44 protein-coding genes and 2 pseudogenes are annotated in these 54,561 nt (G+C 73.3%); 25 read left to right on the top strand and 21 right to left on the bottom strand.

The window, feature by feature from the left end:
• The 3 genes and pseudogenes from IG62_RS0127775 to IG62_RS0127765 all read right to left on the bottom strand — a co-directional run.
• Nucleotides 1-286, bottom strand: a pseudogene (locus IG62_RS0127775) (two-component sensor histidine kinase); the annotation flags it as partial.
• A 139-nt stretch (nucleotides 287-425) separates the two neighbouring features.
• Entirely contained in the window at nucleotides 426-1,829 is a 1,404-nt protein-coding gene (locus IG62_RS0127770; protein WP_051798677.1) for an amino acid permease, read from the bottom strand.
• A gap of 89 nt (nucleotides 1,830-1,918) precedes the next feature.
• Nucleotides 1,919-3,136, bottom strand: coding sequence for a lactonase family protein (locus tag IG62_RS0127765; RefSeq protein WP_030808973.1), 1,218 nt, complete (start codon nucleotides 3,134-3,136; stop codon nucleotides 1,919-1,921).
• A 260-nt stretch (nucleotides 3,137-3,396) separates the two neighbouring features.
• Between IG62_RS0127765 and IG62_RS0127760 the strand changes: the two genes are divergently transcribed.
• Nucleotides 3,397-4,485, top strand: a complete 1,089-nt coding sequence (locus tag IG62_RS0127760; protein ID WP_037839469.1) for a tetratricopeptide repeat protein — start codon at nucleotides 3,397-3,399, stop codon at nucleotides 4,483-4,485.
• Here the strand turns inward: IG62_RS0127760 and IG62_RS0127755 are convergent.
• Nucleotides 4,379-5,803 (bottom strand): lipase maturation factor family protein, encoded by a 1,425-nt coding sequence (locus tag IG62_RS0127755; protein WP_030808968.1) that lies wholly within the window; start codon nucleotides 5,801-5,803, stop codon nucleotides 4,379-4,381. The two genes, IG62_RS0127760 and IG62_RS0127755, sit on opposite strands and share 107 nt — an antisense overlap.
• Before the next feature lie 383 nt (nucleotides 5,804-6,186).
• On the opposite strand from IG62_RS0127755, the gene IG62_RS47415 reads away from it, so the two are divergent.
• The gene (locus tag IG62_RS47415) at nucleotides 6,187-6,360 is read left to right on the top strand and encodes a hypothetical protein (RefSeq protein WP_158795125.1); all 174 of its coding nucleotides are present in this window, start codon (nucleotides 6,187-6,189) and stop codon (nucleotides 6,358-6,360) included.
• Between the two features lie 159 nt (nucleotides 6,361-6,519).
• Here the strand turns inward: IG62_RS47415 and IG62_RS42365 are convergent.
• Nucleotides 6,520-8,349: pseudogene (locus tag IG62_RS42365) on the bottom strand (alpha-L-fucosidase).
• A gap of 320 nt (nucleotides 8,350-8,669) precedes the next feature.
• Here IG62_RS42365 and IG62_RS0127740 point away from each other — a divergent pair.
• The 10 genes from IG62_RS0127740 to IG62_RS0127695 all read left to right on the top strand — a co-directional run bounded on the left by IG62_RS0127740 (nucleotide 8,670) and on the right by IG62_RS0127695 (nucleotide 21,607).
• Entirely contained in the window at nucleotides 8,670-10,232 is a 1,563-nt protein-coding gene (locus IG62_RS0127740) for an AMP-binding protein (protein ID WP_030808966.1), read from the top strand.
• A 188-nt stretch (nucleotides 10,233-10,420) separates the two neighbouring features.
• Nucleotides 10,421-10,762 carry a DUF1330 domain-containing protein gene (locus tag IG62_RS0127735; protein WP_030808964.1) on the top strand — a complete coding sequence of 114 codons (342 nt, stop codon included), beginning with the start codon at nucleotides 10,421-10,423 and terminating at the stop codon, nucleotides 10,760-10,762.
• 203 nt (nucleotides 10,763-10,965) lie between these two features.
• The gene (locus tag IG62_RS0127730) at nucleotides 10,966-13,062 is read left to right on the top strand and encodes a restriction endonuclease (RefSeq protein WP_030808962.1); all 2,097 of its coding nucleotides are present in this window, start codon (nucleotides 10,966-10,968) and stop codon (nucleotides 13,060-13,062) included.
• An 868-nt stretch (nucleotides 13,063-13,930) separates the two neighbouring features.
• Nucleotides 13,931-15,148, top strand: a complete 1,218-nt coding sequence (locus IG62_RS0127725; protein ID WP_234326766.1) for a CapA family protein — start codon at nucleotides 13,931-13,933, stop codon at nucleotides 15,146-15,148.
• A gap of 71 nt (nucleotides 15,149-15,219) precedes the next feature.
• Entirely contained in the window at nucleotides 15,220-15,840 is a 621-nt protein-coding gene (locus tag IG62_RS0127720; protein ID WP_030808958.1) for a TetR/AcrR family transcriptional regulator, read from the top strand.
• A gap of 221 nt (nucleotides 15,841-16,061) precedes the next feature.
• Complete coding sequence (locus tag IG62_RS0127715; protein ID WP_030808955.1) at nucleotides 16,062-17,282, top strand: cytochrome P450; 1,221 nt, start codon at nucleotides 16,062-16,064, stop codon at nucleotides 17,280-17,282.
• A 51-nt stretch (nucleotides 17,283-17,333) separates the two neighbouring features.
• The gene (locus IG62_RS0127710) at nucleotides 17,334-17,528 is read left to right on the top strand and encodes a ferredoxin (protein WP_030412147.1); all 195 of its coding nucleotides are present in this window, start codon (nucleotides 17,334-17,336) and stop codon (nucleotides 17,526-17,528) included.
• Nucleotides 17,525-18,805, top strand: a complete 1,281-nt coding sequence (locus tag IG62_RS0127705) for an NAD(P)/FAD-dependent oxidoreductase (protein WP_030808952.1) — start codon at nucleotides 17,525-17,527, stop codon at nucleotides 18,803-18,805. The genes IG62_RS0127710 and IG62_RS0127705 overlap by 4 nt, the downstream gene beginning before the upstream one ends.
• A gap of 41 nt (nucleotides 18,806-18,846) precedes the next feature.
• Entirely contained in the window at nucleotides 18,847-21,312 is a 2,466-nt protein-coding gene (gene uvrA / locus IG62_RS0127700) for an excinuclease ABC subunit UvrA (protein ID WP_030808949.1), read from the top strand.
• Between the two features lie 82 nt (nucleotides 21,313-21,394).
• Nucleotides 21,395-21,607, top strand: a complete 213-nt coding sequence (locus IG62_RS0127695; RefSeq protein WP_030412144.1) for an EF-hand domain-containing protein — start codon at nucleotides 21,395-21,397, stop codon at nucleotides 21,605-21,607.
• Nucleotides 21,608-21,701: 94 nt separating this feature from the next.
• Here the strand turns inward: IG62_RS0127695 and IG62_RS0127690 are convergent, their stop codons facing one another.
• Nucleotides 21,702-24,089: a GH92 family glycosyl hydrolase gene (locus IG62_RS0127690; protein ID WP_030808946.1), complete on the bottom strand. Its 2,388-nt coding sequence runs from the start codon at nucleotides 24,087-24,089 to the stop codon at nucleotides 21,702-21,704.
• A 216-nt stretch (nucleotides 24,090-24,305) separates the two neighbouring features.
• Here IG62_RS0127690 and IG62_RS45275 point away from each other — a divergent pair, with 216 nt between their 5' ends.
• Nucleotides 24,306-25,082, top strand: a complete 777-nt coding sequence (locus IG62_RS45275) for a hypothetical protein (RefSeq protein ID WP_051798675.1) — start codon at nucleotides 24,306-24,308, stop codon at nucleotides 25,080-25,082.
• 289 nt (nucleotides 25,083-25,371) lie between these two features.
• Nucleotides 25,372-25,770, top strand: coding sequence for a hypothetical protein (locus IG62_RS0127680; protein WP_234326765.1), 399 nt, complete (start codon nucleotides 25,372-25,374; stop codon nucleotides 25,768-25,770).
• Between the two features lie 104 nt (nucleotides 25,771-25,874).
• Here the strand turns inward: IG62_RS0127680 and IG62_RS0127675 are convergent, their stop codons facing one another.
• The 4 genes from IG62_RS0127675 to IG62_RS0127660 form a co-directional block, all read right to left on the bottom strand.
• Nucleotides 25,875-27,314, bottom strand: coding sequence for an amino acid permease (locus IG62_RS0127675; RefSeq protein ID WP_030808938.1), 1,440 nt, complete (start codon nucleotides 27,312-27,314; stop codon nucleotides 25,875-25,877).
• Between the two features lie 140 nt (nucleotides 27,315-27,454).
• On the bottom strand, nucleotides 27,455-27,670 hold the full coding sequence (locus IG62_RS0127670; RefSeq protein WP_030808935.1) for a dodecin: 216 nt from the start codon (nucleotides 27,668-27,670) through the stop codon (nucleotides 27,455-27,457).
• A 93-nt stretch (nucleotides 27,671-27,763) separates the two neighbouring features.
• Nucleotides 27,764-28,225: a universal stress protein gene (locus tag IG62_RS0127665; RefSeq protein WP_030808932.1), complete on the bottom strand. Its 462-nt coding sequence runs from the start codon at nucleotides 28,223-28,225 to the stop codon at nucleotides 27,764-27,766.
• Nucleotides 28,226-28,259: 34 nt separating this feature from the next.
• Nucleotides 28,260-28,967, bottom strand: a complete 708-nt coding sequence (locus IG62_RS0127660) for a PAS domain-containing protein (protein WP_030808928.1) — start codon at nucleotides 28,965-28,967, stop codon at nucleotides 28,260-28,262.
• 105 nt (nucleotides 28,968-29,072) lie between these two features.
• Between IG62_RS0127660 and IG62_RS0127655 the strand changes: the two genes are divergently transcribed.
• Together IG62_RS0127655 and IG62_RS0127650 are read left to right on the top strand one after the other, a co-directional pair.
• Nucleotides 29,073-32,267, top strand: coding sequence for a cytochrome P450 (locus IG62_RS0127655; RefSeq protein WP_030808924.1), 3,195 nt, complete (start codon nucleotides 29,073-29,075; stop codon nucleotides 32,265-32,267).
• 149 nt (nucleotides 32,268-32,416) lie between these two features.
• Nucleotides 32,417-33,586: an FAD-dependent monooxygenase gene (locus IG62_RS0127650; RefSeq protein WP_030808922.1), complete on the top strand. Its 1,170-nt coding sequence runs from the start codon at nucleotides 32,417-32,419 to the stop codon at nucleotides 33,584-33,586.
• 34 nt (nucleotides 33,587-33,620) lie between these two features.
• Here IG62_RS0127650 and IG62_RS0127645 read toward each other — a convergent pair whose 3' ends face one another.
• Complete coding sequence (locus tag IG62_RS0127645) at nucleotides 33,621-34,139, bottom strand: DUF2165 domain-containing protein (protein WP_030808919.1); 519 nt, start codon at nucleotides 34,137-34,139, stop codon at nucleotides 33,621-33,623.
• 174 nt (nucleotides 34,140-34,313) lie between these two features.
• On the opposite strand from IG62_RS0127645, the gene IG62_RS0127640 reads away from it, so the two are divergent.
• The gene (locus IG62_RS0127640) at nucleotides 34,314-35,348 is read left to right on the top strand and encodes a phosphatidylinositol-specific phospholipase C domain-containing protein (RefSeq protein ID WP_030808916.1); all 1,035 of its coding nucleotides are present in this window, start codon (nucleotides 34,314-34,316) and stop codon (nucleotides 35,346-35,348) included.
• On the opposite strand, the gene IG62_RS43435 is transcribed toward IG62_RS0127640, so the two are convergent.
• The 7 genes from IG62_RS43435 to IG62_RS0127605 form a co-directional block, all read right to left on the bottom strand.
• Nucleotides 35,320-36,318, bottom strand: a complete 999-nt coding sequence (locus IG62_RS43435) for a trypsin-like serine peptidase (protein ID WP_234326764.1) — start codon at nucleotides 36,316-36,318, stop codon at nucleotides 35,320-35,322. The two genes, IG62_RS0127640 and IG62_RS43435, sit on opposite strands and share 29 nt — an antisense overlap.
• A gap of 36 nt (nucleotides 36,319-36,354) precedes the next feature.
• Nucleotides 36,355-37,296, bottom strand: coding sequence for a phosphatidylinositol-specific phospholipase C (locus tag IG62_RS0127630; RefSeq protein ID WP_030808910.1), 942 nt, complete (start codon nucleotides 37,294-37,296; stop codon nucleotides 36,355-36,357).
• A 141-nt stretch (nucleotides 37,297-37,437) separates the two neighbouring features.
• Nucleotides 37,438-38,400, bottom strand: a complete 963-nt coding sequence (egtD, locus tag IG62_RS0127625) for an L-histidine N(alpha)-methyltransferase (protein ID WP_030808907.1) — start codon at nucleotides 38,398-38,400, stop codon at nucleotides 37,438-37,440.
• Nucleotides 38,397-39,152 (bottom strand): ergothioneine biosynthesis protein EgtC, encoded by a 756-nt coding sequence (gene egtC, locus IG62_RS0127620; RefSeq protein ID WP_030808905.1) that lies wholly within the window; start codon nucleotides 39,150-39,152, stop codon nucleotides 38,397-38,399. Before egtC ends, egtD begins: the two co-directional genes overlap by 4 nt.
• 37 nt (nucleotides 39,153-39,189) lie before the next feature.
• Nucleotides 39,190-40,509, bottom strand: coding sequence for an ergothioneine biosynthesis protein EgtB (gene egtB, locus IG62_RS0127615; RefSeq protein ID WP_030808902.1), 1,320 nt, complete (start codon nucleotides 40,507-40,509; stop codon nucleotides 39,190-39,192).
• The gene (gene egtA / locus IG62_RS0127610; protein WP_030808899.1) at nucleotides 40,506-41,786 is read right to left on the bottom strand and encodes an ergothioneine biosynthesis glutamate--cysteine ligase EgtA; all 1,281 of its coding nucleotides are present in this window, start codon (nucleotides 41,784-41,786) and stop codon (nucleotides 40,506-40,508) included. The genes egtB and egtA overlap by 4 nt, the downstream gene beginning before the upstream one ends.
• A 305-nt stretch (nucleotides 41,787-42,091) precedes the next feature.
• The gene (locus IG62_RS0127605; RefSeq protein ID WP_030808896.1) at nucleotides 42,092-43,303 is read right to left on the bottom strand and encodes a pyridoxal phosphate-dependent aminotransferase; all 1,212 of its coding nucleotides are present in this window, start codon (nucleotides 43,301-43,303) and stop codon (nucleotides 42,092-42,094) included.
• Nucleotides 43,304-43,421: 118 nt separating this feature from the next.
• On the opposite strand from IG62_RS0127605, the gene IG62_RS0127600 reads away from it, so the two are divergent.
• Both IG62_RS0127600 and IG62_RS0127595 read left to right on the top strand, forming a co-directional pair.
• Nucleotides 43,422-44,120 carry a winged helix-turn-helix transcriptional regulator gene (locus tag IG62_RS0127600; RefSeq protein ID WP_078872272.1) on the top strand — a complete coding sequence of 233 codons (699 nt, stop codon included), beginning with the start codon at nucleotides 43,422-43,424 and terminating at the stop codon, nucleotides 44,118-44,120.
• Nucleotides 44,117-44,599, top strand: a complete 483-nt coding sequence (locus IG62_RS0127595) for a nucleotidase (RefSeq protein WP_030808891.1) — start codon at nucleotides 44,117-44,119, stop codon at nucleotides 44,597-44,599. The genes IG62_RS0127600 and IG62_RS0127595 overlap by 4 nt, the downstream gene beginning before the upstream one ends.
• A 158-nt stretch (nucleotides 44,600-44,757) precedes the next feature.
• Here IG62_RS0127595 and IG62_RS0127590 read toward each other — a convergent pair whose 3' ends face one another.
• Nucleotides 44,758-45,639, bottom strand: coding sequence for a helix-turn-helix transcriptional regulator (locus IG62_RS0127590; protein ID WP_037839470.1), 882 nt, complete (start codon nucleotides 45,637-45,639; stop codon nucleotides 44,758-44,760).
• A 213-nt stretch (nucleotides 45,640-45,852) separates the two neighbouring features.
• Here IG62_RS0127590 and IG62_RS0127585 point away from each other — a divergent pair, with 213 nt between their 5' ends.
• Genes IG62_RS0127585 through IG62_RS0127575 form a run of 3 tightly spaced genes read left to right on the top strand, consistent with a single transcriptional unit; the run spans nucleotide 45,853 to nucleotide 49,186 of the window.
• Complete coding sequence (locus tag IG62_RS0127585; protein ID WP_030808883.1) at nucleotides 45,853-46,851, top strand: NADPH:quinone oxidoreductase family protein; 999 nt, start codon at nucleotides 45,853-45,855, stop codon at nucleotides 46,849-46,851.
• Nucleotides 46,848-48,029: an acyl-CoA dehydrogenase family protein gene (locus IG62_RS0127580; protein ID WP_030808880.1), complete on the top strand. Its 1,182-nt coding sequence runs from the start codon at nucleotides 46,848-46,850 to the stop codon at nucleotides 48,027-48,029. Before IG62_RS0127585 ends, IG62_RS0127580 begins: the two co-directional genes overlap by 4 nt.
• Entirely contained in the window at nucleotides 48,026-49,186 is a 1,161-nt protein-coding gene (locus IG62_RS0127575; RefSeq protein WP_030808877.1) for an acyl-CoA dehydrogenase family protein, read from the top strand. Before IG62_RS0127580 ends, IG62_RS0127575 begins: the two co-directional genes overlap by 4 nt.
• Nucleotides 49,187-49,341: 155 nt before the next feature.
• Here the strand turns inward: IG62_RS0127575 and IG62_RS0127570 are convergent, their stop codons facing one another.
• On the bottom strand, nucleotides 49,342-49,953 hold the full coding sequence (locus IG62_RS0127570; RefSeq protein ID WP_030808874.1) for a hypothetical protein: 612 nt from the start codon (nucleotides 49,951-49,953) through the stop codon (nucleotides 49,342-49,344).
• A gap of 314 nt (nucleotides 49,954-50,267) precedes the next feature.
• Between IG62_RS0127570 and IG62_RS0127565 the strand changes: the two genes are divergently transcribed.
• Nucleotides 50,268-51,620, top strand: coding sequence for a hypothetical protein (locus IG62_RS0127565; RefSeq protein ID WP_030808871.1), 1,353 nt, complete (start codon nucleotides 50,268-50,270; stop codon nucleotides 51,618-51,620).
• A gap of 26 nt (nucleotides 51,621-51,646) precedes the next feature.
• Here IG62_RS0127565 and IG62_RS0127560 read toward each other — a convergent pair whose 3' ends face one another.
• The gene (locus IG62_RS0127560) at nucleotides 51,647-52,243 is read right to left on the bottom strand and encodes a hypothetical protein (RefSeq protein ID WP_030808868.1); all 597 of its coding nucleotides are present in this window, start codon (nucleotides 52,241-52,243) and stop codon (nucleotides 51,647-51,649) included.
• Nucleotides 52,244-52,345: 102 nt separating this feature from the next.
• Between IG62_RS0127560 and IG62_RS0127555 the strand changes: the two genes are divergently transcribed.
• Nucleotides 52,346-53,575 carry a S1 family peptidase gene (locus tag IG62_RS0127555; protein ID WP_030808865.1) on the top strand — a complete coding sequence of 410 codons (1,230 nt, stop codon included), beginning with the start codon at nucleotides 52,346-52,348 and terminating at the stop codon, nucleotides 53,573-53,575.
• 276 nt (nucleotides 53,576-53,851) lie between these two features.
• The gene (locus IG62_RS0127550; protein WP_234326767.1) at nucleotides 53,852-54,328 is read left to right on the top strand and encodes an acyl-CoA thioesterase; all 477 of its coding nucleotides are present in this window, start codon (nucleotides 53,852-53,854) and stop codon (nucleotides 54,326-54,328) included.
• Nucleotides 54,329-54,561: the final 233 nt, after the last annotated feature.

Raw genomic sequence — 54,561 nt, 5'->3', positions numbered from 1 at the left:
GCTGCGCGGTCCGCGTGATCCGCCCCAACGGCGACAACACCCGCCCCGCCATCGCATAACCGAACGCGAACGCCACCACCGTCAGCCCCAGCAACGCCACCAACGAACGGTCCACGAAGTCGTCCACCGGCGCGCCGTGCACCCGGAGGCAGTCGCCGATCAGCGCATCGATCACGACCCCGGCCACCAGGAACATGCCGCCGTACAGCAGCGTCAGCCGTACCCGGATCGTCGGCCGCAACCACGGCGCCGGCCGACGGGGGTGCTCGGCGGCGGGTGCGCGCACGACTGGTCCTCCCTCAGATGCCCCACAGCGCGGGGCAGTTGCCACGTGGCACCCATCCTGCGCAAATGAGTGGTAAACCGGCGGTAAGGAAGGAACCAGGGCCCCGGCGTCAGGCGTCCGGTCAGGGTCGGGCGTCGTCCTACGTCTCCCGGCGGCGGCGGACTTCGTAGGCGGTGAGGACCACGGCGACGGTCAGCAGGCTGAGCCAGAACTGGGGGCGGGTGGTGGGGAGGACGGCCATGGTGAGGACGACCACGGCGAGCAGGGCGACGGTGAGGCGGCTGAGCCAGGGGAAGAGCCACATCTTCAGGGTGAGGCGGGACGGGTCGGCGCGTTCCAGGGTGCGGCGCATGCGGAGCTGTGCCACGGCGATCGCCAGATAGACGAACAGGGCGACGGCGCCGTAGGAGTTGATGAGGAACGCGAAGACGACGTCGGGGGAGATCCACGCGGCGATCACGGAGAGGTAGCCGACCGAGGTGCCGGCGAGCAGGGCCCGGCGGGGCACACCGCTCGCGCTGACCTTGCCCATGCCGCGGGGCGCGTCCCCGTTGCGGGTGAGGGCGAACAGCATCCGGGACGACGTGTAGAGCGCGGAGTTGAGGCAGGAGAGCACGGCGACGAGCACCACGGCGTTCATGACGGTGCCGGCGGCCGGCACCGCGAGCCGGTCCAGCACCGCCGCGTACGGACTGACCTCGATCGCCTTCGACGTCCACGGCACCACCGCGACCACCAGGAAGACCGACAGGACGTAGAACACCACCACCCGCAGGACGATCGAGCGGATCGCGTCCGCCACCGCCCGCTCCGGCTCGACCGACTCGGCCGCCGCGATGGTCACGATCTCCGCACCGGTGAAGAAGCCGATGCAGGGCACCACGGCGGTCAGCACCGCGCCGAGCCCCTTCGGGGCGAATCCGCCGTGCGAGGTGAGCAGCTCCAGTCCGCCGTGCGCGTGCGGCCAGAGTCCCAGGAGGTACAGCGCGCCGAGGAAGAGGAAGACCACGATCGCGAGGATCTTGACGGACGAGAACCAGTACTCGAACTCCCCGTAGGAGCGCGCCGACACCATGTTGGTGGCGGTCAGCAGCGCCATCAGGACCAGGCTGATCGCCCACAACGGCGCGTCAGGCAGCCAGAGTTGGACGATGCGGCCGCCCGCCACCGCCTCCACGGCGACCACGATGACGAAGAAGTACCAGTACAGCCAGCCGACGGCGAACCCGGCACGCGCTCCCAGGGTCTCGCGGACATGGGCGTAGAACGACCCCTGAGCGGGGCGGGCCACGGTCATCTCGGCCAGCATCCGCATGATCAGCACGGTCAGTGTGCCGGCCGCCAGGAAGGAAAGCACGGCGGCCGGGCCGGTGGACCGGATGACCACCCCGCTGCCCACGAACAGCCCGGCACCGATGACCCCGCCGAGCGCGATCAACTGCATGTGGCGGCGCTTGAGGGTGTGCCGGAGACCGGTCCGTTCCGTCGGTTCCGGCGGGGTGGCTCGCCGTGTCGCTTTCCCCGCTGCTGCCTTCGCGCTCATGGGGGGCGACGCTAATCGGCCAACCCTGCAGGACTGTTGCCGCGGTGTTTCGGAGCGGGCGGGCAACGGAACGGGGCAGCGCCCGGCCTTCAGAGGGGGAGGGTGCAGACGGGGAGCGGTGCGGCGAAGGGTTCCCCGGCGGGGGTCAGGGTTCCGGTGCGGGCCGTGACGGAGAAGACCGTGACCGTGCCCGACTTCTGGTTGGCCGCGAACAGCCACCGCTCGTCCGGGGAGAAGGCGATGTGCCGGGGGAAGTCGCCGCCCACCGGCACGGTGTCCAGCAGGACGAGCCGCGCCCCGCCCGCCGCGACGGCGTAACGGGTGAGGCTGTTGTGGCCACGATTGGCGAGGAACGCGAAGCGGCCGTTGGCGGTGACCAGGATCTGGGCCGGATAGCTGGTGCCGGGACCGGTCCCGGTGGACTGCGGTGCGCCGGGTGTCAGGCGTCCGGTCCGGCGGTCGTAGCCGCAGACGACCACCGTGTTGTCCACCTCGTTGGCCAGGTAGGCGAAGTCTCCGGTGGGGTGGAAGGTGAGGTGCCGGGGGCCGGTGCCGGGGCGCAGTGACGCGGCCGACACCTGGGTGAGTTTCCCGGCCGTCGGATCGAGCCGGTAGCTGTAGACGGTGTCGTTGCCGAGGTCGACGGCCAGGACGTGGCGGCCGTCGGGGCTGGTGATGATCTGGTGGGCGTGCGGTCCGTCCTGGCCGGGGCCGGGCGGGGGAGCGCTGTGGGTGACCAGGTCCGTGCGCGGGCCGAGGGCACCGGTGGCCCGGTCGACGGGGTGGACGGCCACACTGCCCGAGAGGTAGTTGGCGCTCAGCAGCCAGCGGCCGCCGGGATGCACCGACAGGTGGCAGGGGCCGGCCCCGCCGGTGGACCGGGCCCCCAGCACGGTGGGCGGGCCGTCCGGGGCCATCGCGAGAGCGGTCACCTGGCCCTCCTGCTGCTCGTCGACCGCGTAGAGGGTGCGGCCGGACGGGGCGAGGGCGAGGTAGGACGGGTCGGGCACGCCGGTGACCACGCCGGTGGCGGTGATCCGGCCGGTCGCGGTGTCGTACGTGGCGAGGCCGATACCGGTGCCGCCGCCCTCCTTCGAGGTGTAGGTGCCCAGGAAGAGCGGGCGGGTACCGTGCGGGCGGCGGCCGGCGGCGCGGCCGGCCCGGGCGGGCGCCGCGTCCCCGACGGTCAGCACTCCCGCACCGGCGGCCGTGGCCACCCCCGCCGCCACGGTCCCGAGGAACCGGCGGCGGCCGATCCCGGGTCCGGCCGCCGCCCCCGTACGCGAATCCGTGCGCGGTTCGGTCATGGGAGCAGGGTGGCCCGCCCCGCCTGTGTCGGCAAGAGCTGCAACTCGAATTGCGGAGCGTGCAACGGCAGGGAACGCGTCCGCGCCTTGCCCTCTCGGGGGTGGACCCTGAGAGACCCCTACATCCCCAAGACGACCAGGCACCCCCGGCGTAGCACTCCAGTTGTACGGAAGGACCCATACGTGGGTTGATTCGCCGGACCCCCGATCGCTCGTACTTTCGTGATCAAGCACGGAAATGATCGAGAGGTCCGGGATTGATGTACGGCAAGGCGTTCGCACCGGAATATCAGGGCGAGCTGGGCGCGGCACTGGGCGTGAATTCGTCCTACGAGGAGGTGCTGGCCACGGCGAGCCGGGCGCGCGCCGAGGCGGGCACGGCGCTGGAGCGGGCCCGGGCCGGGCTTGCGGTCGCCGAGGCCAACCGGCGGCTGGGCCGGGTCGCGGCGGCCGGCGACGCCTGGCGGGAGAGCTACCGCAGTGGCCGGAGTGCGGGTGACGCCGGTGCCATGGCCTGGGCGCTGTGGAGCGGCGGCACACTGGCCCGCCAGTGCGGCACGCTGCCGCTGGCCCGCCGGCTGCTCACGCACGCGGTCGCCCTGGCCGACCGCGGCGGCGACCGCCTGGCGCACGGCTACGCACTCGCCGGGCTCGCCGAGACCGGCCGCATACAGGGCGATTACGCCGCGGTCGCCGAGCTCCACGAGCAGTTGCTCGCCCAGGCGCGGGAGCACGGCGAGGCCCGGCACACGGTCTGGGCGATGTCCGGCATCGCCCAGATGCACCGCAACACCGGCGACTACGACAAGGCCCTGGAGCTGTTCGAGGAATCCGCCCGGATAGCCGAGGAGGGCGATGACGCGCGCGGTCGCGCCTGGTCGCTGCGGGGGATCGCCGATGTGCTCTCCGTGCGGGGCGAGACCGAGCGGGCACTGACGCTGCTGTCCGAGGCGGAGGCGGTCTGCCGCCGGATGGACCTGGCCAGCGCGCTCGCCTACAACCACAAGATGCGCGGCAATGTGCTGTACCGGGCGGGTCGATACGCCGCGGCCCGGGACACCTACACCCTTTCGCTGGGGGAGTTCCGCGCGATGGAGGAGCCGCGCGGGGAGGCGCTGTCCCGGCTGGGCCTGGCCAAGTCCCGCGCCCGGCTCGGCCACGACCTGGACGAGACGCTGGCCGAACTCACCGTGCTGGAAAAGGAGTTCGCCCGAATAGGGCTGCGTCATGCGCGCGCCATGGTCAGCGCCTTCCGGACAGAGCTGACCGCCCGATCGGCGCCAGGAACTCCCGCTCCTCGGTGCGATGCCACCACGCTCCGGTCTCCCGCCGTTCCTGCCACGTCGTGAAGCGGTAGCGGAAGACCCGGGCGCGGATCCGGGCCGGCGGCAGGTCGGGGAACGGATTGGTGCGCAGCAGCCGCAGGGTGTCCCGGTCGTTCTCCAGCAGCCGCGCCACGAGCGGGACGAACCAGGACCGTGCGTAGGCCGGGGACAGCGCGGCGAACCACATCAGCCAGTCCAGCCGCAGGTGATACGGCGCGAACTGGCGCGGCACCCGGCGCACATCGCCCGGCTTGCCGTGGAATTCGTACGCCTGCCAGGTCGTCCCGGGCCCGGTCACCGCGTCCGCCGTGCCCTCGATGACGATCTCCCGGCGTACCCGGGTGATGCTGCCGAAGGCGCCGTAGGAGTTGACCAGGTGCAGTGCCTCGTAGGAGGTGTTCATCATCTGCTGCCGGGTGAGCAGGTTGCGGGCCGGTCGGTAGCTGAGCCAGGCGACGCCGGCGGTGGCGATCAGGACCAGGACCTCGAACCAGAGGGGAGCGCCGGGCAGCGGCGTATCGGGCTGCGCCCACAGGGGGGCGGCGACGGACGCGGCGAGCGCGATGGTCACCCAGTTCAGCCAGGCGAAGTTGCCGGACAGCACCAGCCACAGCTGGGTGACCACCATCGCGGCGGCCGCCCAGCCGGCGATCGGCTGCGGGGTGAACAGCAGCACGGGCAGGACGAGTTGGGCGACGTGGTTGGCGGCCACCTCGACCTTGTGCAGGGGTTTGGGCAGGTGGTGGAAGAACCAGCTCAGCGGGCCGGGCATCGGCTGGGTCTCGTGGTGGTAGTAGAGGCAGGTCAGATCCCGCCAGCAGCGATCACCGCGCATCTTGATCAGGCCGGCACCGAACTCCACCCGGAACAGCACCCAGCGCAGCAGCCACATGATCAGCACCGGCGGCGCGGTGTCGGCGTTGCCGAGGAACACCGCCAGGCAGCCAGACTCCAGCAGCAGCGACTCCCAGCCGAAGCTGTACCAGGTCTGCCCGACGTTCACGATCGACAGGTACAGCGCCCAGAGCACGGCCCACAGCACCATCGACGCCCAGAGCGGTACGGCGTCCGCGACGCCCGCCGCCACCGCCGCCGACAGCACCATCCCGGCCCGGCACCAGCCCGCGAAGAAGCGGTCCGAGTAGCGCCAGTGGAACACCGACGGCGCCAAGCGGAACGGCACCCGCGCCACGAACTCGGGCACCGGCAGCATCCCGCGCGCCCCCATGAGCGCCCGGAACTGCCGTAGTGCCGCGAGGAACGCGAGCAGATAGAGAACGGCCAGCAGCCGCTGGAAGACCAGCCGGCCGAGCCAGTAACCGGAATCCGAGAACCATGCCACCCGCCCATGGGTAGCACTGCCGCCGCGCACCCGGGAACACTCCGTCCGCGCGGTCACTCGCCAGTCACCCTCCAGCGTACGGATCGGGGCAATTGCAGCAACCTGAGAGCCGTTCGAGTGTGTGATGTACCTCACATTGTGGCTTTGCCGGCCCGGTCTCCCAAGGGGGCGCTATTCCCGCCTTCCGGCGACATGACCATCTCGCCGGAAAACGTCGAGCGCGACGCGAGCGCCGTAGTTACCCTGAGGGTCGACGGACGACCTATCTGGGAGACGCCAACACCATTGGCCCGTCGCGGGAACGCCACAAACCTTGGCCGACTTCCCGCTCTGTGAACAAGGCGCCACCGCGTCGGACCAATACCTCGATGAAGGAGTGCGTGGTGGCTGTGCACAAGGTTCAACCCAAGCAACCCCGGCTGAAGCAGGCGGGCGAGCGACCAGGTCGGATCAAGGAAGTCCGTAACCTCGAATTCTGGGACCGTTGCGGGCCGGTGCGACTGGCCGGCTGTGACGACGATCCCGGCGAGCCGCACATCTTCCGCGGCATCGACTGACCGCTCGGACGTCGGCCCTGACCCTTGGGGTAGCACCCTCCAGGGTCAGGGCCGACGCCCGCCCAGGCACCGAAGACCGCGGGTGCGCCGGCGTCACGCGGGCCGCCCGGTCGCTCATCAGCCCTCGGGCAACAGTCGCCGGGCATCAGCCGTCAGGGATCAGCCCGGGTAGAGCCGGCGCTGCGGCACGATCTGCTGGGACTGGCTCGGGCTCGACCACAGCAGTTTCATATGCGCCTCACCGGTCCGCTCCGTGTGGTCGATCCGGATGCGGTGCCGGTGGCCGGCCTGCAAGGTGATCGTGGCCTTGTCCACCTTCGGGCCGTGCGGGGTCGCGCTGTCGATCAGCAGCCTGCCGTCGAGCCACAGCCGCACGGTGTCGTCCGAGACGGTGGTGAGGGTGTACGTCTCGTCGAAGCGCGGCTGGAGGAAGCCGGTCCAGCGGGTGCTGAAGTGATCGGCGGGGACGCCGGGATCCGGCGAGCCGTCGAAGCGGTAGGACTTGTTCACCGTCGGATCGACGCCGGTCACCGCGGGCGGGCCGGTGAAGGAGTCGTTCGCCCAGCTCCGCGCGGTCAGTCCGGTGCCGGTGCCGGCGGGCGCCTCCGGCGGCGGCTCGATCGTCAGCCGGAGGACGCTCGCCAGCGAATCGGGGGCCGGGCCCGACGGCGTGAGGTCATAGCCGTCGCCGGCCCGGACCACCGTCACCGGCCGGGCGCTGCCCAGCACCCGGGCCGCGGTGATCCGGAAGGGTGCCCGCGCGGTCAGATGGAGCGCCTTCCCGGCCGCGGGCCACGACGTGACCGAGGCGTACAGCTCGTCGCCGCGCCGGGAGACCGCGCCCCACGGCGGGGCGGCGACCAGTCCGGTGTGCCCGGCGCCGTACACCGCGGCGCCCTGCCCGTGGGCGGCCAGCCAGCGTCTGGTCGCCCGCAGCCGGTCGACGGACGGCTGCGGGATCCGGCCGAGCCGGTCGGGCCCCACGTTCAGCAGGTAGTTGCCGCCCCGGCTCGCCACGTCCAGCAGATCGCGGACGACGGTCGTCGCCGACTTCCAGTTGCTGTCGTAACGGGCGTACCCCCAATGGTCGTTGAGCGTCATACAGCTCTCCCACAGCTGGCCGTCCACCGGCTCGGCGGGGATCTCCTGCTCCGGCGTGCCGAAGTCCCCGTCGACCACGTCGCGCTTGCCGACGCGGTTGTTGACGATCAGGTCCGGCTTCAGACGGTGCAGATACGCCTGGAGCTCGGCGCCGTCCCGGCGGGACCATCGGTTGGTGGGGCGGTCCGCGTCCCACTCGCCGTCGAACCACAGCAGCGCCGGGTCGTAGTTCTCGATCAGCTCCTTGAGCTGGCCCTACATCCGCTTCTTGTACCGCGGGAAGGTCGCCGGGCCGGCGAAGTCCGGGTCGTGCCAGTCCCAGATCGAATAGTAGAAGCCGAGCCTGATGCCGGCGGCGTCGGCGGCCCGCTTCAGCTCGGCGAGGATGTCGCGGCGCTTGTCGAACGCGGAGTGGTCCCGCAGGTTCCAGGTGTTCTGCCGGGTCGGCCACATCGCATAGCCGTCATGGTGCTTGGCGGTGATGACGAGGTAGCGCTGCCCGGCCTCCTTGGCGGTCCGGACGATCGCCTCGGCGTCGAAGCCGGACGGGTCGAAGGTGGCGGCCTGCTTCTCGTACTCGGCCCGCGGAATGCCGCACTCGCGCTCGATCCACTCCGCGTTGCGGCAGACCGTGCCGTCCGGCCGCGGGTACTCGCCTTCCAGGTTCGAGTACGCGCCGAAGTGGATGAACATCCCGAAGCGGTCCGTGCGCCACCACGCGGTGCGCGGCGCGGTGAACGGGTCGTCGGTCGCATGGTTGGTGCCGGGTCCCTCGGCGGGCCGCGGCGAAGGCGCGGCGGCGGCCCCTGAGCCGCCCGCCGCCAGCAGCAGCGCGGCCAGCGCTACCACGACTCGCAGTCTCCGGAACGGTCTCGTGCGGCTGTGCATCGCTCGCTCCCTCGGGTCGGATGGTCCCGTCGGCGAACCGGGTGCGCGCCTCCCGTGTCCTCCCGCATGGTGCAGGCCCGGCCCCGCGACCGGAACCCCCGGGGCGCGACAAACATCGGAGCACCTGGGAGGGAAGTTGGCGTTGTAGGGGGCGCCGGGCGGGGTGTATAAGCTCATTGATCGGAGCAAAGTGGCCGTCGTTGGTTGGCCGAGATGCATACGGTCGGGCTTTCCACCGGCCCCCTCGGGTGCACCGGACCTGGTGGACCGCCGCGGTTGGCTGTTCAATGAGCCGCCCGGCCGCAGCCACTGGAGGTCCCATGGAAGCCGTCGCCCCGATCGCCGCCGGCGCCCCCGCCATCCGCTGCGCGGGGCAGGAGCGCGGCTACCCCGAGTTCGCCGACCGCGCGGCGCGGATCGCAAGCGGCTTACGAGAGGCGGGAGTCGACCCCGGCGACCGGATCGCCGTGGTCCTCCGCAACGAGCCCGCGCATCTGGAGATCACCGCCGGCGCCGCCCTGCTCGGCGCCTGCGCGGTCCCCGTCAACTGGCACTTCCGCCACGACGACCTGCGGCACGTGCTCACCGACAGCGGCAGCAAGCTGGTCTTCGTCCACACCGACCTGCTGGACCAGGTGGCCGCCGTACTGCCGGAGGGCGTACGCCTCGTCGAGGTGGCGGTACCCGCCGGGGTGGCGGCCGCCTGCGGCACCGCCGCGCCCCCGCCCACCGGTGCGCACCCGCTGCTCGACGACTGGCTGGCCGGCCACGAGCCGCTCGACCGGCCCGCCGCGGAACGCCCGCCCACCGTCATCTACAGCTCCGGAACCACCGGACGTCCCAAGGGAGTTCTGCGCGCCCCCGTCGCACCGGACCGGCTCGACCAGGCCGTACAGCGGTTCCTGGAGTACTTCGCGGTGGCCCCCGGCGGCCGTACGCTCATCCCCGCGCCGCTCTACCACGCGTCCCCCAGCCAGCACGCCGTCCTCGCGCTCGCCGCCGGCCTCGACATCACCCTGATGCCGCGCTTCGACGCCGAGGAATTCCTGCGCCTCATCGAGCGGCACCGCATCGAGCAGGTACAGGTCGTACCCACGATGTTCGTACGGCTGCTGCGCCTCCCCAAGGACGTCCGCGAACGCTACGACCTGTCGTCGCTCACCTCCGTGGTGCACGCCGCCGCGCCCTGTCCGCCGCATGTGAAACACGCCATGATCGACTGGCTGGGACCGGTCCTCCGGGAGTACTACGGCGGCAGCGAGACCGGCGCGGTGACCTGGTGCGACAGCGCGGAGTGGCTGGCCCACCCCGGCACCGTCGGCCGGGCGAGCGGGACCGGCGACATCGCCGTCTTCGGCCCCGACGGGCAGCCGCTGCCGCCCGGCGCCACCGGTGACGTCTACCTCAAACCGTCCGAGGACTGGCCGCAGTTCACCTATCTCGGCGACCCCGCCAAACGCGCCGCCATGGAGGCGCCGGGCCTGCCCGGGTACGTCACCATCGGCGACATCGGCCATCTCGACGCGGACGGCTACCTCTACCTCAGCGACCGCCGCAACGACATGGTCATCTCCGGCGGCGTCAACATCTACCCCGCGGAGATCGAGGCCGCGCTGCTGGCCCTGGACGGGGTGCGGGACGCCGCGGTGTTCGGCATCCCCGACGAGGAGTTCGGCGAGGTCCTCGCCGCGCACCTGGAGACCGAACCCGGCGTACGCCTCACCGCGGAAGCGGTACGCGGCCACGTCGCCGAGCGGCTCGCCGGCTACAAGGTCCCGCGGGCCGTCGTCTTCGAGCAGCGGCTCCCGCGCGACGAGTCCGGCAAGCTCTTCAAACGACGACTGCGGGACCCGTACTGGGCGGAGCGCGGGGGAGCGATCTGAGGAACCCTCGTCACTCCTCAGCCGCCATGCGTGCCTGAGCGGTTGGCTGTGGCGCCGTCCTCGCGCCGTGCTCACCTGACGGCCCGGGGGACGCCAGGCAGATGACCCCGGAGGTAATCGACCCCGTGGAGGTGGCCTGGAAGCGTGGACGGCAGCACCCGCCGGAGCCCCCACGGAAAGGCAGTCCCATGAGCGCGTTCGCCATCGCCCACCTCCGCCCCACCGCCCCGCACCCGGACATCGCCGTGTACCTGGACCGGATCCAGCCGACCCTGGACCCCTTCGGCGGACGCTTCCGGGTGCACAACGCGCAGGTCGAGGTGCGCGAGGGCGAGTGGCCGGGCTTCGTCGTCGTCATCGAATTCCCCGGCATCGACGAGGCCCGGGCCTGGTACGACTCTCCCGCGTACCAGGAGATCCTGCCGCTGCGCACCCGGCACATCGACGGCGACTGCGTCCTGGTGCCCGGAGTCGGCGCCGACTACGACGTCTCGGAGACCGCCGCCGCGAGGAGGGCGGCCGCCGCCTGACGGGAGCCTCCCCGCGCCGGCGACGTCCCCGCCCCGGCAACGCCCCCGCGTCGTAACGGTCCGCCGGAAACGCCTCGTCCCCCACCGTCCCGGCACCCGCTCCCGCTAGAGTCGACTGCGACGGTCAGCCGCAACAGCGCTGGTGAAACCGCTTCCACAGGGTGCCGGGGGCCGCCGCCCCGGGGGGAGGACGAAGAGTCGACATGAGCCGCCGTTCCCATGGATTAATGGCCGTCTGGGCCGAGGCGCAGCGCCAGCAGCAGCGCCGGGAGGAAGCCCAGCGCCGCGCGTACGCCCAGGCGCAGCGCGACCAGGAACGGCAGGCCCGCGACGCCGAGCGGGCCATGGCGCGGCTGCACCGGGAACGCCAGGCGGCTTACCGGCAGCAGCGCGAGGCGGACGCCCGCCGCCGGACCGAGGAACTGGACGCGCGGGTCGCCGTGCTCACCGGCCTGCTCGCCGACGGCTGCCGGGCCCCGGCGTTCACCGCCGCCGCGCTGCTGCGCCCCGAGCACATCGAGGAGTTCGCGCCGGGCGCCCTCGCCACCCCCGTAGCGATGCCGGATCCGGCCCGCTATCAGGCGCCCACCGGCGGCCGGCACCTGGGCGCGGCCCGCCGCGACCGTGCTCAGGAGGAGGCCCGTGCCCGGTACGAACAGGACTGGTACGCAGCCCAGGCCGCCGAACGCCAGCGGCAGAACCAACTCGCGGCCTACCGGCGGCAGTACGACCAGTGGGCCGCCGGTGCGCTGGCCGAGATCCGGCAGCACAACGCCGGCATAGCGGAGCTGCTGACCGGGCTGCGCAACGGCGACGCCGAGGCCGCCGTCGAGTACTTCTCCGCCGCGCTCTACGCCTCCACCGCCTGGCCGGAGGGGTTCCCCCGCCGGGTCACCGCCGCCTACGAGCCGACCGCCCGCCAGCTCGTCCTGGACTGGGAACTGCCCGGCTACGACGTCGTCCCGGAGACCAAGGCCGTCCGGTACCAGGCCAGCACCGACCAGGAGAAGGAGACCGCCCGGCCGGCCGCCCAGCGCCGGGCGCTCTACCGCGACGTCCTGGCCCAGAGCATGCTGCTGGTCCTGCGGGACCTCTTCGCCGCCGACACGTACGGTGCGCTGGACTCGGTGGCGCTCAACGGCTTCGTGGACGACGTCGACCCGGCGACCGGCCGCCCCGCGCAGGTGTACCTCGCCACCGTCATGGCCCCGCGCAGCGCCTTCGCCGCCCTCCATCTCGACCGGGTCAGCGCGGTGGAATGCCTGACCGACGGCCTGCGCGGGCAGCTCGCCGCCCGCCCGGACCAGCGCACGGCGGTACGGCCCGGACGGCTGCCGGACGACGCCGGCGGTGCGGGCACGGTCGTCTCACACGGCGGCGAGACCGAGCCGGACCTCTACGAGATGGACCCGATCGCCTTCGAGAACCTCATCGCGGAACTGTTCCGCGCGATGGGCATGCAGGCCGTCACCACCCAGCGGTCCGGCGACGGCGGGGTGGACGTGGACGCGCTGGACCCGGACCCGATCCGCGGCGGGAAGATCGTCGTGCAGGTCAAGCGCTACCGCAACACCGTCCCGCCCACCGCGGTCCGCGACCTGTACGGCACCGTCCAGGCCGAAGGCGCCAACAAGGGCGTGCTGGTGACCACCTCCCGCTTCGGCCCCGGCGCGCACACCTTCGCCAACGGCAAACCGCTCAGCCTGATCGCCGGCCCCGAACTCGTCGACCTGCTCGGCCGCTACGGTCTCAGCGGCCGCCTCGGCACGCCCGCTCCCGGCACCGCCACCGCCCCCGACACCTCCTCCGGGACGCCGGAGCACAACGTCCTCGGCATGACCTGGTCCGGGGACGTGGCCCTCGACGTCTGCGCCCTGGTCTGCAAGGGGACCACCGTGCTCAGCGACGACCACTTCGTCTTCTACAACAACCCGTCCACGCCGGACGGTTCGGTACGGATGCGGCCCGGCACCGCCCCCGACCGGGCCGCCGTGCAGGTGCACTTCGAGGGGCTGCCACCGGACGCCGACCGGCTGGTCCTGGTCGCCGCCGTCGACCCCGAGACCCACCCCGACGCCGACCTCTCCGGCTTCACCGACGCCCGGATCCGGCTGCTGGACGCCGCGGGGGAGGAGCAGGGCCAGCTGACGGTCTCCGACGGCCGGCGCGGCGAGACCGCACTCGTCCTCGGCTCCTTCCGCCAACGCCCCGGCGGCGACTGGGACTTCGTCATCGGCGGCAAGGGCTACCCCGGCGGCCTCACGGCCCTGGTCCAGGAGTACGGCATCGAGGTCGCTTGAGCCGTCCGCTGCGCTTGGCCTTCTTCCCACGTACCTGGCTGTCCCGCCGTTGCGCTGCGCTTGGCGGCGCGCCGCACGTGGCTGTCTGTCCCGCCGCGGGTGTTGGTCGCCGTTGCGCGCTTTGCGGCGCCCCGCACGTGGCTGTCTGCGGCGCCGCGGGGCTTGGTCGCCGTTGCGCCTGCGGCGGGCTGGGTGGGTGTTGGGTGCGGTGACGGGCCTCCGGGGCCTTGTTCGTGGACTGCTGGCGCTTTACGTCCACGAACAAGGCCCCTCCGGCCCGTCCCCTCCCGTCGGGGGGTGGGAATGCGGTGCGTGGGGGTGGGCGTTGAGGCATGCAAGGGGGCCTGCGTACCCCTACGGGATGGTCGAACAGAACCCGTAAGGGTCGCGAGCGCCCCTTGCAGACCTCAACTCGACGGACGGGGAGGGTATTCCCGACACCCCCCTCCCACGACGCGAGGTACACCGAGGTGCAGCCAGGGCGACGACGCCCACCCCCACCGGCCCCCCACCCCGCCCACCAACGGGAGGGGACAGACCGGAGGACGAAGTCTGTAGGGCTGTCACCGCACCCAAAAACACCACGCCCGCCGCCAGGCGCAACGGCGAGACGCCCCGCGGCGCCGCAGACAGGTACCTGGGAGGCGCCGCAAAGCGCGCAACGGCGAGACGCCCCGCGGCGCCGCAGACAGCTACGTGCGGGGCGCCGCAAAGCGCAAACGGCGAGCAACCCCGACGGCGGGACGGCCAGCTACGTGCGGGGCGCCGCAAAGCGCGCAATGGCGAGCAACCCCGACGGCGGGACGGCCAGGTACGTGGGAGGTACCGCAAAGCGCAGCGCAACGCGTGATATCTGTCGGGTATGGGCATGTATAGGAGGTATGGGGTAGTCGGCCGACGATGGATGGCCGGCGTGCTGGCCGTGGCGGTGGCCGCAGGGTGTGGGGGTGGGCGCCCGGTGACGGGGCCCAGGGCCGGCGCGGAGGCGTCGGGCTCGGGATCGCGGACGGGCGCGGAAGTCCGTCCGCCTGCGCACGGGCGGGCGCCGGTTGCCGAGCCCGTGGCCCGGCGGCCGTTCACGCTCGTCGCCGCGGGGGACGTGATCCCGACCCACCCCGAAGTGCTCGACACCGCGCAGGACGACGCGCCCCTCGATGGCTACGGCTACGACTTCCGGCCGATGCTCAAGGGGGTGGCGCCGGTCGTCTCCGGGGCGGGTGTGGCGCTGTGTCACCTGGACGCGCCGCTCGGCCCGCTCGACGGGCCGTTCACCGGGTACCCGCTCCTCCAGTCGCCGCCGCAGATCGCCACCGCGCTCAAGGCGGTCGGTTACGACTCCTGCGGGACCGCGTCGCATCACGTCCTCGACCAGGGGCTTCCAGGCATCCGCCGAACCCTCGACGCGCTGGACACGGTCGGGCTGCGGCATTCCGGGGCGGCCCGGGACGAGGCCGAGGCCGCCCACCCGGCGCTGCTCCGGGCCCCCGGCGGGGCGCGGGTCGCCCATCTGTCGTACACCGACGGCATCGAGGGCGGCGGGCCGCCGGACGACGCGTCCTGGGCGGTGAACCTGCTCGACGAGGAGAAGATCATCGAGGATGCCCGGGCGGCCCGCCGGGCCGGCGCGGACGTCGTGGTGGTCAGTCCCGCCTGGGGCACCGAGTACCGGACCGCCCCGGACGAGGAGCAGCTCGCCCTGGCCCGGGCGCTCACCGCCGCCGAGACCGACGGCCGTCCCGACGTCGACCTGATCGTCGGCACCCACGCGCACACCCCGCAGCCGTACGAGAAGGTCAACGGCACCTGGGTCGTCTACGGACTCGGCGACCAGGTCTCCGGTGCGATGAGGCAGCCGCGCGGGAACTGGGGCACCCTGGCCCGCTTCCGGTTCGCGCCGCCCGAGCGGCCTGGCGGGCGCTGGCGGGTCACCGAGGCCGCCTACGTCCCGCAGCTCGCCGAGCAGGGCACGCGGGTGCGGGTGCGGAACCTCGCCCGGACCGGCGCGCACCGCGACGTCCGGGACCGGATCGGCGCGGCGGTGCTGAGCCGGGGCGCCGCGGAGGACGGGCTGACGATGGGGCGGTGAGGCCGCCCTGCCCCGGTGTGAAACCCTGGTCGCCTATCCGTCGGCAGGCGCAGGGAAGGGACCGGAGGGCAGTGAGCGAGAGTGCGGGCGTCCGGGCCCGTAACCCCCGCGGGCAGGGCGAGCGTCTGCGGGAGGAACTGCTGCGGGCCACCGAGCGGCTCCTGGAGGAGGTCGGCAGCGAGGACGCGCTGTCGCTGCGGGCGGTCGCCCGGGAGGCCGGCGTCGCCGCCCCGAGCATCTACCGGCACTTCTCCGACAAGACCGAGCTGGTCTGGGCGACCCTGGAGGTCAGCTACGAGCGGCTGGCGGCGGCGATGGCCGAGGCCGCCGCACGGGCCGCCGCGGACGACCCGGTGGCGCGGCTGCGCGCCCAGCTGCGGGCCTACTGCCGTTACGCCGTCGCCCACCCGGCCACCTACCGCCTGCTGTACGAGACCCGGCAGACCCCGGTCGGCCCCGAGCGGCTGGCCGGCCACCCCGCCGGGCTGCTGGTGCGCAGCTGGCAGCGGGCGCTGACCGCCTGCGAGGGCGCCGGCTGGCGGGTGCGGGGCGCGCGCTCCGAGGCGCCGTACGTGCTGTGGTCGGCGGTGCACGGCCGGGTGATGCTCTGGCAGGTCATGCCGAGCCGCAAGGACACCCGCCGGCTGGACCGCTTCGTCGACGAGATGCTGCAGTTGTTGCTGGAGCGCTGAGCGCACACACGTCCGGAGCGTCCGTACGTACCGGCCGCACCGGCTTCTCCCTGCGGCTGTCTTTCGTTTGAGGCACTGTCATGCCTTCCCTCCACGCCACCCCCGACGCGTTTACCCGTGTAGTACACATGTAAGTTTACAGTCGTTAGGCGAGCGTGCGGATCGTGGCGCCCGGCCCCTGCCGGCGTGCGCGCACACGCACGATGAAGGAGATGAGCGCAATGACACTGTCCACCGCCCCGGCGCCGCTGCCCGCCGAGCCCCCGAGCGGCTGCCCCTTCGATCCGCCGGCCGAGTACGGCGTCCTGCGTACCACCCGGCCGATCTCCAAGGTCGGTCTGCCGGACGGCAGTTGGGCCTGGCTCGTGACGCGTTACGCCGACATCCGGGCCGTCCTCGGTGACCTCCGCTTCAGCTCCGACACCACCGTGCACGGCTACCCGCGGAGCGGGATGACCGGCGGCGGCAGCACGCAGAACCGCGGCTTCATCCGCATGGACCCGCCGGAGCACACCCGGCTGCGGCGCATGGTGACCCGCGAGTTCATGGTCAAGCGGGTCGAGGCGCTGCGCCCGGAGATCCAGCGCCTCACCGACGAACTCTGCGACGCGATGGAGCGCGCCGAGGGGCGCGAGGAGGGCGGCGTGGACCTGGTCGAGGCGCTGGCGCTGCCGGTCCCGTCCCTCGTCATCAGCCTGCTGCTGGGCGTGCCCTACGGCGACCACGAGATCTTCCAGCGGCTCACCGGCACCCTGCTCTCCCGCACCGTCACCGACGACGAACGCGAGGCCGCCCGGAGTGAACTGCGCGACTACCTCGACCGGTTGGTCACCGCCAAGGAGGCCGACCCGGGCGACGACATCCTGGGCCGGCTGATCGTCGAGCAGCAGCGGACCGGCGAGATCACCCACGACGAGGTCGCCGCCTTCGCCGCCCTGCTCCTGATCGCCGGGCACGAGACCACCGCCAACATGATCGGGCTGAGCGCGCTGACCCTGATGCGCGACCCGGAGACCGCCGAGCGGCTGCGGCAGGACCCCGCCCTGATCCGCGGTGCCGTCGAGGAACTGCTGCGGTTCCACAGCATCATCCGCAACGGCCCCCGCCGGGTCGCCACCGAGGACGTCGAGATCGACGGGCACCTCATCCGGGCCGGCGAGGGGGTCGTGGTGGCCGTCCCCTCCGGCAACCGCGACGAGACCGTCTTCCCCGCACCCGACCGGCTCGACATCGCCCGTCCCAACGCCCAGCACCACGTCGCCTTCGGGTACGGCATCCACCAGTGCCTCGGCCAGGCCCTGGCCCGGGTCGAACTCCAGGTCGTCCTCGGCACGTTGCTGCGCCGTTTCCCGGCGATGCGGCCCGCGGTACCGGTCGAGGAGATCCCGTTCCGTACCGACATGTCGATCTACGGCTGTCACGCCCTGCCCGTCACCTGGTAGACCGGCGATCCGTTCCGTCCCGCAACTCACCCCTCACCACGGAGAATCACCATGAAGATCACCCTCGACGCCGACAAGTGCTGCGCCGCCGGCCAGTGCGTACTGATCGCCCCCGAGGTCTTCGACCAGCGTGACGAGGACGGCGTCGTGGTGCTGCTCGACGCCGAACCGCCGGCCGACCAGCACGACGCGGTCCGCGAGGCCGCCGCCATCTGCCCGGCCGCCGTCATCGAGGTCCAGGCGTGACCCCCCGCCCGATAGCCGTCGTCGGCGCCTGTGCGGCCGGCCTCGCCGCGGCCGAGGCGCTGCGCCGCTCCGGCTGGACCGGCCCGCTCACCCTCATCGGCGACGAGCCCCATCTCCCGTACGACCGGCCGCCGTTGTCCAAACAACTGCTGCACGGCACTTGGGAGCCGGAGCGGCTGCTGCTGCGCACGAAGGAACAGCTCGACCCGCTCGGCCTCGACCTGCGGCTCGGCACCCGGGCCACCGGCCTCGAGGTGGCCGCCCGCGCCCTCACACTGGACACCGGCGAACGGCTCGACTGCGCCGGCGTGATCATCGCCACCGGGGTCGCGGCCCGTACGCTGCCCGGCGCCGACGCGCTCACCGGCGTACACACCCTGCGCACCCTCGACGACGCCCTGGCCCTGCGCGGCCGGCTCGCCGGTGATGCCCGCCGCCTGGTGATCGTCGGCAACGGGGTGCTGGGATGCGAAGCGGCCGCGGTGGCACGCGAGTTGGGGCACGAGGTGACCCTCGTCGGCCACGACCCGGTCCCCATGGCCGCCGCCGTCGGCACCGCGGTCGGGGAACTGCTCGCCGAGGAGCACCGGGCCCGCGGCGTCACCCTGCGCACCGGCACGGTGGACGGCTTCGACACCGACGGGGATGCGGTCACTGCCGTCCGGCTGGCACATGGGGGCGTAGCCACCGGAGGAAGGGGAGAGGGAGATGCCCGGCTGCCCGCCGACACCGTGCTGCTCGCCATCGGGTCCACCCCCGCCGTCGGCTGGCTGGGCGACGACCCGGCCCTGGACACCACCGACGGGCTGCGCTGCGACGCGTACTGCGCCGCCGCCCCCGGCATCTACGCCGCCGGCGACGTGGCCCGCTGGGAGCACCCGGTGCACGGCCGGCCGCTGCGCATCGAGCACCGGATGAACGCCACCGAACAGGGCATGGCCGCCGCCCGCAACCTGCTCGCCGAACTGGCCGCGGACGGCGCAGACGCCCAGGAACGCCGCCCGTTCGCCCCGGTCCCGTACTTCTGGTCGGACCAGTACGACCTGAAGATCCAGGCCTACGGGCCGACCGCGGGGGCCGACCGGGTCGAAACCCCGGTGCTCGACCGGGCCGGACGCCGGGTCCTCGCGCTCTACGGCCGGGAGGGCCGCGCGGTCGCCGTGCTCGCCGCCGGGCTGCCGCCGCGCCAGATCCGGGCCCTGCGGGCCGTCGTCGCCACCCCGCTGCCCTGGGACGAGGCCCTGACACGCATCGACACCGCGACGGCCACCGGCTGACGCGTCGCCGAGCACCGTGGACCGTGCCCGATCATGGACGGATGGCCGACTCGTACGTACGGGTGCGCGGCGCCCGTGAGCACAACCTCCGCACCATCGACGTGGACATCCCGAGGGACGCGCTGGTCGCGTTCACCGGGGTGTCCGGATCGGGCAAGTCCTCGCTCGCCTTCGGCACTCTCTACGCCGAGGCCCAGCGCCGCTACTTCGAGTCGGTGGCCCCTTACGCCCGGCGGCTGATCCACCAGGTCGGCGCGCCCAAGGTCGAGGACATCACCGGACTGCCGCCGGCCGTCGCACTGCAACAGCGGCGCTCCGCGCCCACCTCCCGCTCCTCCGTCGGCACCGTCACCACCCTCTCCAACACCCTGCGGATGCTCTTCTCCCGCGCCGGCGACTACCCGGAGGGCACGACCGAACGGCTGGACTCCGACGCCTTCTCGCCCAACACCGCGGCCGGCGCCTGCCCCGAATGCCACGGCCTGGGCACCGTCCACCGGGACACCGAACAGTCCCTGGTGCCCGACCCCGCACTGTCCGTCCGCGAGGGCGCCATCGCCGCCTGGCCCGGCGCATGGCAGGGCAAGAACCTCCGCGACATCCTCGCCGCCCTCGGCCACGACATCGACCGGCCCTGGCGCGAACTCCCACAGGCCGACCGCGACTGGATCCTCTTCACCGACGAACAGCCCGTCGTCACCGTCCACCCGGTCCGCGAGGCCGGCCGCATCCAGCGCCCCTACCAGGGCACGTACATGAGCGCCCGCCGCTACGTCCTGCACACCTTCGCCGACTCCAAGAGCGAGACGCTCAGGCGGCGCGTCCAGGGCTTCATGGTCGCCGAGCCCTGCCCGCGGTGCGCCGGACGACGGCTGCGCCCCGAGGCGCTCGCCGTCACCTTCGAGGGCCGGGACATCGCCACCCTCGCCGGCCTACCGCTCGGTGCCCTCGCCGACCTGCTCCGCCCCACCGCCGCCCGCACCGACGACGAGGTCGCCCCGGCGCTCGCCCGCGACCTCGTGGCCCGCATCGAGGTCCTCACCGAACTCGGCCTCGGCTACCTCAGCATGGACCGGCCCGCACCCACCCTGTCCGCGGGCGAGCTCCAGCGGCTGCGGCTCGCCACCCAGCTGCGCTCCGGCCTGTTCGGTGTCGTGTACGTCCTCGACGAGCCGTCCGCCGGGCTCCACCCGGCCGACACCGAGGCCCTGCTCACCGTCCTCGGCCGGCTCAAGGACGCCGGGAACACGCTGTTCGTGGTCGAGCACGACATGGACGTGGTGCGGCACGCCGACTGGATCGTGGACATCGGGCCGCGCGCCGGGGAACACGGCGGCCAGGTCCTGCACAGCGGCCCGGTCGCCGCCCTCGCCGACGCCGCGGCCTCCGCCACCCGCCGCTACCTCTTCGCCACCGAACCGCCCCCACAGCGCACCCCGCGCACCCCCTCCGGGACGCTGACCCTGCGCGGCGTCACCCTGCACAATCTGCGCGGACTGGACGCGGCCTTCCCGCTCGGCGTCTTCACGGCCGTCACCGGCGTCTCCGGATCGGGCAAATCGACGCTGGTCACCCAGGTCCTCGCGGAGACCGTACGGGACCACCTCGGCGCCGGCCGGCCCGACGCGGCCGAGGACGGCAGCGAGGCCGGGACGGAGGCCGGGCCGATGGCCCGCGCCCGGCTCGCCGGCGCCGACGGCCTCGCGGCGATCGACCGGCTGGTCCGCGTCGACCAGAAGCCGATCGGCCGCACCCCGCGCTCCAACCTCGCCACCTACACCGGGCTGTTCGACGCGGTGCGGAAGGTCTTCGCCGCCACCGACGAGGCCCGGGCCCGCGGCTACACCGCCGGACGGTTCTCCTTCAACGTCGCCGCCGGCCGCTGCGAGACCTGCCAGGGCGAGGGCTTCGTCGCCGTGGAACTCCTCTTCCTCCCCGGCACGTACGCGCCGTGCACCGCCTGCCACGGCGCCCGCTACCACCCCGAGACCCTCCGGATCACCTACCGGAACCGGACGATCGCGGACGTCCTCGACATGACCGTGGACTCCGCCGCGGACTTCCTCGCCGACGTCCCGGCCGCCGCCCGTAGCCTGCGCACCCTCCAGGACGTCGGCCTCGGCTACCTCCGGCTCGGCCAGCCCGCGACCGAACTGTCCGGCGGCGAGGCCCAGCGCATCAAACTCGCCACCGAACTCCAGCGCACCCGCCGCGGCCACACCCTCTACCTGCTCGACGAGCCCACCACCGGGCTGCACCCCGCCGACACCGAGGTGCTGCTGCGCCAACTGCACGGCCTGGTCGACGCCGGCCACACCGTCGTGGTCGTCGAGCACGACATGGGCGTGGTCGCCGGCGCCGACCACGTCATCGACCTCGGTCCGGGCGGCGGCGCGGACGGCGGCCGGATCGTGGCCGAGGGCACCCCCGCCGCGGTCGCCGCCGCCCCGGGCAGCCGCACCGCCCGCTATCTGGCCCGGCGGAGGGGGCACCCGGGCCCGTCCTGAGGGTCCGCTAATGTACGCAGGTCAGATCACCAGGCAACACCACCGCGCAAGCCTGCGCAGCACCACGAAGGGGGCACCTCTCATGGCAGACATCAACGAGGCCAGGGCGACGTTCGACCGGTACGACGCGGACGGCGACGGCCAGGTCACGCCGGACGAGTTCAAGCACGCGATGGCGGAGATGGGCGACCCGTTCGTCACCGGCCCGGTCGCCGAGGCCGTCATCAAGGCCAAGGACACCGACAAGGACGGCACCATGTCCTTCGACGAGTTCTGGCAGGCCCTGCAGGGCTGACGCCCGCACCCACCCGCGGCACGCACACCCCCTTCGCCGCCCGTTCGCCCGCGACCGCGCACCGTGCCGCCGGCCGCGGGCGAACGGAGTGCCCTCACCGCCGGCCGGCCGCACCACCCGGCGCCGCGGTGCCCACCGGCGGCGGCGCGGCCCGCTCACCGGTGCCCCAGCCGGACGGCTCCGTGCCGACGGTGAAGGCCAGTTCCCGGCTCTTTCGCAGCTCACCGGTGGTCAGGTACGTACGGTCCCGGGCGGCACCGTCCACACGCACCGACTGGACATACCGGTTGGCCGCGGACGTACCGGGTGCGGTGACGGTGAAGTGCCCCGCCGGGTAATAGCGCCGGTCCAGTGTCAGCTCGACCCGGTCGAAGACCGGCGTACTCAGCCCCCAGGTGTCGGTGCCCGGCTGCACGGGGAACACCCCGATCGACGACAGCACCATCCACGCCGACATCGTCCCCAGGTCGTCGTTCCCGGTCATCCCGCTGGGCGTGTCGGTGAACAGCGTCAGCGCCGCATGCACCACGTCCGTCGTCTTCCACGGCCGGCCGGTGGACAGATAGGTGTACGGAGCGATCAGGTCCGGTTCGTTCTGCGGGTTGTACTTGTCCGCGTTGTAGTAGTCGTACGGCCCGTTGACCCACACTTCACGGGCGGTCTTCTCCGGGTCCGCCAGCAGCTTCCGGTACGCGAAGAACGCGTCGAGCCGCTCGTCCGCCGTGTCCCGGCCGCCGATCAGCCGCAGCATCCCGGGCAGGTCCTGCGGCACCAGCCACTGGTACTGCCAGGACGTGCCCTCGTGGAACCCCTCGCTCTTGGCCGGATCGGCCGGGCCGGTGAACGCGCCGTGCTCGTCCCGGGCCCGGAAGAAGCCGGTCGACGGGTCGAAGATCTTCCGGTAGTTCTGCGCCCGCGCCGCATAGCGGTCGGCGTCCGCGGTGTGCCCCAGATCCCGTGCCATCTGCCCCAGCATCGCGTCGGACAGGGCGTATTCCAGGGTCGCCGAGGCGCCGTGGTCGAAGTCGGAGTCGCCGGGCTTGCGGTGCGGGCGGCCCTTGACGTACGGCGCGAAACCGTCCCTCAGGTACTCCGCGTTCGCCTCCCGCCCGACGGCCGGGGACCCGGCCGGCGGCACCCCGTCGGCGTTCTTCGTGAGCGCCGCGTACGCCTCCTCCTCATGGCCCTTCAGCAGGCCCTGCTGGTAGGCGTTGGTGAGGAACGGGGTGACCGGGTCGCCGGTCATGATGTTCGTCTCGACCGTGCCGTAGCCCCACTTGGGCAGCCAGCCGCCCTCCTTGCCGATCCGCAGCACCGACAGCGCCATGTCGCGCGACTCGCGCGGCGCCAGCAGCGCGAGCAGCTGCGCCTGGGTGCGGTAGGTGTCCCACAGCGACCAGTTCTGGTAGTAGGCGGAGCCGCCGAACTCGGCGGTCCGGTGCACCTTCCGGTCCCAGCCGGTGTAGCGGCCGTCCACGTCGCTGCCGAGGTTCGGCGCCAGGAACGACCGGTACAGCGAGGAGTAGAACGTCCGGCGCAGCGTCCGGCTGCCGCCCTGCGTCCGCACCAGGGCCAGCCGCCGCTCCCACGCGGCATCGGCCGCGGCCCGGACCCGGTCGAACGATCCCCCGCCCTCCGCGCGCAGATTGCGGGCCGCGCCCGCCGCGTCGACGTAACTGAGGGCCGTGGTCGCCTCGACCGTACGGTCCTCGCGGGTGTCGAAGCGGACGTACGCGCCGTGCCGACCGCCCGCCGTGGACCCGCGCGACCCGGGCGTGACGGTGTCGCCCTCCCAGGTGCCGTACGAAGTGAACGGCCGGTCGAAGCGGGTGATCGTGTAGACGGTGTACGGCTCGGTGTCCTGGCAGAAGCCGCGGCCGGTGAGGGCGGTGCGGACGGTGCGGGAGTCCAGCACCTCGACCTTCGTGGAGACCGTCCGGTGCAGCGACTGCCCGGCGTTGAGCAGCACATTGGCCTTGTCGGTGGCCGGGAAGGTGTAGCGCTGCCGGCCGGTGCGGGCGGTGGCGGTCAGCTCGGCGGTGATCCCGCCGTACGAGGTCAGGCCGACCCGGTAGTAGCCGGGCCGGGCCGACTCGTCGTCATGGCGGAAGGCGGCCGCGTACCGGGCGTTGTCGGTCTCGGTGATCTCGCCCGTGGTGGGCAGCACCGGCAGGTCACCGCCGAGCCCGCAGCCGACGCCGGAGATGTGCACCGAGCTGAACCCCCGGATGTGGTCGTCGTCGTAGCCGTAGCCGGTGGAGTGGCCGGTGTCGGGGGAGAGCTGCACCATGCCGAACGGCACCGCGGCGCCCGGGTAGGTGTTGCCGTCCTTCTGGCTGCCGATGAAGGGATTGACCAGGTCGGTGAGCGTGCCGCCGGGCGGCGCGGCCTGCGCGGCGGGGGCGGTGAGCCCGCCTCCGACCAGCGCGGCCGCCAGCACCGCGCCCGCGGTACGCAGCCGGTTGCGACTGGGCCATGGCATGAATCCGGACCTCCGGGTTCGCCGACAACGTTGTCAGAGCGCGCTCATTCTTGGGGTACGTCAGGTCCGCGTCAAGAGGGCAACTGCGGTGCGGCGCCGCGGGAATGACGCGGGCAACTGCCGTGCCGCGCAGGCATGACGGGGGCAGCTACGGCGCGGCGCAGGCGTTGCGAGGGCGGCCGCCGCGCGGCGCACGCCTCTCGTTAGGCTCACCCGGTGCACCTCCTCCCCGTCGACATCGTCCGCTACGCGGCGGCCATCGAACCGTCCGAACTCGCCTGGGGCCGCCTGCACGGCCGGCTGACCGCCGCCGACACCGTCCGGCTCGCCTTCCTCCGCCGCTGCGACCTGGGGGCCCGTGGTGAGGCGTTCGCCCGGATCCATGCCCAGGGCCCGTCGGAGCCCCAACTGGACGCGCTCTGCCGGGAGATCCCGGGCGCGGAGACGGATGCCGCCGGGGGGATCTGGGACTACCTCGCACTGGTCGGGCGGGGTGCGTCCGAGGGTGCCGGCGGTACGGAACCCGCGGCGCGCCAACTGGCCGCCGGGCGCGCCGAGTTCCTGCTCGCCCGCGCCGCGTCGGGCCGCGGCATGAACTGGCGGGAGACCGGGGCGCTGCTCGGCACCGACCGGCCGGAGGAGGTGGACGCCGCCTTCGAGCGCGGCGAGGAGTTGCTGGGCGTGGCGGTGATCGGGCTGGCGCTGACCCACCCCGACCCGGCGGCGATCCTGCCCAGGGTTGCCCGGACCCTGGAGCGCTCCCTGGAGTCGTCGGACCACAGGCTGCGCCACCAGGGCCTCGTCGCCCTGGCGCACACCGCCCGGCTGCACGGCACGGTCGACCGCCGCTGTCTCGACCTGCTGCGACGCTGTCCGCGCGGCACCGAGGCGGACGACGACCTGTGGGCGTACGTGCCCCGCCGCCGGCTGCCGTGGTGGCTGTGGCGGCACCGGCTGGGGGCGTGGCTGCGGAGGTTGCTGCCGGGCGGGTGAGGGGCAGCCGTCGCTTGTTGAGGGCACGTCAAAAATCATGGCGTGCGTGCCTTGCTCTCTTCGGGGCCGCGTGCCTCAATAGTCGGCGATTCCAGGTCGCTGACCACCCGTCAGTTCCCCGGCCGGCGCGTGCGGGGACGGCCTGTCACCCCCCTCACAAAGGCGGTTTCCCCCCATGAAGCAGCGCAGATCAGGCACGTTAGGCAAAGGCAAAGGCAAAGGCAAAGGCAAAGGCATCGGCATACGTACCGCCGTCGGCCTCGCGAGCGCCGCCGCCGGCACCCTCGCGATGGCACCGGCCTCGACCGCGGTGACCCCCGGCACCGCCACCCTCGCCTTCGACTGCGGCTCGTACGGCTCCGGTACGGCCACGCTCACCGCCACCCAGGACGGCACCGCCGCCACCATCAGCGTGTCGACGTCCGCGATCAGCTCGCCCATCAACATCGGCGCGAACTCGGTACGGTCCACGCTGACGCTCACCAGGAACGGCTCCGGAACGACCGAGTTCTCCGGCAACGCCAACCCGGCGATCCCGGCCGGCAGCCCGGTCTCCACCGGCCCCCTCAAGGGCACCGTCGCCGCCGGTGACAGCCTGGAGGCCAGCTCCCTGAAGGTCGTCGTCCTCGGGATCACGGCCACCTGCAAGGCCACGTCCCCGCAGTCCCCGGGACCGTTCGTCTTCTGACCTGACCTGACCTGACCTGACCTGACCTGACCTCACCTCACCTCACCTGGCCGGTCACGTCCGGTCCCGGGCCGGTGGCCGACGCGGCCACCGGCCCCGGCAGTTCAGCCCACCTCACCCCCGGCGCCCTTCTGCTCCGCGCGTTCCAGGTTCGAGTGGTGGCGGGAGTAGCTGAAGTAGATGACCATGCCGACGAGGAACCAGACCACGAACCGCACCCAGGTCTGCCACGCCAGGAACGTGATCAGCCAGAGGGAGAACACCACCCCGAGCGCCGGCACCCACGGCATCCCCGGCGTACGGAACGTGCGTGGCAGTTCGGGGCGCTTGTAGCGGAGCACGATGACCGCCACGCAGACCACCACGAACGCCAGCAGGATGCCGATGTTCGTCAGCTCGGCGGCCTCGCCGATCGGCAGGAAGCCGGCGATGGCCGCGGAGGCCGCCCCCACGATCCAGGTCACCCGGGTCGGCACGTGGTGCGTGGGGCTCGTCTTGGCGAACCACTTCGGCAGCAGACCGTCCCGGCTCATCGCGAACCACACCCGGGTCACCCCGAGCATGAAGGTGAACATGACGGTCAGGATGCCGATGATCGCGCCGACCGCGATGACGTCCGCGAGACCGTGCAGGCCCACCGACTTGAACGCCGTCGAGAAGCCGCTCTCCGGGTCGATGTCCTTGTAGTTCTGCATGCCCGTCAGCACCAGGCAGGCCAGCACGTACAGCACCATCGAGATCGCCAGCGAGTACATGATCGCCTTCGGCATGTGCCGCTGGGCATCGGTGGACTCCTCGGCGGCGGTGCTCATCGCGTCGTAACCGAAGACCGCGAAGAAGACGGTGGCCGCACCGGTGAAGGCGCCGCTCACCCCGAACGGGAAGAACGGGTGGTAGTTCGCGGTGTTGATGTGGAAGAAGCCGACCGTGATCACGACCACGACGACCAGGACCTTCAGGCCCACCACGAGCGTCTCGAAGCGGGCGGCGTTCTTGATGCCCAGGGTCAGCAGAAAGGCGATCAGGAGGCAGAGCACCGCCGCGAAGAGGTCGACGCGGTGCCCCGGTCCGGTCCCCGGTGCGCCGAGCATCCAGGCCGGCAGATGGACTCCCAGCTCACCGAGGAGAAAGCTGAAATATCCGGAGATCCCGATCGCGACGACCGAGACGATTGCGGTGTACTCCAGCAGCAGGTCCCAGCCGATGAACCACCCGGCCACCTCGCCGAGCACCGCATAGCCGTAGGTGTAGGCCGACCCCGCCTTCGGGATCAGCCCGGCGAATTCGGCGTACGAGAAGGCGGCCGCGGCGCTCGCGATCCCCGCGACGAGGAAGGAGATCAGGACCGCGGGTCCGGCCTTGCCGTTCGCGACGGTGCCGGCGAGCGTGAAGATGCCGGCGCCGATGATGCCGCCGACGCCGATGGCGGTCAGCTGCCACAGCCCCAGCACCCGGGTGAGCTGCTGGCTCGCCGGGCCCTCCGCCTCTTCGATGTGTTCGATCGGTTTGCGGCGCAATACGCCCTGTCCCGCGCGCAGGCCCATCTGGGATCCCTCCGTAGGCTCGCTCCGTCGTGGTCCGACGGCGGATCATCATGGACCCTGGAGGGCCCCGGAGGAAGGCGACTCCCTAGTACGGTGGCGACTCGCCGGGAGACGTACCCGGGAGGGGTGTCATCGGGGTGTCAATCGGCGTCCTCCAGCCGGAACCCGACCTTCATGCCGACCTGGTAGTGGTCGATTTCGCCGTCGACGAGGTGTCCGCGCACTTCGGTGATCTCGAACCAGTCGAGATTGCGGAGGGTCTGTGAGGCGCGCTTGATGCCGTTCTTGATCGCCGCGTCCACGCTCTGCTGGGACGTTCCGACGATATCGGTCACGCGGTACGTGCGGTCGGTCACGGTGGTCTCCCTCGGCCGGGGCGGCGCTCCGCCCGTCCATCTCCCACCGTGCCTCAGGGCGGCCGACCCCACCAGCGGAGCGCCGCGCGGGCGCTACGGGACGACGGTGACCGGCCAGCGCCCCGCCTTGACCAGGCGGACCGCGACCGAGCCCATGATGCGGTGCCCGGCCGACTCCGAGGCGCCCACCACCACGGCGTCCGCCGTGAGCTCGTCGGCCATCTGGACCATGCCGTTGTACGGGTCGCCACGCAGCGTGTGGAACTCCCAGCGCACGTCGTAGATCCCCTGCAGCCGGTCGGTGGCCTTGCGGATCTCGGCCATCAGCTCCTCGGCCACCTCGTTGGTGGCGTCCACGACCGGCGCGCCCATCGACGCCCCGGCCGGCAGTACCGGCTGGACGTAGACCAGGACCAGCTTCGAGCCCTGCCGCCGGGCGAGTCCGGCCGCGTACGCGGCGGCGCGCCAGGACGAGTCGGAGCCGTCCACGCCGACGACGATGACCTTCGGGCCGTCCGTTCCGCGCTCGAACTGCGCGGCTGCGTTCTCCTCCACACCACGGAGGTTAACCGCACACACGTGCTGATGCTCAGGCCGGGGCCGGTGGCCAGCTGTCCGCCGCCAGCACGCCCAGCACGTACGCCTTGGCCACCAGCGCGGTCCGGCCCTGCACCCGCCAGCGGCGGGCCAGCCGGGTCAGGTGGTAGTTCACCCCGTCAACGGTCAGCCCCAGGGACGCGCCGATCGCCGCCGTCGTCGCGCCGCCGGCGGCCAGCGCCAGGATCCGCGTCTCCACCGGGCTCGCCGTGGCCCGCGGGGCCGGCGGCGGAGCGCCCTCCGTGACCCGCAGCAGCGCCAGCAGGGCCGGCGGCTGGACGGACGCGTCGCCGACCGGGTCCACCGTCAGTTCCCCTTCGCGCTCCGCGCCGTCGGCCGCGGACCGCCAGTGCACCTCGACCGGATAGCGCGACCGGCGCCCCAGCCGCACCGCTTCCTCGATCCGCTGCAGCTGTTCCTTCGCCCGGGGGCGGAACAGGTCCAGCAGATTGCGGCCGCGCAACTGACCCGGCGCCACGCCCCACAGCGTGGCCATCGCCGGATTGGCGATCAGCACCACGCCGTCGGCCCGGCACACCGCGATCGGCGTCGGGATGCGGTCCAGCAGGATCAGGAAATAGTTCCGCCAGGGACCGTCCGCGTACGGCCCCGCCGGATCGACCGGGGCGGGCCCGGAGGACGGCGGGTGGGCACCGGCGGACCCACCGTCCGGTGCACTGTCGGCGTGCCCGATGTTCATTGCCCCATCTCCGGTCCGCGCGCAAGAGCGAGCAGCGAAAAACCACTGCACAATCATGCAGTTGCCCGGGCCACAGCGGCCCACCGGCCCCCTCACGCTGGAGACATGACCGACACCATCGCGCTCCACAGTGACGAACGCGCCGCCGATGACGGCATCCCGGTCGTCGACATCACGGCCGACGGGATGACCTCGACACCCATCCAGCAGTCCATGGACCTCGCCCGCACTCACGGGCCGGTCTTCAAGCGCAGGCTCGGCGAGCGCGAGACGCTCTTCCTCACCTCGCTGGACCTGGTCACCGAGGCCGCCGACGAGACCCGCTTCGCCAAGGGGGTGTCGGTCGTCCTGGAGAACGTCCGGGAATTCGCCGGGGACGGCCTGTTCACCGCCTACAACGACGAGCCGAACTGGGCCAAGGCGCACGAGGTCCTGATGCCGGCCTTCGCGCTGGGCTCGATGCGGACGTACCACCCGGCGATGCTGAAGGTGGCCCGCCGGGTCATGGCGAGCTGGGACCGGCGGGTGGCCGACGGCACACCGGCGCGGATAGCCGAGGACATGACCCGGATGACGCTGGACACCATCGGGCTGGCCGGCTTCGGTTTCGACTTCGAGTCGTTCTCCCGCGGCGACTCGCAGCACCCGTTCGTCGAGGCGATGGTGCGCTGCCTCGAATGGAGCATGAAGAAGTTCGCCCGGGACCCGCACGCCGACCACTCTGCGGAGGACGCGGCGTTCCGCGCCGACGCGGACTACCTCGCCTCCGTCGTCGACGAGGTCATCGCCGCGCGCACGGCGAGCGGCGAGACCGGCGAGGACGACCTGCTCGGCCTGATGCTCGGCGCCCGCGAACAGGGGGACGGCACCGGGGCCGGCGGCCCCCGTCTCGACCTCGCCAACATCCGCAACCAGGTCATCACCTTCCTGATCGCCGGTCACGAGACCACCTCGGGCGCCCTCTCCTTCGCCCTCTACCACCTGCTCAAGGACCCGCTGGCGCTGCGCATGGTCCAGCGCGAGGCCGACGAGCTGTGGGGCGACCAGGCCGACCCGGACCCGACCTTCGAGGACATCGGCCACCTGCCGTTCACCCGGCAGGTCCTCAACGAGGCGCTGCGGCTGTGGCCCACCGCCGCCGCCTTCACCCGCCAGGCTCGTGAGGACACCGTGCTCGGCGGCCGCTACCCGGTCAAGGCCGGCCAGCTGGTCACCGTGCTCACCCCGATGCTGCACCGCGACCCGTGCTGGGGCGACAACCCCGAGCTGTTCGACCCGTCCCGCTTCAGCCCCGAGGCCGAGGCGGCCCGCTCCCCGCACGCCTACAAGCCCTTCGGCACCGGTGAACGCGCCTGCATCGGGCGGCAGTTCGCGCTGCACGAGGCGACCATGCTGCTCGCCCTGCTCGCCCACCGCTACCGGCTGATCGACCACGCCGACTACCGGCTGCGCATCAAGGAGACCCTCACCCTCAAGCCCGACGGGTTCACCCTCAAGCTGGCCGCCCGCACCCCCGCCGACCGGGCCGCGGTGCGCGCCGCCCTGGGCGTCCTGCCCGGCGGCACCGCGGGAGCCGGCTCCGCGGCCGACGCCACCACCGACGACGCCCTGCCCACCCGCGTCGTCCAGGGCACCGGGCTGCTGCTGTTGCACGGCAGCAACTACGGCACCTGCCGCGAGTTCGCCGAGCGGCTCGCCGACGAGGCCACCGGCCTGGGCTGCGCGACCGAGGTCGCCCCGCTGGACGCCTGCGCCGACGGGCTGCCCGCGGACCGGCCCGTCGTCATCGTCGCCGCCTCCTACAACGGACAGCCCACCGACGACGCGGCCGCCTTCGTCCGCTGGCTGCGCACCGCCGGGGACGGCGCCGCCGCGGACCGCCCGTTCGCCGTCCTCGGCGTCGGCGACCGCAACTGGGCCGCCACCTACCAGCACGTCCCGACCCTCATCGACGACCGGCTGGCCGCGCTCGGCGGCGACCGGATGCTGCCGCGCGCCGAGGCCGACGCCTCCGGCGATCTCACCGGCACCGTCAAGGAGTTCACCGCCGCGCTGCGCACCGAACTGCTGACCCGCTACGGCGACCCGGCCGCCACCGGCGCGGGCGCCCCGGCCACCGAGGACACCGGCTACACCGTCACCGAGCTCACCGGCGGACCGCTCGACGCCCTGGCCGCCCGGCACGAGCTGACCGAACTGACCGTCACCGAGGCCCATGACCTCACCGCGGAGGGCTGGCCGCGCCCCAAGCGGTTCCTGCGGCTCGCCCTGCCGGACGGCGTCACCTACCGCACCGCCGACCACCTCGCCGTGCTGCCGGCCAACGCCCCGGCCGCCGTCGAGCGGGCCGCCCGCGCCCTCGGCGCGGACCTCGACGCCGTGCTGGCCGTGCACCCCGGCCGCCGCCCGGCCCGCGACACCCTGCCCATCGACCGGCCCCTGACCGTACGCCAACTCCTCACCCATCACCTGGAGTTGGGCGCGCGGCCGACCGCGGAGCAGATTGCGGTGCTGGCCGCGCACAACCCGTGCCCGCCCGAGCGGCAGGCCCTGGAACACCTCCCCGAGAACGACCGGCGCACCCTGATCGAGCTGATCGAGACCCACCCCGCGCTGCGCGGAGCACTGCCCTGGCCGGTGGTCCTCGACCTGCTGCCGCCGTTGCGCACCCGGCACTACTCGATCTCGTCCTCGCCCGCCACCGACGCCCGGCACGCCGAACTGATGGTCTCGCTGCTGCCCGGCGGCACCGGCTCGACCCATCTGCACGGACTGCGCCCCGGTGACACGGTCCTGGCCCGGGTCCAGCCCTGCCGCGAGGCCTTCCGCCTCGACCCGGCCGACGACACCCCGGTCATCCTGGTCGCCGCCGGCACCGGCCTCGCCCCGTTCCGGGGAGCCGTGGCCGACCGGGTCGCGGCCGGCCAGCAGGCGCCCGCGCGGCTGTACTTCGGCTGCGACGACCCCACGGCCGACTTCCTGCACGCCGCGGAGTTCGCCGCCGCCGAAACGGCCGGGGTGCTCTCGGTCCGCCCCGTCTTCAGCGAGCGCCCCGAGAACGGCCACCGCTTCGTCCAGCACCGCATCAAGGCCGAGGCCGCCGAGGTCTGGGAACTGCTCCAGGCCGGGGCCCGGGTGTACGTCTGCGGCGACGGCAGCCGGATGGCCCCGGGCGTACGGGCCGCCTTCCGGGAGGTGCACGCCGCGCACACCGGCGCCTCGGCCCAGGAGTCCGAGGCCTGGCTGCGCGAACTCACCGCCGCCGGGCGGTACATCGAGGACGTGTACGCGGCGGGCTGAGAACGCCCGGCGGCCCGGCCGTACGTCCTGTGGCGGGCTGGATCTTCCGGCCCGCCAAAGGCAAGGTGGGCGGTGCGGACAGGTGGCCGCACCGCCGGCCACGACCCGGCCGGCGGACCGAGCGGGGGCACACCCGGGGGGACCACGGCATGAGCAAGGCCCTGATCATCGGCGGCGGCATCGCGGGCGCGGTGACCGCCATGGCGCTGCACAAGGCGGGCATCGAGGCGGAGGTCTTTGAGGCGTACCCGACCGGCGCGGACGACGTCGGGGCCTTCCTCGTCGTCTTCGCCAACGGCCTGGAAGCGCTCCGGGTGATCGACGCCCACGACCCGGTCGCCGCACACTCCTTCCCGGCCCGGCGGATCGCGGTGTTCGGCCACGACGGCGGCAAGGTCGGCGAGCGGCCCATCGCCGGCAGCGGCACCGGCCCCGGCCCCCGCACCCTGCGGCGGGCCACCCTCTACCAGGTGCTGCACGCCGAGGCGGCCCGCCGGGGCATCCCCGTGTACCACGGGAAACGGCTGGTCGGCGCCGAGACGGTGGCCTCGGCCGGCGTGCGGCGGGTGGTCGCCGCCTTCGCCGACGGCAGCCGCGCCGAGGGCGATCTGCTGATCGGCGCGGACGGACTGCACTCCGTCACCCGCACCCTCATCGACCCGGCCGCACCGCGGCCCCGCCACACCGGCCAGCACACGGTCTGCGGCTACCTCCGCGACGCCGGCGGCACCGGCGCCGAGGTGGCCGCGGAGACCTACACCATGATCCTCGGCGACCGCGCCTTCTTCGGCTGCACCCGTGCCCCCGACGGGGAGATCTGGTGGTTCGCCAACATCCCCGGCGCCGAGAGCGACCGCACCGCCCTGCAGACCGTCGGCCCCGACGAGTGGCGCGACCGGGTCGCCGCGCGGTTCCCCGGCGACGCCACCCCGGCCGCCGCCCTCGTCCGGGCCACCGGCGACCGGATCATCGCCTCCAGCGCCTACGACCTCGCCACCACACCCACCTGGTACGACGACACCAAGGTCGTCCTCGGCGACGCCGCCCACGCGGCCGCGCCCAACGCCGCCCAGGGCGCCTCGATGGCCATCGAGGACGGCATCGTGCTGGCCCGCTGCCTGCGCGACCACACCGAAGCGCGCACCGCCTTCGCGGCGTACGAAGAGCTGCGCCGCGAACGGGTGGAGAAGGTCGTCGCGACCAGCGCCGGCCTCGCCGCCCGCACCGGCCCCGGCGGCCCCGGCCGCCCCGCCACCGGCCCCGGAGGCGGCGGCGCGGACGGCAGCAACTGGCTCACGGACTACCGGATCGAGTGGTGACCCACCGGCGCCCGGCCGTCGCGCGCAGGACGGTTCAGGGCGCCGACGGCAGCCGGACGGCCAGCAGGGCGACCCCTGCGAGGGTGACGTTGCGGGTCGCCGCCTCCAGGCCGTTCCAGGTCTTGGACTGCCACATCGAGAACCACTCCCCGCCGATCGCCAGGAAGCCCGCGCCGAACAGCAGCAGCATCATCAGCAGACCGACGGTGCTCAGCATCCGGGCCCGGGCCACGTCGCCGCGCCGCAGACCGAGCGGCCAGAGCACGGTGGCCACTATCAGCACCAGCGCGGTGACGCTCTCCCAGGCGATGATCGCCACGTACGCGGCGTTCTGCAGCCCCTTCGAGGTGATGGCCCGCCACATCAGGTCCGGGTCCTTGAAGGTGGTGTCCATCGCCAGGACGTGCTGGACGAACTGCTGATTGGTGCCGAAGTCGGTGATGTTGCCGAAGGCGACGAGCGCCAGATAGAGCGCGACCGTGCCCGTGAGCACCGTCGCGACGAGTGGCTGTCCGGTACGCGGCAGCCGGCCGGTTGCGTGATTGTCGGCCATGGGCCCTCCCCAAGTCGGTCAAGTAAGGGGAGTTTCCCTCATCGTCACCGACCCCGTGCTCCCCACCCGTCCCAACTCCCCGTACGCTGCTCCCCGATCGACCGGCCGCCCGGCCGGTCGAACGGCGTCCGGGCTGACCGGACGGGCGCCGAGGGACCACGGAAAGCGGGGAACATGAACGGGAAGCGGTGTGTGGGGACGGTCGCCGCGGCGGCGGCCGCGGTGGTGGCGGTGTCCGCGCCGGCGGGCGCCGAGCCGGCCGGTCTGACGTACGGCACCAGCACGTCCGTGGGCGTCCACAACGCCTACGACAAGGAGAAGTACCCCTACTTCGCGGACGCGCTGGACTCCGGCGCCGCGCTGCTCGAACTCGACCTCTGGACCAACGGGTTCGGCCGGTCCTGGCGGGTCAGCCACAGCAACCCGATCGGCAACAACAGCAACTGCGAGGGCGCGGCGAACGCCGCCGAACTGCGGACCAAGGACGTCAACAAGGACTTCGCCGGCTGCCTCGCCGACATGAAGGCCTGGCACGATGCGCACCCCGGCCACCGCCCCATCCTCTTCAAGGTCGAGCTGAAGGACGGCTTCAACGCCAAGGGCGGGCGCGGCCCGGCCGAGTTCGACGCCCTGGTGCGGCAGAAGCTCGGCGACGCCGTCTACGGCCCCGGCGACCTCACCGCGGGCCACGGCACGCCCGACGAGGCGGTCCGGGCCGGCGGCTGGCCCGGGCGCGACGCCCTGGCCGGAAAGTTCCTGTTCGAGCTGATACCGGGCACCGTGGAGGAGAACAACCCGCTCGACAAGCTCTGGACCGACGTCGAGTACGCCACCCACCTCAAGGACCTCGCCGCCCAGGGCAAGCTCGCGCAGTCGGTGGCCTTCCCCGCGGTGCACGGCGCGGCCGCCGGCGACCCGCGCGAGCGCTACCAGGACCCGGCGCTGCGCCCCTGGTTCGTGGTCTTCGACGGCGACGCCTCGACCTACCTGAACGGCACCATCGACACCGCCTGGTACGACCGCCGGCACTACCTCCTCATCATGACCGACGCGCACAACGTGCCGCCGGCCATCGACGCCACCCACCCCACCGAGGCCCAGGCGCTCGCCCGGGTCGGCCAACTCGCCGCCGCGCACGCCAGTTTCGCCACCGCCGACTGGTACCCGCTGCCGTCCGTCCTCAGGACCGTGGTGTCGCGCGGGGCCTGACGCCCGGCGTGGGGCCCGGCTCCGCGGTGGCCCGCCGGTAGAGCCCGGCCACGTCCGCGCCGAACCGGCTGCTGTACGAGACGAAGTCGTCGCCGCCCTCGTCGAGGCCGCCGATCACCCCGATCAGCGCCCCGGTGCCGGTGGCCGGATCGAGGTCGGTGAGCCAAGGGCCGCCGCTGGTGCCGTTCGGGAAACCGGGGCAGTCGAAGCGCAGTTGGGTCGGGCCCTGGGCCTCGGCGGTGCGCCGGCAGCTGACCGGGGCGTCCCGGTCGGCGGGGTAGCCGGTCAGCAGCGCCGGGCGCCCGGCCGGCACGCCGAACCGGATCCGTTCGGCACCGGTGAGGTCCTCTATCCGGCCGCCGCCCTGCCCGGCCCGGCGCACCCGCAGGAACGCCACGTCGTGGTCCGGGTCCCGGTCGCTGATCCAGCGGGGGTCGACGTGGATGCGGGTGGGCACCCACAGCCCGTACGGCGCGATCCCGTCGTGCAGGCCGGGCACGAACACCAGCCGGGTGCGGAACCCGCCGTCGTGCACGCAGTGCGCCGCTGTGGCGATCAGGTCGGCGTCGGGGGAGTGCACCACGCTCGCCGTGCAGTGGTGCGCCGGATCGCCGTCGTCGCCGGGCGAGAACAGCGCCCCGATCGCCGGGGACGAGGCCGCCGGGACGGCCACCTGCGGCCGGGACGCCGGCAGCGCGGCCGTCGCCCCGCCGCCGGTCCGGCCGTCGCGCAAGGCGGCCACCGGCGGGCCCGGCCGCTCCCGGTACGGCCCGGCGAGCAGCGCGGCGGCGGCCTGGTCGCCGTCCGCGCGGGTGGCCAGGTACGAGCCGGCCGTGCTGTCCCCCGCGGCCAGATACGGATCGCGGGCGGGCAGGCCCAGCGTCAGCGCCGTACTGCCCACGACCACGGTGAGCAGCCCGAGAGCCACCGGCAGCCGCTGCGGGACACCGGGCCGTCCGGAACGGGACATGTCCCTCAGTCTGCGGCAGGGCGGCCGCCCGGACGCCTACCGCGGGGCCGGTCGGGTGAATCCGAGGCCCGGGTTGTGCCGGATCAGCGCCCCGGCCAGGTCGAACTCGTTCGGGAAGTCCATCGGGACGATGCCCAGGCCCGTCCAGCCGCTGCCCTCCGCACCCGCCAGCAGTGTCTTGACCTGCGGGTTGAGGCGGTCGGCGTTGGAGCGCGGGGGGAGCAGCGCGGCGGTGCTGACGTAGTTGACGAAGAGCCTGCCGGGCTGCGCGACGGCCTTGCGGAACTGCGCCTCGATCTTCGGCCACTTCCCGAACGGCTCCGCCATGTAGTCGTCCTGGATGTCGAAGACCTGGGGATCGCCGTAGCGGATCCCGCCGAGGCCGTCGGAGTCCGCCAGCAGGACGACCTTGCCGCGCGCCTCACCCAGCGCGGGCAGCCCGGAGTCCAGCCGGAACAGTGAGCGGTAGCCCTTGTCGTCCAGGTAGCTGCCGAAGATCCGGCGGAACTCCTCGGCGGAGACCTCCGAGTACTCCTGCTTGACCCGCATCAGCACCGTCTCGGACGGGTGGGCCGCGAGGAAGGCCCGGCAGGCATTGAGCACGTCACCGAACATCAGCTGCTGGTAGAACGCGCCGTGGTGGATGGCGAAGACGTCGTCGATGGCCCGGCAGCGGACGTCCAGGAAACGGATCCCGGCGGCCAGCTGGGCGTCGACGGCGGTGTTCTGGCAGGCCACCCAGGGGCCGCCGTACCGGGCCCCGGAGTCGTGCGTGCCGGGGATCGTCAGGCGTGCCAGGGGAGTGGCGTCCGGGAGTGCGGACATCCAGTCCTGCACGGACAGCGCGCGGCGTCCGGCCGTCCTGCGCCCGGCCGCACCGGCCGTGAACCGCCCGCTGCCGGCGCCCGTCAGCACCCCGGCGGCCGACAGCCCGGCCGCGCCCCTGAGAAACCCCCGCCGGTCGAGCCCCAGCCCCATGCCGCCACCCCTGCCCGTCGAATGCGAACGTGCGTCCGCGGCATGGAACCACACCGCCCGCGCGGACGGCACCCGGCCGGCGCACCCAAGGGCACACCGGCCGGAACCGTCCTCGTACGTATCCGCCCCTACCGGGCGATGTCAGGCGCGGAACGCGAGCGACAGCGCGAAGCGGCCCGCGCTGTCCGTCCACCAGTTGGTCAACTCCAGCCGCGCGGCGGCCAGTTCGGCCCGTACGCCCTCCTGGCGGAACTTGGCCGAGATCTCCGTGCGGATGTCCTCACCGGCCGCGAAGGGCACGGCCAGGTCCACGCCGGGGATCTTCACGGTCATGTCCCGGCGTGCCCGCAGCCGCATCTCGATCCACTCCTCCGCGGCGTTCCACAGGGCGACGTGGTCGAAGTCCGCCGGATCGAAGTCGCCGTCGAGCTCGCGGTTGATGACCTGGAGGACGTTCTTGTTGAAGGCGGCCGTGACGCCCTGCGGATCGTCGTACGCGGCGACCAGCGTCGCCTCGTCCTTGACCAGGTCGGTGCCGAGCAGCAGGGCGTCACCCGGGGACAGCAGGTCGTGCACGGAGGTGAGGAACGCGGCCCGCTCCTCGGGGAGGAGGTTGCCGATGGTGCCGCCGAGGAACGCCAGCAGCCGCGGGCCGGGCGTCTCGGGCAGCGCCATGCCCTGCTGGAAGTCGGCGACCAGGGCGTGCACGGTCAGGCCGGGATGCCCGGCGAGCAGCGCCTCGCCCGCCGCGGTCAGCGCGGACTCGCTGACGTCGACCGGCACGTAGGTGTGCAGTCCGCTCAGCGCGCCGATGAGGTGGCGGGTCTTGTCGGACGACCCGGAGCCCAGCTCGATCAGGGTGCGGGCGTTGGTGGCCGCGGCGATGTGGTCGGCGCGGGTGAGCAGGATCTCCCGTTCGGCGCGGGTCGGGTAGTAGTCCGGCAGTGTGGTGATCTCTTCGAAGAGGTCGCTGCCGCGGGCGTCGTAGAACCACTTGGGCGGCAGCTGTTTGGGCGTGGCGGACAGGCCCTGGGCGACATCGGCGCGCAGCGCGGCCGCGGTGGCGTCGGCAGGGAGGTTGCGGGTGATGCTGAGGGGGCTCACGTGGCGGGCTCCTTGAGCGGGGTGAGGTGGACGTCGGTCCGGGTGGCGCGCAGCAGGGTGCGGTCGGGGACCTCGGTCCAGTGGGGGGAATCGTCATAGGGTTCGGCGGCGACCACCCGGCCGCCGCCCGGAATGGCCAGGTGGTAGAGGGTGTCGCCCCAGGAGGTGGCGGCGATGGTGGTGCCGTCGGTCAGCAGCAGGTTGAGCCGGGAGCCGGGCGCGGCCCCGGCGACCGCCGCGACGGTGTCGGCCAGCGCGTCCCCGAGTTCGTCGCCGCGGGTCAGCCGGTGCCGCACCAGCGCCCAGACGAACGCCGCGTCGCAGCGCGCCTGGAGGCGCAGCAGCTCCGTCGGCGGCAGCCCGGCGGCCAGCGGCGCGAGGGAGTCCGGCCAGCCGGCCACCGCGCCGTTGTGGCTGAACAGGTGGCCCTCCCCGGCGAACGGCGCGGCCGCCGCCTCGGCGTCCGGCCCGGCCACGGTGGCGTCCCGTACGGCGGCCAGCAGCGCGCCGGTGCGCACCACCCGGGCCAGGTCGGGAAGTTGGTCGTCGGCCCAGATCGGCCCGGCCCGGCGGTAGCGCGCCGGGACCGGGTCGCCCGGTGCGTACCAGCCGACGCCGAACCCGTCCGCGTTGACCGTGCCGTGCTTCTGGTGGCGCGGCGCCCACGACTGCCGGTACAGGCCGTGCGGCGGCTCCAGCACGATCTGCCCGAAGGGCACCGGCGGCCCCACATAAGCGATATGACGGCACATCAGCTGACCGCCTCCCCGGACACCGGTGGCGCCGTCCTCATGCGTCCTCCTCCAAGCCGGCGTCCCGGGCGGTGCGGAACCCGGAGAAGATCTGCCGCCGGACCGGCAGGTCCCAGTTGCGGAACGTGCCCCGGCAGGCGACCGGGTCGACGGCGAAGGAACCGCCGCGCAGCACCTTGTGCCCGTCCCCGAAGAACACCTCCGAGTACTCCCGGTAGGGGAAGGCGGCGAAGCCCGGGTACGGCAGGAAGTCGCTCGCCGTCCACTCCCACACGTCGCCGATCAGCTGCCGGACACCGAGCGCTGACGCGCCCTGGGGATAGCTGCCTACAGCGGCGGGGCGCAGATGCCGCTGGCCGAGGTTGGCGCGCTCCGGCGTGGGGTCCTCGTCGCCCCACGGGTAGCGCATCGAGCGGCCGGTGGCCGGGTCGAACCGGGCGGCCTTCTCCCACTCGGCCTCGGTCGGCAGCCGCCGGCCGGCCCAGCGGGCGTAGGCGTCCGCCTCGTACCAGCTGACGTGCAGCACCGGCTCGTCCGGCGGGACCGGCTCGGTCACCCCGAACCTGCGGCGCAGCCACTGGCCGCCGTCCCGCTTCCAGAACAACGGGGCGCGCAGCTTGTGCTGTTGGACCTGCGCCCAGCCCTCGGCCGCCCACCAGCGCGGCTCCTGATAGCCGCCGTCCTCGATGAACCGCTGGTAGGCACCGTTGCTGACCGGTGTGGTGTCGATCAGGAACGCCGGCACGAGGCGGTGGTGCGCGGGCCGCTCGTTGTCCAGCGCCCAGGGTTCGGTGGAGGTGCCCATGGTGAACGGGCCGCTGGGCACGAGGACTTCGGACGGCAGCAGGTCATCGGGGGCGGGTGGCGGTTCGGGCGCGGTGAGCACGGCGGGGCCGCGGCGCAGCTGGTGCGTGATGAGCATGGTCTCGTCGTGCTGCTGCTCGTGCTGGGCGATCATGCCGAACGCGAAACCCGCGTCCAGCAGCGGACCGCCGTGCAGCGGGGTGCGCTCCAGGACGTCCAGCACCCGGCCGCGGACCTCGGCGACATAGCCGTGCGCCTCGTCGGGCGGCAGCAGCGGCAGCGAGGGGCGTTCGGCCCGCGGATGCTCGAAGGCGTCGTAGACGGAGTCGATGTCCGGCCGCAGCGCCTCCCGGCCGCCGACGGTGCGCAGCAGCCACTGCTCCTCCTGGTTGCCGATGTGGGCCAGGTCCCACACCAGCGGGGACATCAGCGGGGAGTGCTGGGCGACGAGGTCGGGGTGCTCGACGCAGGTGGTGAGCAGACGGGTGCGGTCGCGGGCGGCGAGCAGCGCCGAGGCCGCCCGTTCGCGAAGGATCTCGGGATCGGTGGTCACTGCCGGCCTTCCTTCCCCAGGAGGAGTTCGCCCTCCGCGGCGTACAGGGCGTCGAGATGGTCGTCCGCGGGGCAGCGCCCGCGGGCCACGTACCGCTCGGTGAACGCCGCGACCGCGGCACACACCTCGGGCGGCGCGCCGATCCGGGGCAGCGCCTCCTGCGCGGCGGCGAAACAGGCCACCGCCGCGGCGTGCAGCTCCGGGTCGGTCAGTCCGGCGCGGGCGGCCCGCCGCCACAGCGGATTGCGCGGCGCCGGGCGCGAACCAGCGGTCTCCGCCAGCGGTTTGACGATGCGGTAGGCATGCTCGGTGGCCTCCGGGTCGTCGAACAGCGCGGCCGTGACGGCCAGCGGGACGGTCCACCCGGTCTCGCCCGGCTGGGCGTCGATCATGCGTAGCTCCAGGTGGCCGCGCGGCCGGACGGGCGGGAAGAGGGTGGTGACGTGGTAGTCGAGGTCCTCCTGTGTCGGGGGTCTGGGGACGCCGGTGCGGACCCATTCGCGGAAGGTGAGCCCCTCCGGTGCGTCCCAGGGCCCGTGCTCGGCGCGGATGCACATCACCGGCGCGTCCAGGACGTACGCCGCCCACGCGGTGCGCGGGTCGGGGCCCGGCGGCGGGGCGAGGGTGCGTGCCGGGTCGAGCTGGGACCACACGACCTGGCGGGTGGTGCGGTAGCCCGTGGGACATCCTTCGCTGGTCGGCGAGTTGGCGAACGCCGCGGTCAGCACGGCGCCCAGCAGATGGGCCAGCAGCCAGCGCCGGCCGAGCCCGAGCGGGCCCGGCTCCTCGTGGCCGGCGTCCACACACACCTGCACGGAGGCGGTGCCGCACATCATGGAGCGCCCGGCCGGGCCCCAGCGGTCGAAGTACGCCTCCATGGCGTTGTAGCGGGGGTCGGTCAGGACCCGGCGCGGGGGGTGCCAGGGGTTGTGGCCGTGGCCGGCCAGACCCAGGCCGAGGGCCCGCACGGCCGGGCGGACCAGCGCGAGGTCGGCCGACACGGCCTCGATGCAGGCGCGCAGGGAGGTGGCGGGCAGCGAGCTGAGCTCCAGCTGGCCGCCGGGTTCGAAGGTCAGGAGCGAGGAGAGGGGGAGCTGTCGCAGGACGGTGGCCGCGTGCCGCAACCGGTCGGGTTCGACCGGACATCGGGGGTGGTACGCGTCGTGGACCAGCCACTCCAGCTCGACGCCGATACGGCGTGGCGGACCCGTCTTGAAGCAAATGCCGTGCAGATGCGCTTCAAGCTCCGCTTCCGATAGTGCGGGCCGAACGGGCATGGAATCCCCTCCCTTGTCGGGTGGCGGCGTGATTTGCCGCCCTCCACCTAATCGGCTGCGGCCGACGGGCTCAAGAGCGCGTTCGATTCCGTGCGGTTGTCCCGCGGGGCAGGACGGCCCGTCACCGGGCGGTCGGGCCGTCCGGACCGAGGGGCCGCCGGACGGTGCCGGGCCGCCCGGGCGGCGCCGGGAGGCCCTTCCCGCCGCTGGCCACGGCCGTGGGCCGGACCGGCGGGCGGCGGACGGCGGCGGGGGAGAGGTGCCGCCGTTCGGGTGAACCGGGGGCCGCTGCCGGCCCCCGGGCGTCACTGGCGGTATCCGGCCAGGAAACGGCCGATCCGGCGGATCGCGGCGTCGAGGTCGTCGGCGTGCGGCAGGGTGAGGATGCGGAAGTGGTCCGGGCGCGGCCAGTTGAAGCCGGTGCCCTGGACGACCTGGATCTTCTCCCGCAGCAGGAGGTCCAGCACGAACTTCTCGTCGTCATGGATCTTGTGGACGGCCGGGTCGAGTCGCGGGAAGGCGTAGAGCGCGCCCCTGGGCTTGACGCAGGAGACGCCCGGGATCTCGTTGAGCCGCTCCCAGGCCACGTCGCGCTGCTCGCGCAGCCGGCCGCCCGGCAGCACCAGGTCCTTGATGGACTGCCGGCCGCCCAGCGCCGCCTGGATGGCGTACTGCGCGGGCGCGTTCGGGCACAGCCGCATCGAGGCGAGGGTGCCCAGGCCCTCCAGGTAGTCGGCGGCGTGCTGCTTGGGGCCGGAGACCACCAGCCAGCCGGAGCGGAAGCCGGCCACCCGGTAGGACTTGGACAGACCGCTGAAGGTCAGGCAGACCAGGTCGGGGGCGAGCACCGCGGCGTGGTGGTGGACCTCGTCGTCGTAGAGGATCCGGTCGTAGATCTCGTCGGCGAAGACCATCAGCTGGTGGCGCCGGGCGAGGTCGAGCATGCCCTCCAGCAGTTCGCGCGGATAGACCGCGCCGGTCGGGTTGTTGGGGTTGATGATGACCATCGCCCGGGTCCGGTCGGTGATCTTCGAGGCGAGGTCGCCGAGGTCCGGCAGCCAGTCGGCGGACTCGTCGCACAGGTAGTGCACCGCCTTGCCGCCGGCGAGGGTGGTGACGGCCGTCCAGAGCGGGAAGTCGGGGGCCGGGATGAGGACCTCGTCACCGTCGTCGAGCAACGCCTGGACCGCCATCGAGACGAGTTCGGAGACGCCGTTGCCGAGGTAGATGTCATCGACGCCGACGTCCGGCAGGCCGTTCTCCTGGTAGTGCTGGGCCACCGCGCGGCGGGCCGAGAGGATGCCCCGGGACTCGGTGTAGCCGTGTGCGCGGGAGAGGTTGCGCATCACGTCCTGCAGGATCTCCTCGGGGCACTCGAAGCCGAACAGCGCCGGATTGCCGGTGTTCAGCCGCAGCACGCTGTGCCCGGCCTCCTCCAGCGCGTCCGCGTGCTCGATCACCGGTCCGCGGATCTCGTAACAGACGTCGGCCATCTTGCTGGACTGCTTGAACTGCATGCGGCGGCCTCCCGGTCCTCGCCCGCCGCGCGGCGCGGCAGCACTCGTCGTCATCACACCGTACTTGGTTTTACCAAGTCGCGACTTGGAAAGTCCAACCTCTGTCTATGCTGGAGCCATGCCGCGCCGAAGCTATGACCAGTACTGTGCCGTCGCCCGGGCCTTGGACGCCGTGGGCGACCGCTGGACGCTCCTGATCGTCCGGGAACTCCTCGGCGGCTCCCGGCGCTACACCGACCTGCACGCCGATCTCCCCGGCGTCAGCACGGACATGCTCGCCTCCCGCCTGAAGGACATGGAACGCGACGGCCTGGTCACCCGCCGCCGGCTCGCCCCGCCCGGCGCCGCCTCCGTCTACGCCCTCACCGACCGCGGCCGGGCCCTGCTGCCCGCGCTCACCGCCCTCGCCGACTGGGGCGCCCCCGCCCTCGACACCAAGCGGCCGACCGACGCGGTGCGCGCCCACTGGTTCGCGGTACCCCTGCTCACCCGGCTCGCCGAGCACTTCACCGACGGCACCGACGTCGTCGACATGACCCTCGACGAGGGCCGGTTCCACGTCCTGCTCTCCGGCGACACCGGCCCGGGCTACGCCGACGGCCCCGCCGAGCATCCCGACGTCCGGCTCCGGACGGACACCGAGACCTGCGCCGACCTCGCCCACGACCGCCTCTCCGTCGCCCAGGCCGTCGCCGCCGGCCGGATCACGGTCACCCGCCCCGACACCGACGCGGCCCACGGAGACGACGAGGTCCACGGAGACGACGAGGCCCACGGGTCCGGCGAAGCCCACCGGCGGAAGGCGACGACGGCATGACGCAGCGCCCCCTCGCCCTCTTCGACCTCGACAACACCCTTGCCGACACCGGCCACCGGCAGCACTGGCTGCGGCGCACCCCGCGCGACTGGCCGGCCTTCTTCGCCGCGGCCACCGACGACCCCCCGCTCGGCGAGGGCGTGGCGCTGGCGCTGCGCAGCGCCGAGGACAGCGAGGTCGGCTACCTCACCGGCCGCCCCGAGCGCTGCCGCCGCGACACCCTGGACTGGCTGGCCCGGCACGGCCTGCCGCCGGGCGAGGTGTGGATGCGGCCCGACCGCGACCGGCGCCCGGCCCGGCACACCAAGCTGGAAACGCTCCACCGGATCGCCCGGCACCGCGAGATCCGCCATGTCGTCGACGACGACGAGCAGGTCTGCGACGCCTTCGAAGCGGCCGGCTTCACGGTCGTCCGGGCCCGGTGGGCCACCCCGTCCAGCACCCTCCGGGACGCCCAGCAGCGCGCGGGACGCACCTGAACGGCGGCGGGACGCACGCAACGACGGAGGGGGCGCGCGTCACGACACCGGGGGCGCGCGTAAGGACGGCGGGGGCGGAACCGACCCGGTACCAGGACGCCCGCGGCGTCCGGGCCCAACTGCCGCTCCTGCGCGCGTACGGGGTGCGGGGCAGCGGCCTAGGGGCGCTCGGGTTCAAGGACCCGGACGTCCGGGCCGCACTCCGCGGCGAGCAGCCGCAGCGCCGCCTCGGACGGCGACCCCTCCTCGGCCGTGTACATCAGCACGCCCTGCCCGGAACCGTCCGGCGTCCGCATCATCTCGAAGTCCAGCACCAGCTCACCCACCAGCGGATGGTGGAACCGCTTGGAGCCGAAGGTGCAGTTGCGCACGGCGTGCCGGGACCACAGCGCGCTGAACTCCGTGCTCTTCATCGACAACTCGCCGATCAGCGCGGTCAGTTGCGGATCGTCCGGCCGCTGCCCGGCGGCCACCCGCAGCGCCGAGACCGCGCGCCGCAGCTCCTCCTCCCGGTCCGGGTACAGCTCACGGGTGTGCGGGTCGAGGAAGAGCAACCGCTGCGCATTGGGGCGGTCCAGCGGGCGCTCGGGGCTCGCGACGTCCAGATGCCCGGCGATCAACGCGTGCCCGAGGCGGTTCCAGGCCAGGATCTCGAAGCGCGGCCCGAGTGCCACCGCCGGTACGTCCGCCATGGCCGCGAGCAGCCGCCGCACCCCCGGACGGACCTTGTCGTGGCGGACCGCCGGCCGCCGGCGCCCCCGGGCCGGCCGGGCCAGCTCCCGCAAATAGGCCTGCTCGTCGGGGCACAACCGCAGCGCACGGGCCAGCGCGTCCAGCACCCCCTCCGAGGCCTGGTGGCTCTGCCCCTGCTCCAGCCGCGTGTAGTACGCGACGCTGACCCCGGCCAGCTGCGCCAGCTCCTCACGGCGCAGGCCCGGGACCCGGCGCCGCCCGCCGTAGGAGACCAGGCCGACGTCCTCCGGGCGGAGCCGGGCACGGCGGGTGCGCAGGAAACTCCCCAACTCGGCGGGCCGGTCCATCGTGGGTGCGTCGCTCGCGGGTACGTCCATGCCCGCCAGTCTCCGCCATCGCGCGGGCCGCAGCCCGACCCTGTGAGTACCAGGCTGAGACCGTTCCCTCACCGGGCCCGATTTCCTGTTCCCCGGAGGATACCGACCGCTTAGTATGCCCATGGCGAGGGGCCGCCGCGTCCCCCGCCCCACCCGCGTACCCACATCTTTCGGAGGCACCAGGTGAAGGCATGGCGCGTACACGCGAACGGCGAGCCGCGTGAAGTGATGCGGCTGGAGGAGGTGCCGGACCCCCAGCCGGGACCGGGGCAGCTGCTGCTGCGGGTACGGGCCGCCAACGTCAACTTCCCCGACGCACTGCTCTGCCGCGGCCACTACCAGGTGCGGCCACCACTGCCGTTCACCCCCGGCGTGGAGATCTGCGGCGAGGTGCTCGCCGCCGGCGAGGGCGCCGACGCGGAACCCGGCACGCGGGTCCTGGCCCAGCCACCGCTGCCGGCCGGCGGCTTCGCCGAACTCGCGGTGGTCGACGCCGCGACCGTACGCCCCGCACCCGAGGCCCTGGACGACGCCGAGGCCGCCGCACTCCACATCGGCTACCAGACCGGCTGGTTCGGCCTGCACCGCCGCGCCCGCCTCCAGGCCGGCGAAACCCTGCTGGTGCACGCCGCGGCCGGCGGCGTCGGCAGCGCCGCCGTACAGCTCGGCAAGGCCGCCGGCGCCCGGGTCATCGGCGTGGTCGGCGGCGCCGACAAGGCCCGCACCGCCCGGGAACTCGGCTGCGACCTGGTCCTCGACCGGCACACCGACGACCTCGTCGCCGCCGTGAAGGACGCCACCGGCGGCCGCGGCGCCGACGTCGTCTACGACCCCGTGGGCGGCGACGCCTACACCAAGTCCACCAAGTGCATCGCCTTCGAAGGCCGCATCCTCGTCGTCGGCTTCGCCGGCGGCACCATCCCCGCCCCGGCCCTCAACCACGCCCTGGTCAAGAACTACGCCATCCTCGGCCTGCACTGGGGCCTCTACAACACCAAGGACCCGGCCGCCGTCGACGCCTGCCACAAGGAACTCACCGAACTCGCCACCCAGGGCGCGATCAAGCCACTGATCGGCGACCGGGTCCTGCTGGCGGAGGCCGCCGACGCCGTCCAGCGCGTCGCCGACGGCACCTCCGTCGGCCGCCTCGTCGTCGTCCCCACCGCCGAGGAGGCACGATGACCGACGCCGCAGACCTCCGCCGCCGCACCGCCGCCCTCCTCGCCGCGCACCCGCCCGCCACCACCGACCGGCTGGACTTCCTGCGCGCCCGCTTCGACGCCGGACTGGCCTGGGTGCACTTCCCCGCCGGCCTCGGCGGCCTGGACGCACCCCGCGCGCTGCAGGCCGTCGTGGACGCCGAACTGGCCGCCGCCGGCGCACCCGGCAACGACCCCGGCCGGATCGGCATCGGCCTGGGCATGGCCGCCCCCACCATCCTCCGGTTCGGCACCGACGAGCAGAAACAGCGCTTCCTGCGCCCCCTGTGGACCGGCGAGGAAGTCTGGTGCCAGCTGTTCAGCGAACCCGGCGCCGGCTCCGACCTCGCGGCACTCGCCACCCGCGCGGTCCGCGACGGCGACGACTGGGTGGTCGACGGCCAGAAGGTGTGGACCTCCAGCGCCCACCTGGCCCGCTGGGCCATCCTCATCGCCCGCACCGACCCCGACCTGCCCAAACACCGCGGCATCAGCTACTTCGTCTGCGATATGACCGACCCCGGCGTCGAGGTGCGGCCGCTGCGCCAGATCACCGGCGAGGCCGAGTTCAACGAGGTCTTCCTCACCGGCGTCCGCATCCCCGACGCCCACCGCCTCGGCGAGGTGGGCGAGGGCTGGAGGGTCGCCCAGACCACGCTGATGAACGAACGGGTCGCCATCGGCGGCAACCGGATCCCCCGCGAAGGCGGCATGATCGGCGTCGCCGCCGCCGACTGGCGCGCCCGCCCCGAACTGCGCACCCACGACCTGCACCAGCGCCTGCTGACCCTCTGGGTGGACGCCGAGGTCGCCCGGCTCACCGGCGAACGGCTGCGCCAGCAGCTCACCAAGGGCCAGCCCGGCCCGGAGGGCAGCGGCATGAAACTGGCCTTCGCCCGGCTCGCCCAGGAGATCAGCGGCTGGGAGGTGGAGTTCCTCGGCGAGGACGGACTGACCTACGACGACTGGACGATGCGCCGCCCCGAGGGCGTCGACTTCACCGGGCGCGAGGCCGGCTACCGCTATCTGCGCGCCAAGGGGAACTCCATCGAAGGAGGCACCTCCGAAGTGCTGCTCAACATCGTCGCCGAACGCGTACTGGGCCTGCCGCCCGAGCCGCGCACCGACAAGGACGTCGCGTGGAAGGACCTCCCCCGATGACCACCGAGACCCGCCCCGCCAACGCCCCGGCGCCCGACCCCGACCTCCTCTACTCCGACGACGAGGAAGCCCTGCGCGACGCCGTACGGGCACTGCTCACCGACCGCAGCGATCCGGCCACCGTGCTCGCCGCCGTCGAGTCCGACGTGCCCTACGACGCCGCCCTGTGGCGGTCGCTCGCCACGGAGATCGGCACCGCCGGCCTGCTGGTCCCCGAGGAGTTCGGCGGCGCGGGCGCCGGCACCCGGGAGGCCGCCGTCGTCCTGGAGGAACTGGGCCGCGCCGTCGCGCCCGTCCCCTACCTGACCAGCGCGGTCCTCGCGGTGACCGCCCTGCTCGGCTGCGACCACGAGGACGCTGAGGTGGCCGGGGCACTGACCGCGCTCGCCGCCGGCACCACCGTCGGCGCGCTCGCCGTCCCCTTGACCACCGCGCCGGGCGGCCCGTCCGAGCCGACCGTACGGGCTGCCGCGGACGGCACGCTGACCGGCCGGGTGACCTCGGTCGCCGACGCCGCGGCCGCCGACCTGCTGCTGGTCCCCGCCCAGGGCCCCGAGGGCCCCGCCCTGTTCGCGGTCGAGGCCGCGGCGGACGGCGTACGCACCGAGCGCGTCACCCCGCTCGACCTCACCCGCCCGCTGGCCCACGTCAGCCTCGACGGCGCCCGCGGCCGCCTGCTCGCCACCGGCGACCGGGCCCGGGAAACCGTCGGAGCGGCCCTGCTCACCGGGGCCGGACTGCTCGCCTCCGAACAACTCGGCGTCGCCGAGTGGTGCCTGGCCGAAACCGTGCGCCACACGGCCGAGCGCACCCAGTTCGGCCGGCCGGTGGGCTCGTTCCAGGCGCTCAAGCACCGGATGGCCGCCCGCTGGCTGGAGGTCGCCTCGGCCCGCGCCGCGGCCCGCAACGCCGCGGACGCGCTGGCCACCGGCAGTCCGGACGCCCCGGTGGCGGTGGCCGTCGCCCAGGCGTACTGCGCCCCGGTCGCGGTCCGCGCCGCCGAGGAATGCATCCAACTGCACGGCGGGATCGGCATGACCTGGGAACACCCGGCCCACCTCTACCTCAAGCGGGCCAAGAGCGACGAACTCACCCTGGGCACCCCGGGCCGCCACCGGGAAGCGCTGGCAGAGCTGGTCCACCTGGGGGCGCCGTAGGGAGTGTGTGGCGCGGGCCCGTAGGGGGTGCGTGGCGAGGGGCCCGTGGGGGCGGGCGACGAAGGGGCCCGTAGGGGGTGGTCGAACAGATCCCGTAGGGGATCGACGCCCCCCTACGGGGCCCCAACGTCGGCCGGGTGGGGGGTATTCCCCGGTCAGCCGGTGATGGCGAAGGGCTTGCTGAACGCGTGGACCGCGGCGTCACCGGCGGTGGCCACCTCCAGGAAGTAGTGCGGACCCGGCGGCACCTGGGGGAGTGTCACCAGCGCCTCGCCCGTCGGCCCGTCGCCCGCCTTGGGCGCCACCACGGCCAGCCGCTGAGGCGGCCGGCCGTGGCCCATCCCGGCGTTGAGCCAGACGTCCACCTGCCGCCCGGTGCTGTTCTTCCAGGCGACCGGGAGGCTGCCGTGCGGGCGGTAGCTGAGACCGGCCGGCGGCGCGGTCACCTCGATCCGCCCGCCCACGGCCACCGCCTCCGGCCCGGTCATCGCATCGGGCCCGGCCATCGCCTCCGGTCCCGCCGCCGCATCCGGTCCGGCCGGTCCGGATGCGCCCGGGCGGCCGGCGTGTACGCCGAGGGCGGAGGTGGCGGCCCGCGCCGCCGAACCGTCCGGCCCGGCCGCCGCGGCCGGAGCGCTCGCGGACCGGAACCGGGTCGTTCCGTCGTCCGGATTCCCCGGCGCCAGGGTGACCACCGTCATGCAACCGACGGCGGTGGCGGCAACGGCGACGGCGAGGTTCGTGGCTATCGAGATCGCCCTGGACATCGTCTCCTCGTTTCCTCGGGGGAGGGACGAGCCGGAGCATCCCCGGCACTCCGACCGCCAAAAACGACGCGCGGAGCGACCACCCCGATGGCCATTTCCGGCGCGACAGACCCCGGGCGGGGCAGGAGAATCCCCCCGACCGCGCCCGCTCACGGCACCCCGACCGGACCCGCTCACGGCACCTCGACCGGCGACGCCCCGCACCCCGGCACGCGAGGCCCCGAACCCGACCGATGAGGTCCGGAACCCGACCGGTGATATCTGCAACCCGACCGGTGATGTCCTGAAAGTGCGGTTCGGGTAGCGTCGAACCCATGAACACCGCAACTCGTCGTGCGCTGATCGGACCCGTTCTGCTGCTGGTGGCCGCGCTGCTGGCGGTGGCCGCCGTGCTGGCGCCCGGCGCGCACGCCGCGGGCGGTCTGGATGATGCCGCGGCCGCCCTGAAAAAGGGCCCGGTCTACGTCGATCCGCGCGCCGCGGGGCAGTTCTCCACGGCCGACGCGGACGCGCTGGCCAAGAAGATCAAGGACGCCGACAAGCCGGTCTTCGTGGCCGTCCTGCCGCGCACCGCGGACTACCCGCCCAGCACCCTGCTCCGCGATCTGCGGACCAAGGTCGGCATCGCCGGGGTCTACGCCGTCGAACTCGGCAACGGCTTCAACGCCGGCGCCGACCCGCAGGTGATGCCCCACAACGCGGTGCAGAACCTCGTCGGCTCGGTGAAGCGCACCACCTACCCGACCGTCGGCGAGCGGCTGAACAGCTTCGTCGACACCGCCAACCAGTCGGCCCGCGGCCACGCCCCCGACTCCTGGGGCGGCACCGGCGGCGCCGGCTTCGACTCGGGGACCGCGATCGGCCTCGGCGTGCTGCTGGTCGTCGGCGGCGGAGGCGCGTACGCCATCGCCCGCCGCAACCGCCGGCGGCGCCAGGAGGAGGAGCGGGCCGCGCTGGAGCAGCTGCGGACCGTCGTCGACGAGGACATCACCGCCTTCGGCGAGGAACTCGACCGGCTCGACTTCCGGCCCGACGAGCCCGGCGCCGACGACGCGATGCGTGCCGACTACAGCCATGCGCTGGACGCGTACGAGAACGCGAAGTCGGCGATGGCGGCGGCCCAGCACCCCGGCGACGTGCAGACGGTGACCCGGGCCCTGGAGGACGGCCGCTTCTCGCTGGCCACGCTCGCCGCGCGCCGCGAGGGCCGGCCGCTGCCCGAGCGCCGGCTGCCCTGCTTCTTCGACCCGCGGCACGGCCCGTCCGTCGTCGACGTCGGCTGGGCCCCGCCCGGCGGCGCCGAGCGCGTTGTCCCGGTCTGCGCCGCGGACAAGAGCCGGCTGGACGACGGCCGCGAGCCGCTGGCCCGCACGGTCCGCACCGAGAGCGGCGACCGCCCGTACTGGGACGCGGGCCCGGCCTACGCCCCCTGGGCCGGCGGCTACTTCGGCGGCGGTCTGCTGCCCGGCCTGCTCGTCGGCACGCTGCTCGGCAACGTCATGATGTCGTCCCCCGCCTACGGCGCCGACTTCGGCGGGCCCGCGGGCGTCGACGGCGGCGACTACTCGGGCGCCGACTTCAACCCCGACGACTTCAGCGGTGGCTTCGGGGACGGCGGCGGGTTCGACGGGGGCGGCTTCGGCGGCGGGGGCGACGGCGGGTTCTGAGGGGCCCGGCCCCCCGGGGGGGGGGCTCACCGGTCCGGCGTCGTGCCCCGCACCCGCTTGACCCCGAGGAACCGCGCGTACCGCGTCCGCGCCGCGAACTCCGCATAGCACCAGACCGCGGGCCGGCCCACCTCGCGGCAGAGATGCAGCACCGCGTCGGGTCCCAGATGCACGCCCACGTGGGCGCCGTACCCCTCGGGCCGGTCCCCGTTCGGCCCGGCGTCGAAGAGCACCAGGTCCAGCGGCCGCGGGCGCCCGGCCCGCCGGGTCGCCCGGGTGTCCGCCCACAATTCCGCCGAGCGCAACGGCGGCACCCCCAGCCCGTAGTGGCGCAGCACGGCGTACGCGTAGCGCTGGCAGTTGGCGCCCCCGGCCAGATCGGCGAAACCGCCGGCGCCCACCGGACCGCCGAAGCCGCCCGTGCTGCCAAGGCCGTCGAAGCCGCCCGGCCCGCCCGGCCCGCCGAAGCCGCCCGGGCCGTTCCTGCCTGACGGGCATTCAGGTGCCGTCGCTCCCGGATGGCGGGCGCCCGAGTAGGTCACGTTGTGCAGCGCGGGCGGCAGGTCCTCGAAGGCCACCGGGCCGTGAACAGCGGGGACTTGGCGGCTTCGGTCGGTGGTCATTCCTCCATGATGCGGGGGAACTCCTCGTGCCACCCGCGCCGGTGTCCCGCACGCTCGGCCCATCGGATCCGACGTGCACCCGACACCGCGAGGAGACCCCCGATGGAACCCCGCTTCCGCAAGGCAGCACTACGGTGCGCGGCCGTCGCCGCCGTCATGGCGACCGTCGGCCCGCTCGGCCCGGCGCACTCCGTACCGCTCCCCCAGCCCACGTCCCAGCCCGCCCCGCGCGGTCTGCTCGACGCGATGCGCCGGGACCTCCGGCTGACCGCGGAACAGGTGCGCACCCGGCTCGCGCAGGAGGCCGACGCGCACCGTGCCGCGGCCGCGGTCCGCCGGGCGCTCGCCACGCCGCCCGCCGGGATGTGGTTCGACAAGACGAGCGGCAAGCTCGTCGTCGCGGTGACCGGCCCCGCCGACGCCCAGCGGGTCAAGGCGGCCGGCGCGATCCCCAAGACCGTACGGCACAGCCGCGCCGTGCTGACCGCGCTGGTGCACAAGGTCGCCGGCCGGGTCGGCAAGGGCGTCCCCGGGGTCACCGGCTGGGGCGTGGACGAGCGGGCCAACGGTCTCGTGATCCGCGTCGACCGCACCAAACACACCGCCCGGACCGACGCCTTCGAGAAGGGCCTCCGCGACCTCGGCACCCGCGCGAAGGTGAGGATCACCGTCGAACGCAGTAACCAGACGCCGCGCCAGCAGGGCGGCACGGTCGTCGGCGGCGAGCGCTGGATGCCCGGCAACGAGGGCATCTGCTCGATCGGCTTCTCGGTGACCGGCCCGCAGGGGTTCCAGGGCTTCCTGACGGCCGGCCACTGCACCCTGACACCCGATCAGGCCGCGTTCGGCAAGGACGGCACCCGGATGGGAACCTCCAATCCGGGCGGCAACTACAGCGTCAACGGCCACGAGGGTGACTTCGGGCTGGTCCGGGTCGACCAGCCGGGGTGGACCGTCGGCTCGGCGGTGGCCGGGCAGGGCGGCACACCCGTCGCCGTCACCGGCTCGCAGGAGGGACTGGCCGGCATGTCGATCTGCCGCTCGGGCCAGTCCAGCGGCTGGCACTGCGGGGAGATCACCCGGGTCGACCAGACCGTGGACTACGGCACCACGATCATCGACGGGCTGGGGTACACCAACGCCTGTTCCGCGGCCGGGGATTCGGGCGGCTCGTACGTCACCCAGCCCAACGCCCCGATGGCGGTCGGCGTCCACTCCGGCGGCGGCGCCGCGACCTGCGGCAACTTCGGCGGCGACACCGTCACCATCTTCCAGCCCATCACCAAGCCCCTCACCAAGTGGAACCTCCGCCTGAAGACGGGGAGCCCCTGACGGGCCTGCCGCACGGCCGACCCGCCCGGTCCCGGCCAGGACCGTTCGCCTGCGGTCCGTTGCGGTCCGTTGGCGGCGTGTTGCAGCCAGTTGACGGCCCGTCATGCCCGTGCTGGATCGTCCGCCGGTGCCGATTCGTTTGCTGGTGCCGGATCGTCTGCCTGTGCCGGATCGTCTGCCTGTGCCCGAAGGAAAAGCCCCCCGGCGCCGATCACCCGCGCCTACGATGGGCCACCGACGGCCATGGTCATGGCCAAGGAATCGCGGGGAGTGGCAGTGGGCGTGACGGTGGCGGGAGCGGGGGAGCCGGTGGCCGGGTCGGAGGCGGCGGAGCCGTTCGCCGTGCGGGTCACCGTACGGGGGTACGAGACGGACACCCAGGGCCATCTCAACCAGAGCGTCTACCTCCAGTACGCCGAGCACGCCCGCTGGTCGCTGCTCCAGGCGAGCGGCATCCGGCAGAGCGCCATGGTGGACCGGCGCATCGGGCCGGTCACCCTCGAGACCACGATCCGCTACCGGCGGGAGCTGCGGGCCGGCGACGAGGTCGACGTGAGCTGCGCCTTCGTATGGGGCGAGGGCCGGACCTTCCGGATCGAGCAGACCGTCCGCAGGACGGACGGGACGGTGGCCGCCGAGGTGAGCGCGGTCTGCGGAGTGCTGGACCTTGCGGAGCGCAAGCTGCTGCCCGATCCGCGGGCAGCGCTGCGCGAACTGGCCGAGGACCCGGCGCCGATGGGCCTGGCCGAGTGATCATCCGGCCCGCCGGGGCCGGCCAGGCGGTGATCCGGCCCGCCGGGGGCGACCTGCCACGCGGGCGGTGAGGCCGGTAAAGAGGGGGTCCGTAAAGGGCGGCCCGTAGCGGGAAGCCGCGGGCAGTGAGCCTGCCCCTAGTACTGCAACCGCATGTGGGGGTTGTGGCCTCGGCGTTGGTAGTGGCAGTGGCGGGCTCGGGCTTGGCTGCGTCTGCGGAAGTGTGACCAGTG

The sequence above is a fragment of the Streptomyces sp. NRRL S-337 genome, from assembly GCF_000720175.1.
GTDB lineage: Bacteria > Actinomycetota > Actinomycetes > Streptomycetales > Streptomycetaceae > Streptomyces > Streptomyces siderophoricus.
This window is presented reverse-complemented; position numbering and strand designations above follow the sequence as displayed.

What these genes read in the sequence shown, in the direction of transcription:
- IG62_RS0127770 (WP_051798677.1), bottom strand. Translation starts at nt 1,829, where the DNA reads ATGAGCGCGAAGGCAGCAGCGGGGAAAGCGACACGGCGAGCCACCCCG.
- IG62_RS0127765 (WP_030808973.1), bottom strand. Translation starts at nt 3,136, where the DNA reads ATGACCGAACCGCGCACGGATTCGCGTACGGGGGCGGCGGCCGGACCC.
- IG62_RS0127760 (WP_037839469.1), top strand. Translation starts at nt 3,397, where the DNA reads ATGTACGGCAAGGCGTTCGCACCGGAATATCAGGGCGAGCTGGGCGCG.
- IG62_RS0127740 (WP_030808966.1), top strand. Translation starts at nt 8,670, where the DNA reads ATGGAAGCCGTCGCCCCGATCGCCGCCGGCGCCCCCGCCATCCGCTGC.
- IG62_RS0127735 (WP_030808964.1), top strand. Translation starts at nt 10,421, where the DNA reads ATGAGCGCGTTCGCCATCGCCCACCTCCGCCCCACCGCCCCGCACCCG.
- IG62_RS0127730 (WP_030808962.1), top strand. Translation starts at nt 10,966, where the DNA reads ATGAGCCGCCGTTCCCATGGATTAATGGCCGTCTGGGCCGAGGCGCAG.
- IG62_RS0127725 (WP_234326766.1), top strand. Translation starts at nt 13,931, where the DNA reads ATGTATAGGAGGTATGGGGTAGTCGGCCGACGATGGATGGCCGGCGTG.
- IG62_RS0127715 (WP_030808955.1), top strand. Translation starts at nt 16,062, where the DNA reads ATGACACTGTCCACCGCCCCGGCGCCGCTGCCCGCCGAGCCCCCGAGC.
- IG62_RS0127710 (WP_030412147.1), top strand. Translation starts at nt 17,334, where the DNA reads ATGAAGATCACCCTCGACGCCGACAAGTGCTGCGCCGCCGGCCAGTGC.
- uvrA (WP_030808949.1), top strand. Translation starts at nt 18,847, where the DNA reads ATGGCCGACTCGTACGTACGGGTGCGCGGCGCCCGTGAGCACAACCTC.
- IG62_RS0127695 (WP_030412144.1), top strand. Translation starts at nt 21,395, where the DNA reads ATGGCAGACATCAACGAGGCCAGGGCGACGTTCGACCGGTACGACGCG.
- IG62_RS0127690 (WP_030808946.1), bottom strand. Translation starts at nt 24,089, where the DNA reads ATGCCATGGCCCAGTCGCAACCGGCTGCGTACCGCGGGCGCGGTGCTG.
- IG62_RS0127680 (WP_234326765.1), top strand. Translation starts at nt 25,372, where the DNA reads ATGGCACCGGCCTCGACCGCGGTGACCCCCGGCACCGCCACCCTCGCC.
- IG62_RS0127675 (WP_030808938.1), bottom strand. Translation starts at nt 27,314, where the DNA reads ATGGGCCTGCGCGCGGGACAGGGCGTATTGCGCCGCAAACCGATCGAA.
- IG62_RS0127660 (WP_030808928.1), bottom strand. Translation starts at nt 28,967, where the DNA reads ATGAACATCGGGCACGCCGACAGTGCACCGGACGGTGGGTCCGCCGGT.
- IG62_RS0127655 (WP_030808924.1), top strand. Translation starts at nt 29,073, where the DNA reads ATGACCGACACCATCGCGCTCCACAGTGACGAACGCGCCGCCGATGAC.
- IG62_RS0127650 (WP_030808922.1), top strand. Translation starts at nt 32,417, where the DNA reads ATGAGCAAGGCCCTGATCATCGGCGGCGGCATCGCGGGCGCGGTGACC.
- IG62_RS0127645 (WP_030808919.1), bottom strand. Translation starts at nt 34,139, where the DNA reads ATGGCCGACAATCACGCAACCGGCCGGCTGCCGCGTACCGGACAGCCA.
- IG62_RS0127640 (WP_030808916.1), top strand. Translation starts at nt 34,314, where the DNA reads ATGAACGGGAAGCGGTGTGTGGGGACGGTCGCCGCGGCGGCGGCCGCG.
- IG62_RS43435 (WP_234326764.1), bottom strand. Translation starts at nt 36,318, where the DNA reads ATGTCCCGTTCCGGACGGCCCGGTGTCCCGCAGCGGCTGCCGGTGGCT.
- IG62_RS0127630 (WP_030808910.1), bottom strand. Translation starts at nt 37,296, where the DNA reads ATGGGGCTGGGGCTCGACCGGCGGGGGTTTCTCAGGGGCGCGGCCGGG.
- egtC (WP_030808905.1), bottom strand. Translation starts at nt 39,152, where the DNA reads ATGTGCCGTCATATCGCTTATGTGGGGCCGCCGGTGCCCTTCGGGCAG.
- egtA (WP_030808899.1), bottom strand. Translation starts at nt 41,786, where the DNA reads ATGCCCGTTCGGCCCGCACTATCGGAAGCGGAGCTTGAAGCGCATCTG.
- IG62_RS0127605 (WP_030808896.1), bottom strand. Translation starts at nt 43,303, where the DNA reads ATGCAGTTCAAGCAGTCCAGCAAGATGGCCGACGTCTGTTACGAGATC.
- IG62_RS0127600 (WP_078872272.1), top strand. Translation starts at nt 43,422, where the DNA reads ATGCCGCGCCGAAGCTATGACCAGTACTGTGCCGTCGCCCGGGCCTTG.
- IG62_RS0127595 (WP_030808891.1), top strand. Translation starts at nt 44,117, where the DNA reads ATGACGCAGCGCCCCCTCGCCCTCTTCGACCTCGACAACACCCTTGCC.
- IG62_RS0127590 (WP_037839470.1), bottom strand. Translation starts at nt 45,639, where the DNA reads ATGGACCGGCCCGCCGAGTTGGGGAGTTTCCTGCGCACCCGCCGTGCC.
- IG62_RS0127580 (WP_030808880.1), top strand. Translation starts at nt 46,848, where the DNA reads ATGACCGACGCCGCAGACCTCCGCCGCCGCACCGCCGCCCTCCTCGCC.
- IG62_RS0127575 (WP_030808877.1), top strand. Translation starts at nt 48,026, where the DNA reads ATGACCACCGAGACCCGCCCCGCCAACGCCCCGGCGCCCGACCCCGAC.
- IG62_RS0127570 (WP_030808874.1), bottom strand. Translation starts at nt 49,953, where the DNA reads ATGTCCAGGGCGATCTCGATAGCCACGAACCTCGCCGTCGCCGTTGCC.
- IG62_RS0127565 (WP_030808871.1), top strand. Translation starts at nt 50,268, where the DNA reads ATGAACACCGCAACTCGTCGTGCGCTGATCGGACCCGTTCTGCTGCTG.
- IG62_RS0127560 (WP_030808868.1), bottom strand. Translation starts at nt 52,243, where the DNA reads ATGACCACCGACCGAAGCCGCCAAGTCCCCGCTGTTCACGGCCCGGTG.
- IG62_RS0127555 (WP_030808865.1), top strand. Translation starts at nt 52,346, where the DNA reads ATGGAACCCCGCTTCCGCAAGGCAGCACTACGGTGCGCGGCCGTCGCC.